This window comes from Jiangella sp. DSM 45060 (assembly GCF_900105175.1).
Classification (GTDB): domain Bacteria; phylum Actinomycetota; class Actinomycetes; order Jiangellales; family Jiangellaceae; genus Jiangella.
In genome coordinates, this window is record NZ_LT629771.1 from 5,736,350 (window position 1) to 5,790,840 (window position 54,491).

Consider the following 54,491-nt stretch of genomic DNA (forward strand, 5'->3'; position numbering starts at 1 on the left):
CCGGCCATCGCGCCGATCACGCCGGACAGCGCGGCGCCGATCGCCACCGCCCCGATCAGCAGGAACCGCATGGTCGCGTTCTGCCGCCCGAGCAGGTGGTCCGGCGTGACCTGCTGCCGGAAGCTGATCAGCACGACGTTGTCGACGGAGATCTTGTAGGCCAGCACCACCCAGCCGAGCCCGGCCACCCACAACCACCCGCCCGTCCCGATCAGCGGGACCAGCAGCCCGGCCGGGGCGACCAGCAGGCCGAGCAGCCACAGCGCCCGGCCGGCGCCCAGCCGGCCGACGACCCGGCTCGCGGTCGCCGCGCCGGCCAGGCCGCTGACCCCGCCGGCGGCGAAGAACAGGCCGAGCACGCCGGGCGACAGCTCCAGCCGCTGCACCACCAGCACCGGCAGCATGACCAGCACGAGCTGCATGCCGAGGTTGGTCATCGCTCCGGCGACGGCGACCGCGCGCAGGATCGGGTGCCCGGCGACGAACCGGACCCCGGCCGCGATCGACCGGACCAGCGGCTCGCGCGGCCCACTGGACGCCGCGACGGCCGGCTCGCGTCGCCGGATCCGCAGCAGGAACCCGCCGGACAGCACGTAGCCGACCGCCGTCGCGGCCATCGTCACCGGCGCCGACACCAACTGCACGAGGAACCCGGCGGCGCTCTGCCCGCCGATGTGCACGACCGAGTCGATGCTGCCCAGCACCGAGTTCGCCGACATCAGGCGGTCCCGCCCGGCGACGTGCGGCAGGTAGCTCAGCGCGGAGATGTCGAAGAACACCGTCGCCACGCCGGCCAGCAGCGCCGTCACGTAGAGCTGCTCGATCGTCAGCAGGTCCAGCCACCACGCGATCGGGATCGACGCGTAGAGGAGCGCGCGGGCGGCGTCGGCGGCGATCATCACGCCGCGGCGGCGCGACCGGTCCACCCAGACACCGGCGGGCAAGCCGATGAGCAGGAACGCCGCCGTCGTCAGCGTCGCCAGCAGGCCGACCTCGCCCGGCGAGGCGTCCAGCGCGAGGACGGCGACCAGCGGCAGGGCGAAGGAACCGACCTCCATCCCGAGCTTGCTCGCGGCGGCACCGGCGAACAGGAGGTGGAGATCGTGCCGCGGCCGCGGCGGGGCGATGGCGGTCATGGCGGCCACCCTCGTGGCTGGCGGCCGTCGCCACGAGAGATTTAGTCTGAGCTGAATGCTCCAGCTCACCTTCACCGCACAGGACCTCTCGCTCACGCGGTTCGCGTTCTCGCCGCTGTGGGAGGTCGTCGCGAGCGTCCGGGTGCTGCGCGAGCCGGCCGCGCACGCGCTGCACCTGCCGTGGGTCAAGGCGACGCGGGACCGGCTGGCCGGGTCCGGGCTGGACCTGCGGCCGCTGACGTCACAGGTGCCGGCGGCGGGCCGGACGCTGCCCGGCTACCTCGCGCCCACCCCCGTCACGCCGACGCCCGAGCTGTCCGACGAACTGGCGCTGCTCGGCGCGACCGACCCGGCGATCGTCGACGGCGGACGGGCGGCGCTGGACGCGCTGGTCGAGACGGTCGCCGCCTACTGGGAGCTGGCGCTGGCGCCGTCGTGGCCGCGGCTGCGCGATCTGCTCGAGGGCGACGTCCTGTACCGGGCCCGGCGGCTGGCCGCCGGTGGCGCGCCCGAGCTGTTCGCCGACCTCGACCCGGCGATCGCGTGGTCCGGCGACACCCTCGCCGTGCGGCACGTGTACCTCGACGAGACCCGGCGGCTGAGCGGCCGTGGCCTGGTGCTGGTGCCGTCAGCGTTCCTGTGGCCGCACGTCGCGTCGAAGACGGAGCAGCCGTGGCAGCCGGTGCTGCGCTACCCGGCCCGCGGCGTCGCGACGCTGTGGGAGCGCGGCCGGCCGGCGGCGCCGGACACGCTGGCCGGAGTGGTCGGCCGGTCCCGGGCGGTGCTGCTGGCCGAGCTGGACTCCCCCGCCGCGACCGGCGAGCTGGCCCGTCGCACCGGTCTCACCGCCGGCGGAGTGTCGCAGCACCTGAGCGCGCTGCGGGCGGCCGGCCTGGTGACGTCGCACCGCACCGGCCGGGTCGTCCTCTACGCCCGGACGGCGCTCGGCGACGCGCTGCTGGGCGGCTGAGCCGGGGCCGGCCCGCGCACGTTCCGGCCGGCCCCGGTGACTGGTGTCAGAACCGGCCGCACTGCTCCTGACTCGCGAACGGCAGGTCCTCGTAGCCCGACACGTCCTGCGTGCCGAGCGACCCGTCGGCCGCGGCCCGCAGCACCGCCATCGTCGGGATGCGGAACAGGTTCTCCAGCTGCCCGTTGCTCTTCTGCCCCACCGAGCGGACCTCGTAGAAGATCGCGCCCTTGGTCGGGCTCTGCAGCACCGGCTGCTCACCGGCCGGCGCGGTGCCGCCCATGAGCATGCGGCTGAGCCCGGCGTTGGTGATGTCGATCAGCGGATAGTGCGCGACGTTCGCCAGCCCGTACTGCGCGAGCGCGTCGACGCTGGCCATCGCCATCTGCCGGTTGGTCAGCCACTGTTCGGCCGTCATCCGGCTCGGATCGATGGAGCGGGCGCCGATCTGGAACTGGTTGAGGTCGTTGGTGCCCTCGACGATCGGCGCCTCGCCCATGTGGTGCAGGTCCAGCGCCAGCTCCGGTGCGGTGTCGCGCCAGAGCTTCCAGAACGCGACGGTCTCGGGCTGGGCGAAGTTCTCCCAGTCGCGATTGAGGTCGATGCGAGTCGGCGTGGTGCTCTGCCGGATGTTCGCCTCGGCGCCGTCGGGGTTGTACATCGGGATGACGACGACGGTGAGGTTCTCGCGGATCAGCCGGGCGTCCGGCGAGCCGCTGGCGAGGTGGTCGAGGATCTGCAGGACCGCCTCGGTGCTGTGCAGCTCGTTGCCGTGGATGCGTGCCTGCAGCCAGAACGTCGTCGGGCCGGTGCCGACGGTGGCGTAGTACAGCTCGCGCCCCTCGCCGGACGTGCCGGCCGACTGCACGCTGACGAGGCCCTGACTGGTCCGCTCGATCCGGTCCAGCGCCTGCACGACGTCGTCGTAGCCGGCGACGCTGGACAGGCTGACGTTCTGGTCCTCCTGCAGGCACGGGCCGCCGGGCAGGTGCGGCGGTTCCGAGGCCGCCGTCCCGGCGCCGGTCAGCACGGTGGCGAGCACGCCGAGGCCGGCGAGGCCGGTGAGCAGTCTGCGCATGGTGCCTCCTCTACAGGTCGTCGCGGGGGTTGCCGATGGACGGGCCGGCCGGCGGGATGTCGAAGTACCGGGCCGGGTCGACGGCGTCGATGCTGCCGGCGGCCAGCGCCTCGATCGTCGCGCCCATGCCGGCCAGCGACTGCTGGATCAGCATGCCCATCGACTTCTGGGCGACCGAACGGGTCTCGTAGAGCATGATCCCGGCGCCGTTCAGGGCGTACGAGCCGAGCGCGGTGCCCGGCAGCTCGACGTCGGGGTAGCGGGTGATGCCGCCGAACGGTGACTGCCCGAGCGAGCGCAGCGTGTCCCAGACCAGCACGTTGATCCGGAAGCTCAGGTCGCGCACCGCCGGGTCCAGCGGGAACTCCGGCGTGCCCTCGGTGACCAGGCCGATCACCTGCAGCGTCGTGAGCGTGTTGTCCGTCTCGGACTCGACGTTGCTGCCGCGGTGGTGGTGGTCGATGAAGACCTGCGGGCGCAGCCGCTGGAACACCGCCGCCGACGTCCTGGCCTCGGGCGTCACGAAGAACCCGGGCAGCTCCGACGCGCCCGGCAGCAGCGCCTCGTCGCCCGGCGCCAGGCGGAACGTGAGGTCGGGATGGAAGTCGCGGTTGATGTCGTAGCCGGAGACGCGGCCCGGCTGCAGCAGCGACCGCGGCAGGTACCACGGCGGCGGCACGGCGGCGTCGAGCCCCCACTCCTGCGGCGTCCACAGCTGTGTGTTCTGCCGCCGCTGGACGAGGTGCCCGGTGGCGTCGCGGAAGTCGGCGCCGTCCATGTTGAGCCGCGGGATGAACCAGATGGTCAGTCGCTCCAGGACGTCCCGGACGGCCGGGTGCGAGCTGGTCGCGAGCGTCTGCATGAGGTGCAGGACGACCTCGGTGCCGAGCGGCTCGCCGCCGTGGATCTGGGTCTGGATCAGCACCGGCAGCTTGCCCGCCGTGGGCTCGCCGAACCGGGCCAGGTGGATCGGCCAGCCGCTGGCCGAGTGCCCGGCGACCTCGACGGCCATGCGGCCCTTCGACCGGGCCGCGATGGAGGCCAGCTTCGGACCGAGGTCGCTGTTCGCGGTGAGGGCCGCCTTCTGAACGGTCTGGTCCGGCTGCAGCCACGGCCCGTTGGGCTTCGACTGCGGGTCCGCGTGGGCGCTCGGTGCCAGCGCGGCGCCTACTCCCAGTCCGGCGACTCCAGCGAGGAACGTGCGTCGGCGCATGGCGACTCCTGTAGTCGGTGACATAACACCCCTGTGATCGCCGTCACACCGCAAAAGGGCACGGGCTCCCGCGCGGCAAATTCGATTGACCGTGGCGGAGGGGCCGTCGAGGCTGTCGCCATGTACACCGACGACGACGTGGCGGCGCTCTACGAGGTGCTCAACCCGTGGGGTCCGGGCGACGACTTCTACCTCGAGCGGGTCATGGCCGCGAGCTCCGTCCTCGACGTCGGGTGCGGGCCGGGCGGGCTGCTGCGCCGCGCCCGCGACGAGGGCCATGCGGGCCGCTTGTGCGGCCTCGACCCCGACCCCGCCGCGCTGGCCCGCGCGCGCCGTCGCACCGACGTCGAGTGGGTCGAGGGCCGGGCGTCCGATCTTCCCGCCGCCGGCGGCGAGTTCGAGCTGGCGGTCATGGCCGGCAACGCGTTCCAGGATCTGCGCGGCGACGACGAGCTGACGGCGTCGCTGGCAGCCATCCGCGGCGCCCTCGCCGGCGGCGGCCGGTTCGCCTTCGAGACACGCAACCCCGGCGCCCGCGAGTGGGAGACGTGGCGGCCGGAGAACGGCATGGACGTGGTCGACGACGCCGGCCGAGAGCTGCGCGTCTGGCACGACGTCGAGGCGGTCGACGGCGGGCTGGTCACGCTGACCGAGACCACCGGGACCCGCGACGGCGCGGCCCTGCGGGTCGACCGTGCCACGCTCCGGTTCACCGACGCCGCCACGCTCGACGCGCTGCTCGCGGCCGCCGGGTTCGCCGTCGAGGAACGATACGGCTGGTGGGACCGCCGGCCGTTCGCGCCGGACAGCCGCCTGATCATCACCGTCGCGCGAGCCGTCGATGGCTGACGTCACGCGGGTGGCGGTGCTGTCCGACACGCACGCGCCGCGGTTCTGGAAGACGTGCCCGCCGGCGGTGGCGCGGCACCTCGGCGACGCCGACCTCATCCTGCACGCGGGCGACGTGTGCGTGCCGTCGGTGCTGGACGAGCTGGCGGCGTTCGCGCCGGTGCACGCGGTGCTCGGCAACAACGACGGCGCCGACGTCGCGGCGTGGGGCGCGGGCGTCCCGGAGGAGCTGCTGATCACCGTCGCCGGCGTGCGCGTCGCGATGCTGCACGACAGCGGTCCGGCCTCCGGGCGGTTGCCGCGGCTGCGGGCCCGCTTTCCCGACGCCGACCTCGTGGTGTTCGGCCACTCGCACATCCCGTGGAACGAGGAGTCCGGCGGCTTCCGCGTCTTCAACCCCGGCTCGCCGACGGACAAGCGCCGTCAGCCGCACGGCACCATCGGCCTGCTCTCGTTGAGCAGCGGCCGGGTCGTCTCGGCCGAGATCGTCCCCGTCATGCCCTAGCCTGCTCGCGTGTTCGCTCCCGCGCCGCGGCGCCCGCTCGTCGTCCTGTCCGCCGTCGCCGCCGCGGGGTTGGCGCTCGGGGTGCTGACGGCGTACGCGCAGGGCTGGCTGCCCGACGAGATCGGGTCGCTGGCGAACTCGAGCGGCGCGTGGACGGTGCTCGCGTTCGGCCTGGCGTGGTGGGCCGCCGCGGCCGGCCGGTCCGCGACGGCGGCGGCCGCCGGGGTGCTGGCGCTGCTCACCCTGCTGGCCGGGTACGTGATCGGCGCCGACCTGCGCGGCTTCCCGTCGTCGACGGCGCTGATGGTGTTCTGGGGCGCCGCCGCTGTCGTCGTCGGGCCGGTGATCGGTCTCGCGGCGGCGTGGGTGCGGTCCGGCCCGCCGGTGCGGGCGGCGCTCGGCGCGGGCGCCGTCGCCGGGGTTCTCGTCGGCGAGGGCGCCTACGGTTTGCGCTCCATCGCCGACACGACGTACCCGCCGTACTGGTGGGGCTCGATCGTCGCGGGCCTGGTGCTGCTCGTCGCCGTGATCGCGCGGCGGCGGCTGCCCGTCCGCGCCGCCGCCCTCACCGTCGTCGTCACCGCGGTGGTCGCCGCCGCCTTCGTCGTCATCTACAGCACCGACCTCATCTCCGTGCTGCCCTGAGGTCGCCTTTGCAATGAGCACCTCTACGCATCACGGCCGAACGGGTGATGCGTGGAGGTGCTCATTGCAAAGCGAGGCCGAACAGCCCGAACACCCGCGGGTCCTGGAACACGACGGTGTGCGCGTAACGGTCGACGACGGCGCGAGCGTGCGGGTCGTCCGGGGTGGCCGCGACAGCCGACGCCGTCGGACCGGCCGCCGCCACACCGGCCCGGGCCCGCTGCATCGCGCTGTTGACCGACGCGACCGTGGTGTCCAGCATCGCCGCGACCAGCGCGAGCCGCAACCCCGTCCGCGCCTCGACGGTGTCAGCCGGGTCTGCTCGCGGCGGGCCTCGGTGAGTGTGCTGTCACCGGGGTGTACCGGCGAGCGGCCGCGAACTCATCGGCGCTTCCGCCGCCGACTCCACGGATCGCCCGGTGCGGCCGTGCGGCAGCGCGAGAGCGGCCAGCGCGCCCAGGCCCACGACACCCGCGCCGACCAGCACCGCGACGACCGCGGCGTCCACGTACCCCGTCGGCGTGAGCTGCCCGCCGGCGCCGGTGAAGACCGCCGTCAGCACCGCGATGCCGAGCGCGACGCCGATCTCGCGCAGCGCCGAGTTGGTGCCGGACGCCTTGGCGTTGTCGTCGTCGCGGATGGTGGCGAGGACGGCGGTGGCGCTCGGCGCGATGACCAGGCCCATGCCGACGCCGGCCAGCACGAACGCCCCGACGAGCCGGCCGTAGCCGACGGTCTCGGTCATGACCAGCGCGATCCAGGCCAGCGCCACGGACACGAAGACCAGGCCGGTGACGATCGGCAGCCGGGTGCCCAGGCGCGGCACCGCGAGCCCGGCCAGCGGCGCGACGACCATCGGCGCCATGGTCCACGGCATCGTCAGCACGCCGGCCTCCAGCGGGCTGTACCCCTGCACGACCTGCAGGAACTGGATGAGGATGAAGATCGCCCCGAACACCCCGAAGCTGAACAGCACGCCGACCACGTTGGCCGCGGAGAAGCCGCGGTCGCGGAACAGCCCGAGCGACAGCAGCGGGTCCCTCGTCCGCCGCTCCCACGCCACGAACAGCGCGAGCAGCACCACGCCGGAGGTGAGCGTCGCCACGATCTGCGCGCTCCCCCAGCCGACCGACTCGGCCCGGACGATGCCGTAGACCAGCGCGAGCAGCCCGGCGCTGGCCAGGCCGACGCCCACGAGGTCGATGCGGACCCGGCGGCCGAACGACTCGGGCAGCACCGCCAGCACCAACGGCAGCGACAGCACCCCGATCGGCACGTTCAGCCAGAAGATCGCGTGCCAGCTCAGGCCCTCGACGACGGCACCGCCGACCAGCGGGCCGAGCGCGACGCCGAGACCCGTCACGCCGCCCCAGACGCCGATCGCCATCGGCCGCAGCCGCTGCGGCACCGATGTCGACAACAATGTCAGCGACAACGGCATCAGCGCCGCGGCGGCCGCGCCCTGCACCGCGCGGGCGGCGATCAGCTGCCACGGCTCGACGCTCACCGCGCACAGCGCCGACGCCACAGTGAACAGCGCCAGCCCGAGCGCGAACATCCGCCGCCGGCCGAACCGGTCACCGAGCGCGACGGCGACGAGGATCAGTCCCGCGAAGGCCAGCGTGTAAGCGTTGACGAACCACTGCAGTTCCTCGATGGACGCGTCGAACTCGCGCCGCAGGACGGGCAACGCGCTGGTCACGACCAGGTTGTCGAGCGCTGCCATGAACATCGGGACCGACGCCGCCAGGATGAGCAGCCAGGTCGGCCGGGCTCGCACGCCGTTCATCGCCGCACCTCTCGATCAGGGTTGTAATCCGTTGATTACTTGGACAGTAGTAATCGACTGATAACATGTCAACCATGGAGACGAGGCAACGGCTCCCGGCGGCCGAACGGCGCGAGTCGATCCTGGCCGCGGCCAGCGCCGTGTTCGGCGAACGCGGCTACGCGGGCGCCACCACCGACCAGATCGCCACCGCCGCCGGCATCAGCCAGGCGTACGTCGTGCGCACGTTCGGCAGCAAGGAGACACTGTTCGTCGAGGTCGCCCGGCGGGCGGTCGACCGCATCGAGGCCGCGTTCCGGGCGGCCATCGCCGATGACGACGGCCGCCCGGTCCCCCAGCGACTCGGCCAGGCCTATATCGACCTCGTCGCCGACCGCGGCATCCTGCTGTCGCTGCTGCACATCTTCAGCCTCGGCAGCGACCCCGCCATCGGCCCGGCCGGGCGCGACGGATTCATGCAGATCTACCGACTGGTCCGCGACGAGGCCGGGCTCGCACCCGAAGAGGCGACCGACTTCCTCGCTCACGGCATGCTGATCAACACCGTGCTGGCGTTGCAGCTGCACGGCTCGGACGACCCCGACGCCGTCGAGCTGGTCACCCAGGTCTGCGGCGGGGACCTCGTCCACTTCCGCGCGCTCGCCGGCAACTGACCGCGTCGCCGGCTGCCCTGCGCCGCCGGCCGGCCGGCGCGGGCTGGCGGCGCGCCGCTTGCCGCTCCGATGGGCTACGTAGACCCCTCCCGGCCCGGGTGGGGCCCACCCTACGGGCGGGCACCGACAACCTCGCGGCTGTCGACAACGTCGTCGCGCCGACAGCCAACGTCGTCGCGGCTATCGACAAGCGTCGCCGTGGGTCAGAGCTTCTCGACCTGCGGGATGACGTCGGCGCCGATGCGCTCGAGCGGGTCCAGCCGCGGCAGGGTCGGCACCGACCCGACGGCGACGTCGAAGCCGTGGTCGGCCAGCTGCCCGAGCTCGTCGATGAGCTGCTGGGTCCGCTCGCCGTTCTCGCCGACGTCGAGCACGTGGTAGACGGTCTTGGTGATGTCGTCGTAGTCGCGGCCGACGTCGTCGCAGTGGCGGCGGAGCACGTCGAGCTTGTGCAGGAGCTGCGGGCCCTGGAACAGGTTGCAGGAGTCGGCGTACTGCGCGACCAGCCGCAGCGTCTTCTTCTCGCCACCGCCTCCGATCATGATCGGCGGACGCGGACGGCTCAGGGCCTGCGGCGAGTTCAGCAGCCGCTCGGCCTGCGTGAACCGGCCCGCGAACGGCCCGTCGTCGTCGGACCACATCTGCAGCAGGTAGTGCAGCGCCTCCTCGAGCCGCTCGAACCGCTCGGAGGTGGACGGGAACGGGAAGCCGAGGCCGCGGGACTCCTCCTCGTTCCAGCCGGCCCCGATGCCCAGGATCGCCCGCCCGCCGGACAGCACGTCCAGCGTGGTGACGGCCTTGGCGAGCAGGCCTGGCTCGCGGTAGTGGATGCCGGTGATGAGGGTGAGCAGCTTGGCCCGCTCGGTGTGTGCGGCCAGGAAGCCCAGCGTGGTGTAGGCCTCGAGCATGTCGTTCTCGGACGGGCCGACGCCGCGGATCTGGAAGAAGTGGTCCATGACGGCGACGTACTCGAACCCGGCCCGATCGGCGGTGCTGGCGACGGCCGCCAGCTCGCTGCCTAGTGCGGCGGGGCCGTTCGGCCAGGTGAAGTTGGGAATCTGCAGACCGACCTTCATGGCGTGATGGTGTCCTTCGGAAGCGGTCGACTAAGGTGGAGGGGCCCCTCCGTATCACCATACGGAGGGTTGCCTCCGTTTGCAAGGCGCTCGAGTGAGGTGACGGCATGACGAACGCGGACGGCGCGGCCCCCAATGGGCCGATCGACGTCTTCGCGCGGCGGCCGAAGCGCGCCGACGCCCGCCGCAACTACGAGAAGCTGCTCGCCGCCGCGCGCGAGGCGTACGCCGAGGCCGGCGTGTCCGCGTCGCTGGAAGACATCGCCCGTCGGGCCGGCGTCGGCATCGGCACCCTCTACCGCCACTTCCCCACCCGGCAGGACCTCTTCGAGAGCGTCTACGTCGACGAGGTCGAGGCGCTGTGCCGCGCCGCCGACGAGCTCGCCGGCCTGCCGCCGTGGGCCGCGCTGGCCGGGTGGCTGCGCCGGTTCGTCAGCTACGCCGCCACGAAACGGGCCATCGCCGAGGCGCTCAACCACGACTCCCCGGTCTTCGCGACCTGCCGCAAGGCCATCGGCGACGCCGGCCGGCCGCTGCTGCGCCGGGCCCAGGACTCCGGCGACGCCCGGCCCGACGCCTCCTTCGACGACGTGCTGCGCCTGGTCGGCGGCGTCACGATGTACCCGTTCGCCGATCCGGCCCAGCTGGAACGCGTCCTGACCATGGCGCTCGACGGCATCCGAGTGCGGCCGCCCGGCTGATCACCGCGCGACGCGGCCGGACCGCGCGCCGTCAGCGGGTGTCGTCGAGGAAGGCCCGGGCGACCTTCTTCGGCGCACGGTCCAGCCACGCCTCGACCACCAGCTCGGCCAGCTCGGGCTCGTCGATGCGCTCGAGCCGCACCAGGACCATGGGGTATCCGTCGAAGTGCGGCGTGGTGAAGAAGACCTCCGGGTCGTCGGCGAGGATCGCCTCCTTGGCCCCGAGGTCGGGCACCCAGGCGCCGAGGATCGGCCCGTCCGGCGCGGCGTCGCCGAGCGCCTGGATGTCGGCCTTGCGCAACGGCCGCTCCCAGACGAAGGTCTTGTCGCGCACCCGCCAGCTGCGCAGGCCGTCGCGCCCGGCCTGCTCGCTCGCCTCGGGCAACGCCGTCGCGATGCGGGTGACGTCGTCCCAGTCGCACATGTGATCAACGGTAGACCCGCGAGACCGGCGTTGGACAGGGCCGGCGGTCACTCGGACGCGACCTCACCGGGCGGTTGCCACGGCGGAAGCGCCCACGTCCAGGACGGCCTCGGCTCGGGCGGTCCGGGCCGGACTCCCGGCGACAGCAGCACGGCCATCCGGCTGCCCCACTCGACGTCGCCGGTGAACGCCGCCCGGAACTCCGGATCGGCAGGCACGCGGCGCGGCACGGCATCGCGATCACGCCGGCCGGGTGACCGCCGGCCGGATGCTCTCGATGATCCGGTCGAACGCCTCCTTCCCGTGCCCTTCCGCCTGCTGCCGGGCGAGCAGCTCCTGGATGGGCGCGACGAGGTCCGGCGCGATGCCCTGGTCGACGCTGGCCCGCACGATCACGTCCAGCGCGGCCTTGTTGAAGTCGACGCTCTGCACCTCGGTCGTGTAGTCGCCGCTGTCGATGAACGCGGCTGCGTACGGCAACGAGCCACTCACGGCGCGCAGCCAGTCCCCGGCCGACTCCGCGAACTCGGCGGCACTCACGCCCGCCGTCGCGACCATCGCCGCGCCGTGCAGGAAGCCGCCGAACATCGTGTACATGCCGGCCAGCAGCGCGAGGTCGTACAGCGACGCCAGCCCGGCGTCGGCGCCGAACCAGCGGCTGGCGCCGAGCAGGTCCAGCGCCGGCCGGTACCGCTGGAACGCGGCCTCGCCGCCGCTGTACAGGAACACCGACGTCTCGGTGCCGATCATCGGCGGGGTGGCCATCATGCCGCTGTCGACGTAGTCGATGTGGTGCTCGGCGGCCCAGACGGCGAGCTCACGGGCTTGCCGCGGCGTGCCGGTGGTGAGCTGGACGACGGTGCGCCCGGCCAGGTCCGCGGCGATCGGCTCCAGCAGGTCGCGGGTGGCGGCGTAGTCGAGCACGCAGACCAACACGAGCGGGCTGCTCGTGACGGCGTCCGCGACGGTGTCCGCGCGGGTCGCGCCCCGGGCGACGAGGTCGTCGGCGCGCGACGGGGTTCGGTTCCACACCGTGACGGGGTGGCCGGCCTCCAGCAGCACGCGGGCGATCTCCTGGCCCATCGCGCCGAGGCCGACGACGGTGACGGGGTGACGGTCGGTCATGGTCGTCCTTTCGTGGTTCGGTTGCGACGAGCCTGCGCGGGGCCGCTTTCGAAACGCTCACGGCCGGCTCGGCTAGCGTGAGGACGTGCGTTTCGGGGTGCTCGGCCCGCTGGAGGTCACCACGGCCGACGGCGTCACGGTGCGGGTCCCCGAGGCGAAGGTGCGGCTGCTGCTCGCCGTCCTGCTCGCGCACCGTGGCCGCCCGGTGTCCGCCGACCGCCTCGTCGACGCGCTCTGGAGCGACGCGCCGCCGGCCCGTCCGCTCGGCGCCCTGCAGACCAAGGTGTCGCTGCTGCGACGTGTGGTCGGTGCCGACCTGGTGACGTACCAGCCGGCCGGCTACCAGCTGCGCGTCCCCGCCGACGACGTCGACGCGGGCCGGTTCGCCGCGCTCGCCGGGCAGGCGCGGGCGCACGACGATCCGGGCGCGCGGGCGGCACTGCTGGGTACTGCGCTGGAACTGTGGCGCGGGCCGGCGTTCGCGGACGTGGCCGACGCGGGAGCGCTGGCGCCGGCGATCCGCCAGCTGGAGGAGCAGCGGCTGGTCACGGTCGAGGAGTGGGCCGAGGCCCAGCTGGAGGTGGCCGCCGGCGACGTGGCCGCCCACGGTGCGCTGGCCGGCGAGCTGGCGCGGTGGGTGAGCGCCGAGCCGCTGCGCGAACGGCTCCGCGCCGCGCATGTCCGCGCCCTCTACGGCGCCGGCCGGCAGGGCGACGCGCTGGCGAGTCTGGCCGAGCTGCGCCGTCAGCTGGCCGACGAGCTCGGCGTCGACCCGTCGCCGGAGCTGCGGCGCCTGCAGGACGCCGTCCTCGCGCAGGACCTCGCGCCCACCGGCACGCGGGCTCGCCACGAGCCCGGGTCCGTGGGCCGGTTGCCCGCACCGCTCACGCCCCTGATCGGCCGCGCGACGACCACCGCTGCCGCGGCGCGGCAGCTGGGCGCGCACCGGCTGGTCACGCTGACCGGCCCCGGCGGCGTCGGCAAGACCCGGCTGGGCGTCGAGGTCGCCGGGGAGACGTCGCCGCGTGACGGAGCCTGGCTGGTCGAGCTGGCCGGCCTGCGCCCGGGCAGCACGGCCGACGCGGTCGCCGAGTCGATCGCGGGCGTCCTCCAGCTGCGCGCCGACGCCGGGCCGGACCCCGTCACCCGCCTGGCGACGGCGCTGCGCACCCGCGAGTCACTGCTGGTCCTGGACAACTGCGAGCACCTCGTCGACGCCGCGGCGGAGGTCGCCGGACGGGTGCTGCGGGCCGCGCCCGCCGTCCGGATCCTCGCCACCAGCCAGCTCCCCCTCGGGCTGCCCGGCGAGGTCGTCGTCCCCGTCCCGCCGCTCGACCCCGCCACCGACGCCGTCGAGCTGTTCCTCGCCCGGGCCGCGGGCGCCGCGCCCGGCCGCGAGCTGGACCGCGACGCCGTCGCGGAGATCTGCCGGCGGCTGGACGGGCTGCCGCTGGCGCTGGAGCTGGCCGCCACCCGGGTGCGCGCGCTCGGCGAGCGTGACCTGCTGGCCCGGCTGGAACACCGGTTCGAGCTGCTCGCCGAGCTGCTCGCCGGGCAGCACGGCGGTCCGGAGCGACAGCGGACGCTGCGGGCGGTGATCGACTGGAGCTGGGAGCTGCTCACCGAGCCGGAGCGGACGGTGCTGCGGCGCCTCGCCGTCCCGGCCGACGGCTGCGACCTCGTCGGCGCCGAGGCGATCGCCGGTGGTCCCGAGGTCGCCGGGCTGCTGGCGCGGCTGGTGGACCGGTCGCTCGTGGTCGTCGTGCCGTCGGCGGCCGGGCCGCGGTACCGGCTGCTGGAGTCCGTGGCGGCCTACGCGGGCGAGCGGCTGCGCGCGGCGGGCGAGCTGGACGCCGTCCGGCTGCGGCACCGCGACCACCTGCTGGCGCTCGCCGTCCGCGCCGACGCGGGGCTGCGCGGCCCGGATCAGCGGCACTGGCTCGACGTGCTGGACGCGGAGTCGGCGAACCTGCGGGCCGTGCTCGACGACGCCGTGCGGGAGGGCGCCGCGGAGCCGGCGTTGCGGCTGGTCGACGCACTGGGGTGGTACTGGTTCCTGCGCGGACGGCTGAGTGAGGGACGGCGGTCGGCGGCGGCCGCGCTCGCCGTCGGCGGCGCCGGACCGCGGGCCCGGGTGGCGGTCTGGGCCGCCGGTTTCGCCGTCCAGCTCGGCGACGACCCGGACGTCGCCGCACGGGCCGATGCCCTCCTCGCGGAGTTCGACGGCGACGAGGCCGGGCTGGCGTGGGCGCGCTGGTTCCTCAGCCTCGGCCTGGCCGGCATCGGCGAGCGGTCGGTGTTCCTCCGGCGGCTCGCGGCGGCGCTCACGACGTTCCGGCGGCGCGGCGACCGCTGGGGGACGGCGGCCGCGCTCAGCCTGGATCCGCGGCCGCGCCCGGCCGAGGAGGCGGCCGCGCTCTTCGCCGAGCTGGGCGACCAGTGGGGCCGGCTCCGGGTCATCGACACGCTCGCCGGCCACGCCGAGATCCGCGGCGACTACGACCGCGCCGCCGCGCTGCACGACGAAGGCGTGCGCATCGCCACCGAGCTCGGGCTGGCGACGGAGCTGTCGGCGAAGCTGGCCGGGCTCGGCCGGGTCGCGCTGCTGCGCGGCGACCTCGCCGCCGCCGACGACCTGCACGAACGCGCCCGTGTGCTCGCGGCCCGGCACGCGCACCGGCGCGGCGAGCAGTTCGCCGAGGTCGGGCTGGCGTTGTCGGCGCGGCGGCAGGGACGGCTCGACGACGCCGAGCGGCACCTGCTCGCCTGGCTGGACTGGTGCCTCGACGCCGACGGCGCGATGGGAGCGGCGCTCATCCTGGCCGAGCTGGGCTTCGTCGCCGAGCTGCGCGGCGACGCCGACGCCGCGCGGTCGCTGCACCTGGAGGGCCTCGCGGCGGCCCGGTCCGCCGACGACCCGCGCGCCGTCGCCCTGGCCCTGGAAGGCCTGGCCGGTGTGCACGCACTGACCGGCGACGGTGCCGGCGCGGCCCACCTGCTGGGCGCGGCGGCGGCCGCCCGGGACGGCGCCGGCGCACCACTGCCGCCTGCCGAGCGCGGCGACGTCGACCGTATCGGCGCCGCGGCCGTGGCCCTGCTGGGCCGGGACCGGTTCGACGCCGCGTTCGCCGCGGGCGTGGCGACGCCGCTCGACCGTGTCAGGCCAGCCGCCGCCAGAGGTCCGGATAGTCGGTGACCAACCCGTCGTCGTCCACGGTGAGGTCGGCGGTGAAGGCGCCGGACGAGTACCGGTAGATGTCCTGGCCGAGCCGCTCGTAGCGCTGGTCCGCCGCGTCCGCCGTCAGCCCCTGGTCGACCGGCACGTAGACGACCCGCACGCCGGCCGACGCGCCCACCGCCAGCCCCAGCCGGCGGATCGGCAGCGTGTTGGTGAACGGCGTCAGCGCGATGTCGACGTCGACGCAGCCGGCGAGGTCGGGCCGCTCCGTGCCGGCGCCGTCGAACCAGCGGCCGTCGCCGCGACGCGTCAGGTCCAGGCCGGGCTCGCCGTACGGGGCCACCGTCAGCCGGCGGACGGTCCAGTCGGGCCCGGCCTCGATCGTGTACGCCAGCCGCGTCGGCCGCCCGTCCAGCGCGACGATCGCCCCGTCGGCCCGCACGCCGTCGCCGTCGGCCCTGAGCACCAGGTGCTCTGTCGCCGGCCAGGCCAGCGCCGACCACATCAGCTCCCGCTCCGTCATGGCGTTCAGTCAACCGTGCTCCGCGCCACGGCGCAACCGGTAAACTGATTTGATGGTTAACGCCAGCCAGGAGGCGCCCGGCCCGCTCGAGACCGTCCGCGAGCTGCTGAACAGCTGGCTGATCCCCAACGACACGCGGCGCCCCGACGACCGCTTCGACCGCTGGGCCGCCGCCCACGCCGTCCCGCCCGCCGACCACGCCGGCGTCCGGTGGCTGCGCGACGACCTCCGCGCGGTCGTCGAGGGGACGGCCGGCGCCGACGCCGTCGTCAACGCGTGGATCGAGCGAACCGGCGTCCGCCCGCGAGTCGGTGGCGGCGCACTGGAGTTCCGGCACGACGGCGGCACCGCCGGCGACCTGCTGGTCACCGTCGTGGCCGCGATCGGCGACGGGACGTGGCGGCGGCTCAAGACCTGCCCGGACTGCCGCTGGGCCTTCTACGACCACACCCGCAACGGCAGCAAGCGCTGGTGCCTCATGACGGCCGGCGGCCCGGACGGCCGGTCCTGCGGCAGCATCGCCAAGGTCCGCGCGTACCGCGCCCGTCAGGCCTCGGCGCCGGACGCGGCCGGGTAGCGCTCGCCCCACCACGCCGCCCACCGGTCGTTCAGCTCGGCGTACGCGGCGTCGTCGATGCCGAACGTGCTGAGCACGGCCATCGCGGAACCGTCGGGCTTCTCCGCGCCCGGCGGGACGAACGCGACGACGAGCAGCCCTTCGCCCCATCCGTCGACGGTGAGCCCGAGTTGGTGCGCCGACCGGAACCACACGGCGCCGCCGACGTCCTGGCCGGCCAGCGTCGCGCGGTAGGCCGAGCCGGGCGGCGCCCCGGCGACGGCGTCGAGGCCGAGCTCACCGAACAGCTCCGGCGCGCCCGCCGTCGTCCCGGCGAAGAACGCCGTGCGCCGCGACCCGCCGGGCTGCCGCTCGAGGTAGAAGCGCAGCTGCTGCAGGAACGTCGTCCAGCCCTCGGTGATGTCGTCGTAGTAGGCGTCCCACTCGGGGCTGACCCCGCGGGGCGCCCTGGTCAGCGTGATGCGGGTGCCGTCGCCGTCGGGCTCGACGACGATCTGGTCGCCCTCCTGGACGCCGAGCGTCCGCGCCCCCGCGTCCTCGGTGAAGCTCTGGAAGTAGATGAGGTCGATCTCGTCGTCCAGGCCCGGCGAGTCCCAGCCGTGCCAGTGCCTGATGCGGTCCTTCTCGCGCAGCGCGCGCCACACCTCGTCGACGGGCGCGGCGATGGTCACCTGAATGCGCGGGGTCTCGGTCATGATCGGTCTCCTCGTGGGGCCGGGTAGCCGCCGGCGACCAGCCGGTACGGGCGGCCGTCGTCGGCGTCGAAGCGCGCGACCACCTGCCGCACCGCCTCCGTCAGCTCGTCGGTGAACTCGTGGACGTCGCCGGGTTCGGCGAACCGGACCTCGGCCTCGATGGTGAACGTGAGCAGCCGCCGGCCCGACTCGTCGGCCCGCGCCTGCATGCGCGCGACGTCGCGGACGGTGTCGGCGGCGACGCCGACCAGGTGCTCGGCGGCGAACTGGTCGCCCATCTGGGTGAGCTCGGCGGACATGACGGCGGGATCGACGACGACGGCGCCCGGCGTGGCCCGCAGGATGCGCTCGACACACCCGCGTCGCCGGCGCTCCTCGACCAGCTCGACCAGCCCGGCCGCCTCGAGCACCCGCAGGTGGTAGTTGACCCGCTGCCGCGGCAGGCCGAGCGCGGCGGCCAGTTGCGTGGCCGACGCCGGCTCGCGCAACCGGGCCAGCAGCTCGCGCCGCGGCGGGGCGAGCGCGGCCCGCACCTCGCCGGGCTCATCGAGGTAGGTGATCGCGGCCATGACGCCATCGTCGAATTGACAATTGAATTTGTCAATACGTGACCGTACACAACCTGGCAACGACAGCCCTCCTCTCGATCCGGCTCACCACGATGAGGCCGGATTCCCGCGAGAGCAGGGCTTGACGTACCTGCCGCGATCAGCCCTGGAGAACGGCGCGGTCGGGGACGACGCGGCCGAGGCCGCGCAGCCACTCGTCCGGCGGGTCCGGCCACCAGCGGCCGGACCGCAGAGCACCGATGGTGTCGCGGACGGTGGCGACGTCGGCCGCGGCCGGCACGACGCGGTTCGGCGAGACGCCCGCGAGCACGCCGAACCACCAGTGCCGCCGGGTCTCCGGCAGCGCGTCGGGATCGAGGACGACGTAGTAGTCGGGCAGCGCGGCGGCCTCGGTGCGCAGCGACCGCAGCGCCGCCTCGACGGCGACCTCCAGCGTGCCGGCCGGCGCCGTCCGGTCGAAGAACCCGGCCCAGGCGGCGCCGACGTCGCCGAGCGGGTCGACGTCGTGCACGACATAGGCGGCGTGCGACTGGGCGACGGCCGCGCGGACCCGCTGCTCGGCGGCGTCGCCGGCCGGCCGTGGAACGGCGCGGACGTTGGCCAGCCCGTCCAGCCCGGCCACCACCCGGGCGGACTCGTCGCCGGCGATGACCACCACGGTGCTGTTCGGCCGCGCCACACCAAAAACCCTATGCTGCGGGAGGTGAAGTACATGATGCTCATCTACGGAACCGACGAGACCTGGCAGCGGGTCTACGACGGCGACCACGTCGGCGACGACCTCATGCGCCGGCACCGCGAGCTGACCGAGCGGCTGGTCGCCTCCGGCGAGTACGTCGCGTCGTCCGGGCTCACCGTCGAGGCGGCGCGCACGGTGCGGGTGCGCGACGGCGTGCCGGCGGTCACCGACGGACCGTTCACCGAGGCCAAAGAGGTGCTGGCCGGCTACTACCTCGTCGACTGCGCGAGCGTGGAGCGAGCGACGGAGATCGCGGCGCAGATCCCGGAGGCCGCGTACGACCTCGTCGAGGTGCGCCGGGTGATGGACCCCGCCGACATGTGACGGCCTAGGCCGGCGCCTCGGGGTCGAGGCCGAGCGCCGCCCGCCCGCCGTCGACCGGCACCGTGGCGCCGGTGACGAACGAGGCGTCGTCGGAGAGCAGGTGCGCCACGACCGCGGCGACCTCGTCCGTCCGCCCGACCCGCCCGGCCGGATGCAGCTGCCGCAACTGCGCCTCGACCTCGGCGGCCGCCGCCGGCGAGAGCCCCGCGAGATAGGCGTCGTAGCGCTCGGTGGCGATGGACCCCAGCGCGACGGCGTTGACGCGGATGCCGCGCCCGCCATACTCGACCGCGAGCGCCCTGGTGAGACCCTCGACCGCCGCCTTCGCCGTGGCGTACGGCAGCGAACCGGGCACCGCGCGCTGCGCCTGGTGCGACGACACGTTGACGATGGCGCCGCCCTGACCGTGGGCGAGGAAGCGGCGCACGGCCGTAGTGCAGCCGACGACGACGGGGTCGAGGTTGAGCGCGATGAGCCGCGACGTCTCGGCCGCGTCCGTCGTGTGCACCGACGCGTCGCGGAACACCGCCGCGTTGTTCACCCACCCGGCCAGTGGCGCCGCCGACTCGGCGAGGTCGGCGGCATGCCAGGCGACGCCGTCGTCGGACGCGCTGCCGGCGACCGCCAGCGCCCGGGTGCCGGCCGGGTGGTCGCGCAGCCAGCCCAGCGCCGTCGGGTCGAGATCGAGCGCCACGACAGTGCCGCCGGCGTCGAGCAGCCGTTCCACGACGGCCCGGCCTACGCCGCGGCCGCCGCCGGTCACCACGTACGAGCGGTCCATGCCTTCCACCCTGCCACGAGGGTCCGACGAACTCCGGTCACTCGCCGCACAGAGCCGGGCGGCCCGAATTCACCGCCAGCCGGCCAGCACCGCGTTCACGTCGGCGTCCAACCGGTCGATCAGCGACCCGTCCGGCCGCATCGCCCAGTCGACCTGAGCGCCGTGCACCAGCGCGGCCAGCACCCGGGCGACCACTTCGGCCGACGGCGCGCCGGGCAGCCCTCCCGCGGCCACGGCGTCCGCCGCCAGCTGCGCGAGCACGCCATGCACCAGGTCGCGCTGCTCGGCGACGCCGGCCCGCAGCGCCGGGTCGGCGAGATCGGCGCCGAACTGGGCCAGGTGGTTGGCCGCGGTCGCGGGGTCGGCGATCTGCTCCGTGCCGACGAGGGCCGCCGTGCGCAGCGCCTCGACCGGCCCCTCCGCGTGCGCCACCGCTGCCCACATCCGGTCGGCCAGGCCGGCGTTCTCCGCCGTCAGCATGGCCTCGAGCAGCCGCTGCTTGGACCCGAACCGCTCGGCGACAGTGGCCGTGGCGACCCCCGCCTCCTGCGCGACCTGCGCGAGCGTGAACCGTGAGCCGTGTCGCCCGATCGCCCGGCCACAAGCGGCCATCAGCTGCTCGTCGGTGACTTTGCGCGGCCGTCCCACGTTGTTATTGAACCACAGTTCGGAAACGGGTAATATCCGAATATGGATTCGGAAACAAGACGGAGAGCCACCCTGCTCGCCGTGCTCTGCGCGGCGCAGTTCGTGCTGATCATCGACGTCGTGATCGTCAACGTCGCGGTCCCGGCCATCCAGGCCGACCTCGGCATCGCCCCGAGGTCCCTGCAGCTGACCGGTGTCGCGTACACCGTGACGTTCGGCAGCCTGCTGATCCTGGCCGGCCGCCTCGGCGACCTGTACGGACGGCGCCCGCTGCTGGTCGCCGGGCTGGTTCTCTTCATGGCCGCGTCGCTGGGCTGCGCGCTCGCGGCGACCGGCTGGCAGCTGTTCGCGGCGCGAGCCGCGCAGGGCGTGGGCGCCGCGCTGGTGTCGCCGAACGCGCTGGCCCTCCTGGTCGGCAGCTATCGCGACGACCGCGAGCGCAACCGGGCGTTGGGCGTCTGGGCGGCAGTCGCCTCGGCCGGTGCGGTCGCCGGGCAGCTGCTCGGCGGAGTGCTCACCGAGACGGTCGGCTGGCGCGGGATCTTCCTGGTCAACCTGCCCATCGGGGTCGTGGCGATCGCCCTGCTGCTGCGGGTGGTGCCGGCGGCGTCGGGCCCGACTCCGGACGGAGTCCGGAGCGGCCGTCTCGACGTCGCCGGCGCGGCGCTGCTGACGGTACTGCTCGGCGGGGTGAGCCTGCTGCTCGCCGACCCCGTCGAACTGCCAGCGGTGGGCCTGATGGCCATCGCCGTCGGGCTCGCGGTCGTCGCCGTCAGGTTGGTCCACACCGAGCGACGCCACCCTGACCCCGTCGTTCCCGGGTTCCTGCTGCGCACCCGGCCGGTGCTGGTGGCCAACGCGTCGCTGCTCCTGAGCGCCGGCGCGCTGGGTGCCACTCTGTACGTCGCGACGCTGGTGATGCAGACGTCGATGGGTTACGGGCCGCTGCAGACCGGGCTCGGGTTCGCGCCGATCACCGTGATCGTGCTGCTGGTCTCACCGCGGGCCGGTGCGCTGATCGAGCGGTTCGGGGCGCCGCGGCTGCTGGTGGCCGGCGCGGCGCTCGGGGTTGCCGGGACGGCGCTGCTGGCGGCGACCGCAGGCGTGGCTGACGACTACTGGACCGGGGTGTTCCCCGGGCTGGCGTTGCTGGCCATCGGCAGCGGGCTGTCGTACGCGCCCACGTTCGCGCTGGCCACGACCGTGCCGGCGGAGCAGCAGGGGCGGGCGTCCGGCATGGTCAACACCGCACAGGAGATCGGGGCGGCGGCCGGCCTGGCGACGCTCGGCGCGCTGGCGGCGGCCACGGCCACCGGCGCAGCGCTGGTCGACCCCGTCGTCGGGTACGGCGCCGCCGCGGCCGTGCTGGCGGTGGCCGGTCTGCTCGCGCTGACTCTGCTCAGCTGTCAGGGCGTGGGCGGCTCCAGGAACACGACCGGGATGACGCGGTCGGTGTTGGACTCGTAGAGGCGGTAGCCCTTGTACGCGGCGAGCACGCGTGGCCACCACACCGCCCGCTCCTCCGGCGTCGCCGTCCGGGCCCGGGCACGCCAACGGCGACCACGCACCTGCACGGTGACGTCCGGATGCGCGACGAGGTTCGTGTACCACTGCGGGTGCCGCGGCCGGCCGCCCCACGAGGCGATGACCACCAGGTGATCGTCGTCGTGCAGGCAGAGCAGCGGCACGGTGTGCCGGCGCCCGGTCCGCGAGCCCGTCGTGGTGAGCAGCAGCATGTCGTTGCGTACGAGCCGCCGGCCCACCACTCCGCGCGTCGCCCGGTAGAGCGCGATGTGCAGGCGGGACAGCCGTCGGGCGGTGGCGTCGCGCACGGCCCCGCTCAGCCCCCCGCGATCTCCTCGAGCGGCACGCCGGTGTCGGTGAGCCGCGCGACGTCGACCTGCTCGCCGGAGCGGATCAGCGCCTTGATCGGCCCGTCGACGTCCCAGACGTTGACGTTCATGCCGGCGACGACCTTGCCCTCGCGCAGCCAGAATGCGACGAACTCGCGCGCCGCGACGTCGCCGCGGTACACGACGTCGTCGTAGTTGTCCGGCGTGACCAGGCCGTGGAACTCCATGCCGAGGTCGTACTGGTCGGTGTAGAAGTACGGCAGCTCGTCGTACACGGAGTCGCCGCCGAGCATCGTCGACGCCGCCACCGCCGGCTGGTTGAGTGCGTTGGCCCAGTGCTCGACCCTGATGCCCGGCCCGAGCAGCGGGTGGTCGGCCTCGGCGATGTCGCCGGCCACCACGATGTCGGGGTCGCTGCTCTGCAGCCTCGCGTCGACCACGACGCCCGAGTGCACGCGCAACCCGGCTGCGGCGGCCAACTGCAGGTTCGGCGCCGCGCCCACCCCGACGACCACCGCGTCGGCCTCGATGCGGCTGCCGTCGGCCAGCACCGCGCCGCTCACGCGGTCGCCGTCGACCGTGAACCGCTCGATGCCGACGCCGGTGCGCAGCGTGACCCCGTGCTCGACGTGGAGGTCGGCGAAGACGCGGGCCAGCTCCGGGCCCAGCGGGCCGAGCAGCGGCAGCTCCTGCGCCTCGACGATGGTGACCTCGACGCCGGCGGCGCGGGCGGCTGCGGTGACCTCGAGGCCGATCCAGCCGCCGCCCACGACCAGCAGCCGGCGCACCGACGCGAGCGTCGACTTGATGGCGTCGGAGTCGGGCAGCCGGCGCAGGTAGTGCACGCCCGCGGCGTCGGCACCGGGGATGCTCAGACGGCGCGGGCTGGAGCCGGTGGCCAGCAGCAGCTTCGCGTAACGGACCGTGCCGCCGTCGTCCTGCACGACGGTGCGCGTCCGGGGGTCGATCTCGACCACCGTCGTGCCCAGCCGCAGGTCGACGTCGTGTTCGGCATACCAGCCGGCGTCGTGGACGAACGCGCTGTCGCGTTCGTCGTTGCCGAGGAGATAGCCCTTGGACAGCGGCGGGCGCTCGTACGGGCGGTCGGGCTCGTCGCCGATGAGCACCAACGGGCCGTCGTACCCCTGGTCGCGGAGCGCCTCGGCGCCCTTGGCTCCGGCGAGTCCGCCGCCGACGATGACGAATGGCTGCTCGGTCACCCTCGCCACGCTACCGCTCGGCCGCACCGCCGCGACGGCAGTGTCCGGAGTCTGTCATCCGTCCGGCCGGCCGCGGCTTCAGCCGCACCTTCCTCCGCCCCGCCGGTGACATCGTCCGTCCAACTGCGGCTTCGCCTCCGGCTACGGCCCGGCCTCGGCCTGCGGGGGCGGAAGCCGGCACGCGCAACATGCCGACGCGCTCCCACTCGATCGACTCAAGAGACACGAGCGCGGGTCTCGCGCAGTCGCCGCCCGGCCAGCACGTCGTTGGAGCGCGCCCGATGACCGGATCTCTGTACCGGCGCAGGGATACCGCGATCTCAACAGCCTGACCTCTCAGCAAAGACACCAGACCATTTCTTGTTCGGGCAAATACCTTTTAGTGGACTTGACGGACACAGCCCTGTCAGGAACGCTAGGCGGCCGACGACCACAAATGGAGAGGTTGTTAGTCATGCAAATAGTTCGGAATGTCGCGGCGGCTATACCCGTGGCTGTCGTTGCTCTGGCACTCGCAACGCCCGCGTTCGCAGCCGAGGACACGTCGACGTCGCTGAGCACCGATCTGAGGGCTCAGCTCGAGGCGGACATCGAGGCCACCATCGAGGCGCGCGTCGAGGCCGATGTGCAGGTGGACCTCGAAGCCGACGTCGTCGTTTCGCTGGCCGGCGCCATCGCCGTCGACGTTCGCCTCGACGGCGAGGTCCGCGCCGACGTCGACGCCGCAGTCGAGAGTGCCCTCGAGGCGGACCTCGAAGCCGCGATCGAGGCCGAGCTCCAGGCCGCGGTCGGAGTCACGGGCGTGGTCGATGCCGGTGTCGATGCCGAGGTCAAGGCCGACGTCGACGTCACGCTCGAGACCGGCGCCGACGTCGAAATCGCGGTCGGTGCCGAACTCGTCGCAGCCGGCGCCCCAGCCGGCCTCGACGCCGCTGCCGACGCGGAGGTCGACGCCAACGCGGAGGCCACGGCCGACCCCGAGACTGCGCCCGACGCCGGCGTCGACACCTCGGTCGACGCTGACGCCCACGCAGGGGCAGATACGACCGTAGCCGGCGAGGCCACAGCCGAGACCGGTGTCGCCGTGGGCAAGCTCACACGCCAGCTCTGAGCCTCGGGCCGCCTCACGGCCATACGGAAGTCGTTGTGGCGCTGTTCATCCACTGACAGTTGAACAGCGCCACAACAATGTCCGTTCAATTCCTCGATTTATCGAGTCGCATGCGGAAGGGCGGGCCGTGGCGTCGTCGAGAACGCCTGGACGGATGTCATCCCGTGCCCGAATGGCGTGACCAAAGGCTTGGCCGTGTCGTCGGTGGGTGAAACGGCGGTTTGCCGATCGCGCCATGGGCGCCGTTCAGGGACGGGGGTCCCGCCGCGCCGGGCGAGCTTCACCGGTACTGCCGCTCGCGGCAGCGGCCACGCCCAGCTGCGGTGACCCTTGCGTCCCTCACCGGCCGTCGCGGTAGCGCCTTCCGGCTAGCGCCCAGGACGCGTGGATGTCGCCTTGGCGGCCGATCTCACTCCCGCCACACACGAGTCCGCTCCGTCCACGTCATGGCGATCTTCCCGGTGGCTGGCACGCTCCGACGTGGCGCGTGCCAGCTCCAAACCGGCCGCAGGACAAGGGTGGTCGATCATGTCGGACAGGTACGCGCCGTGCGTCGGCGCCCGGCCGAGCGGCGGCAAGCCCGCCTACGGATCGTCGGAGACGAAGCCGCCGGACCTTGTCGGACCCGGCTGGTTGACTTCCCTCATGACGACTCTTCGCGACACCGCCGAGCGGTTCGGTGCGCTGCATCGGCCTGGCTCCCCGTTGCTGCTGCCGAACGCCTGGGATCCTCTGAGCGCCCGGCTGGTCGAGGCCGCCGGCGCCGCGGCGGTGGCCACCACCAGCGCCGGAGTGGCGTGGGCGCTCGGCACGGCCGACGGCGACCACATCGACCGCGACAGCGTGCTGACCCTCACCAGTCGCGTCGTGTCGGCGGTCGGCGTCCCCGTCACGGCCGACGTCGAGAGCGGGTTCGGCGCCACGCCCGCCGAGGTCGGCGTCACCATCGAGGGCGTGCTCGCCACGGGCGCGGTCGGGGCCAACATCGAGGACGTCCACCCCGACGATCCCAGCGCGCTGCGCGACGCCGCCGAGCAGGCCGAGCGCCTGGCCGCGGCCCGGTCCGCCGCCGACGCCGCGGGCGTGCCGTTCTTCCTCAACGCCCGGGTCGACACCTACCTCCGCGGCGTCGGCGACCCCGCCACCCGTCTCGCCGACACCGTGTCCCGGGCGCGCGCCTACCTCGCCGCCGGTGCATCCGGCATCTTCGTCCCCGGTGTCGTCGACGTGCCCACGGTCACCCGCCTGACCGCCGAGATCGACGGGCCGGTCAACGCCCTCGCCGGCCCGTCCGCCCCGCCGGTGCGCGAGCTCGCCGCGGCCGGAGCCGCCCGCATCAGCCTCGGCTCGTCCGTCGCCGCGGCCGCCTACGCGGTGGCCCAGCGGGCGGCGCGCGAGCTGCTCGACGACGGCACGTACACCGCGCTGGAGGGAGGGCTCGCCTACGGAGAGCTGAACACGCTGATGTCTTGAGTCCGCGCCGCCGCGATCCCGATCCCCAGCACAGCGGCGCGGTGCCGTGTGATGGACGCCGCCACCCACGTCGGCCCGGCCACGCGTACCCGGGCCCGTCGTCCGAGGTCGCGCCATGCACACGGGTTACGCCGCAAGCGCTCGAGGTCGCCCCGCGACGGTCGTGCGCCGGGAACGTGGGCGTCGGTGCCCGAGGCTGCGCCGCGACGGTCACGCCCCGGAACGCCGCCGCCGACCCGAGGCCGACCGACGATGGCCAGTCCCGGAACACCGCTGCGGAGGACCGAGGTCGCGCCAGCCGCACCGGTCACCCGGACCGGCGTCCGAAGTCGACCGGCGACGGTCACCCGGAACGTCGCCGCCGGTGCCCGAGGTCGCGCCAGCCGCACCGGTCACCCGGACCGGCGTCCGAAGTCGACCGGCGACAGTCGCCCGGAACGTCGCCGCCGGTGCCCGAGGTCGCGCCAGGCGCACCGGTCACCCGGACCGGCGTCCGAAGTCGCCCCGCGACGGTCACCCGGAACGTCACCGGCGGTGCCCGAGGTCGCGCCAGCCGCACCGGTCACCCGGACCGGCGTCCGAAGTCGACCGGCGACGGTCACACTGCGAACGTCGCCGCCGGCGGCGTCGGGGGCGGCGGGGTGTCCGCGCGCCGCGGACCGTAGCTCCCCGGACGGGGCGTACGCGGTCGGCATGACCGGGTCGAACACGCGCGCCCGGCCAAGCGAACCCCGCTCCGCCAACGCGAGCAGCCGGCCGGGTCCTGGCGTGCGTGCGGGCGCGCCCGCCGGTCCGCCACCTCGGCGAGACCGGCGAGCACGCCCACCTGAACCGCGACTGACCGTGCCCTCAGCGCCGGTAGAGCACCGGGTTCATCGGGCTGGCCGCCACCTCGCCCGGCTTGACGCCCGGGATGGAGGCGGCGAGGTCGCCGACCTGGTGCTCGTTGACCGGCTCGGCCACGACCATGTCCGCGTCGATGTAGATGACGGTCATGACGCGGCGAGGGTCGGTGCCGACGTTGGGGCCGGCGTGGTGGAAGGTCCAGCCGAGGTGGTAGCTGGCATCACCGAGGGCGAACGGCTCGTTGACGACGGGCAGGTTCTGCTCGGCGAGCGCGGCCTGCAGCGCGACCTCGGACTCGTCGCTGATGGGCAGGTCGCGGCCGTGCTCGAACCGGTGGCTGCCGGCGGCGAACGACAGCGGACCCATCTCCAGCGGCGTCTCCTGCAGCGGCAGCCAGATGGTGCAGCTGCGGTCGCTCGAGAACGGCCAGTAGTACTGGTCGGCGTGCCACGGGGTGATGCCGCCGGCGGGCTCCTTGTACAGCGCCTGGTCGTGGTAGAGCCGCACACCCTCGACGCCGAGGAGGTCGGCGGCGATCTTGGCCAGCCGCTGCGAGAACACCAGCTCCTTCACCAGCTCGCTGTGCTGCCACAGGTTGCCGACCTGCAGGAACGCCTTGTTGTAGGTCGAGCGCTCCTCCATCGGCAGATGCATGGTGTTCAGCTCGATCACCTTCTCGGTGATCTCCGGCTCGTAGTGCCGGACGACGTCCGGGTCGAGTACGCCGGACAGGTGGACGAAGCCGTCCCGGTCGAACGCGGCGATCTGGTCCGCCGCGAGGTCGTAAGGCGTGTCGAGAGCGGTCGACGTGGTCATCGGTCCTCCAGGAAGGAAGGGGTCTCGGGTAAGGCGCCGAGGTCAATGCTCCTGGGCCGGCACACCTCGGCACCACGCCGACGATGACGGTTTCCGATACTCTCGCAGCCGTTTCGGGCGGCACCTCGGGCATATGGCGCGCGCACCGTATCGTCGAGGCATGCGACCCGCCCTCGAACACATCGGCACCACGGGCGGCCTGTCGTGGAAGCGCTACCTGTACCGCAGCGCCGAGTTCGCGTTCAGCTGGCACTTCCACCCGGAGATCGAGCTGACGCTGATCACGTCGGGCACCGGCACGCGGTACGCGGGCGACAGCATCGAGCCGTACGACCCGGGTCAGCTGACGCTGCTCGGCGCGGGCGTGCCGCATGCGTTCGTGTCGGCGGCGCAGGGCGACAACGAGGCGGTCGTCATCCACTTCCGGGCGGACTTCCTCGGCCCCGGCCTGTTCGACGTGCCGGAGTTCGCGGTGGTGGGGGCGCTGCTGGACGCAGCCGGGCGGGGCCTGGAACTGACCGCGCCGGACGACCTCGTGCGGCGGATCGTCACGCTGACGGAGCAGAACGGCGCCGATGGCACGCTCGGCCTGCTGGACGTCCTGGTCCGGCTGGGCGACGGCGCGCCCGGGCGGCCGCTGGCCAGCACCGGCTACCGCTCACCGGACCGCCCCGACAGCCGCCGCCGGATGGACGACGTCTTCGGCTACCTGCACGAACGGTACGGCGAGCCGATCGCCCTCGACGACGTCGCCGCCGTGGCGCACCTGTCGCCGGCCGCGTTCAGCCGGTTCTTCCGCCGCGCGACCGGCCGCACGTTCACCGCCTACCTGACGGAGCTGCGCGTCGGCGCCGCGTGCCGGCTGCTGTCCGAGAGCGACCGCGCAATCGCCGACATCGCCGCGTCCTGCGGGTTCGGCAACCTCTCGAATTTCAACCGGCGCTTCCGCGAGCTCAAGGCGATGACCCCCCGCGAGTACCGCGCCGCCTTCACCTGACGACGCGCATGGCTGTCGGTGCCGAGTGGCACAGTGAAGGCATGTACAGCGAGCGACCGTCCACCATCGCGCACGCGGTGGTCTGGTCGTCGAGGGTCACGACGGACGAGGAGCACCGGGTGCTGCCCGACGGCTGCCTCGACCTGCTGTGGTCCGGCGGCCGTCTGATGGTGGCCGGTCCCGACACCATCGCGCACCTCGCGTCCTGGCGGGCCGGCACGCCGTTCGTCGGGCTGCGGCTCGGCGCCGGGGTCGGGCCGCGGGTGCTTGGCCTGCCGGCGCACGAACTGCGCGATCAGCGGGTCCCTCTCGACGCGCTCTGGCCCGGCGCCGAGGTGCGCCGGCTGGCCGAGCGACTGGCCGAAGTCGCCGAGGCAGCGGAGCCGGCAGCAGCGGACGGGATGGGCGGAGCAGCGGACGGGACAGCCGAAGCGGCCGACCCCGGTGCGCTGCTGGATGCCGGGCGTAGATCCGGCAACGCGCCGCCGCCCGACCCAGGCGCGCTGACGGACGCCGCCGTCCGGTTCACCGACCGGAGCCCGGCCGGTCCCGGCAGGCGACCGGAAACCGGACGCAGACCCGGCAAGGCATCACCGCCCGACCCCGACGCACTGCTGGCAGCCGGCGCCCGGCTGGGCGCGGCGGCACCAGCCAACCCGGGAGCACCGCTGGCAGCCGGCGCCCGGCCGGGCCCGGCGGCACCAGCCAACCCGGGAGCACCGCCGGCAGCCGGCGCCCGGCTAGGCCCGGCGGCACCAGCCAACCCGGGAGCACCGCTGGCAGCCGACGCCCGGCTGGGCCCGGCGGCACCGGCCAACCCGGGAGCACTGCTGGAAGCCGTCGCCGTGGCCAGGCTGCGCGAGGCGGCGCCGGCCGATCCCGTCGTCGAGCGGGTGGCGTGCCTGCTGGGGCACGGTGCCAACGTGGGCGACGTCGCGCGGGAGGTCGGCCTGAGCGCCCGCCAGTTGCACCGGCGCAGCCTCGACGCGTTCGGGTACGGGCCGAAGACGCTGTCGCGCATCCTGCGGCTGCACCGTGCGCTCGAGCTCGGCCGGTCCGGCGCCCCGGCCGCCGACGCCGCCTATGCGGCCGGGTACGCCGACCAGGCGCACCTGTCCCGCGAGGCGCGCTCGCTGGCCGGCGTCACGCTCACGACCCTGGTGGCGTAGCGCCCGGCGGCGTAGCACCCGGCAGCGCGGCATAGAAGTCGACGCCGTTGCCGTCCGGGTCGTGCACGACGGCGTAGCGCTGGCCCCAGAACGCGTCCCACGGCGCGAGGTGACCAGTGGCGCCGGCGGCGATCATCCGCTCGTACGCCGCGTCGACGCCGGCCGGGTCGCCGCAGTCGAAGGCGAGGCTGCCGGCGCCGCCCGCCGACGGCGTGAAGCCCGGATCGAACCCGGCGATCGTCGCGTGGGTGTCGAGCAGCAGCCGCACGCCCGGCGCGAGCGGGATCTCGGCGTGCGGCGCGTCGTCCGCGCCGTCGGGGACGTCGAGGCCGAGCGCGCGGTAGAACTCCAGCGAGCGGCCCATGTCGGCGACCGCGAAGCCGATGGCGTTGAAACGTGGCTGTGTCATGCCGACGACGCTACGGCCCCGCCCGCGAGTGCGTCTTGAAGGAATCGGACGCCGCTACGCTGACCAGGTGGCGCACCTACGGATGTACACCGACGACGACCCGTACCTCGCCGAGCTGCGCGCCATCTGCCTGCGCTTCCCCGAGTCGGCCGAGGTGGAGGCGTGGGGCCGGCCGACGTTCCGGGCGGGGAAGAAGATGTTCGCGGTCTTCGAGGGCAACGACGACCACCCGTTCGCGGTGATCTTCAAGCCCGACGCCGCCGACCGCCCGGCGCTGCTGCAGGACCCGCGCTTCTACGTGCCCGCCTACTACGGCCCCAGCGGCTGGCTCGCCCTCGACTTCACCGCCGCCGACGTCGACTGGACGGAGGTCGGCGAGCTGCTGGACGGCTCGTACCGGCAGGTCGCGCTGCAGCGCATGCTCAAGGCGCTGGACGCCCGCTGAGCCGCCGCCGCGCCCGGAGGTAATGTCGAGGGCGTGGCGGTGCGCATCGAACAGGTCGACCTGCCGGGAATCGGGGTGCGACACGACGTGCTCACCGAGTCCGGGCGCCGGGTCAGCGTCCTGACGCAACGTTCCGGCGAGCGCACGCTCGCCGTCTTCGACGTCGACGACCCCGACTCCTGCCGCGACCCCATCACGCTCACCGACGACGAAGCCGAGACGCTGGCCGGGCTGCTCGGCGCGTCCGTCGTGCTCGGCCAGCTCGCCGCGCTGCGCGACCACGCCGCCGGGCTGTACACCGAGCAGATCGCCGTCACCGCCGGGTCGCCGTTCGCCGGTCGCGCGCTCGGCGACACCCGGGCCCGCACCCGCACCGGCGCGTCCATCGTCGCGCTGCTCCGCGACGGCGACGTCCAGCCGTCGCCGGGACCGGACGCGCCGCTGCGCGCCGGCGACCTCCTGGTCGCGGTCGGCACCCGTGAGGGCCTCGACGCGCTGACCCGCCTCGTCGCCGACGGCGCGAACTGATCCGCTGCCCCGATGGCGGAGACCACCACCCTCCTGATCGAGATCGGTGCGCTCCTGCTGGGGATGGGGCTGCTGGGCCGGTTGGCCGGCCGCGCCGGGGTGTCGCCGATCCCGTTCTACCTGCTGGCCGGGCTGGCGTTCGGGCAGGGCGGGCTGCTGCCGCTGTCGGCCAGCGAGGAGTTCTTCGAGGTCGGCTCCGAGGTCGGAGTCATCCTGCTGCTGCTCATGCTGGGGCTGGAGTACTCGGCCGGCGAACTGGTCGCGAACATCCGCCGCTCGGCGCTGTCCGGCCTCTACGACGCGCTGCTCAACGCGCTGCCGGGCGCGGCGTTCGCGCTGCTGATGGGCTGGGGCCCGGTGGCGGCCGTCGCGCTGGCGGGCGTGACCTGGGTGTCGTCGTCAGGCGTCATCGCGAAGGTGCTGCGCGATCTCGGCCGGCTGAACAACCGCGAGACCCCGGTGGTGCTGTCGGTCCTGGTCATCGAGGACCTGGTGATGGCGTTCTACCTGCCGGTGCTGTCGACGCTGGTGATCGGCGCCGGTCTGGCCGAAGGTGCGCGGACGCTGGCGATCGCCGTCACCGCGGCCGTGGTGATCCTGTACCTGGCGCTGCGGCACGGCAACGCGATCTCGACGCTGTTCTCGCCCCGGCAACGGGAGGCGCTGCTGCTGGGCGTGCTGGGGCTGACGATGGTGGTGGCCGGCGTCGCCGAGCAGGTGAACGTATCGGCCGCCGTCGGGGCGTTCCTGGTCGGCATCGCGATCTCCGGCCCGGTCGCCGAGCACGCGTCGGAGCTGCTGACGCCGTTGCGCGATGTGTTCGCGGCGGTGTTCTTCATCTTCTTCGGGCTGACGACCGATCCCGCCGACATCGGGCCGGTGCTGCTGCCGGCGCTGGCGCTGACCGTCGTCACGGCGGCGACGAAGGTGCTCACCGGCTGGCTGGCGGCCCGGCGCGCAGGCATCGCCGAGCCGGGACGGTGGCGGGCCGGGCTGGCGCTGGTGCCGCGGGGCGAGTTCTCCGTCGTGATCGCCGGGCTGGCCGTCGGCGCCGGCATCGAGCCGACGCTGGCGCCGCTGGTGACGACGTATGTGCTGCTGACGGTGGCGCTCGGGCCGCTGCTGGCGCGGCTGCCGGACACGCCGTGGTTCCGTGACCTGGTGCGGCGGCGGGTGCTCAACCGAGGTCGGGGACGAGTACAGCGGCACCGCTGACGGCGTCGGCGGCGAGGTCGCCGAGTGCGGTGTCGGCGCGGCCGAGCGGATACGGCGTCGTGGTGACGCGCAGCCGGTGCTCGGCGGCGAAGCGCAGGAACGCCCGGGCGTCGTCGCGGGTGTTGGCGGTGACGCTGCGCAGCTGCCGCTCCTGGAACAGGTGCCGCTGATAGTTCAGCGGCGGCACGTCGGTGAGGTGGATGCCGGCGACGGCGAGCGTGCCGCCGCGGTCGAGCGCGGCCAGCGCCGGCGGGACGAGGTCGCCGACCGGCGCGAACAGGATGGCGGCGTCGAGCGGCTCGGGCGGCGGGTCGGCCGCGGCGCCGGCGGAGGCCGCGCCGAGGTCGAGGGCCAGCTCGCGTGCGGCCGGGCTGCGGGTCAGCACGTGGACGGTGGCCCCTTGCGCCAGCGCGACCTGGGCCGCGAGGTGGGCGCTGGCGCCGAACCCGTACACCCCGAGCCGGCCGCCGGGAGGGAGCTCGGCGCGGAGCAGCGCGCGGTAGCCGATGATGCCGGCGCACAGCAGCGGCGCCAGGTCGACGTCGTCGTAGCCGGACGGCAACGCCAGCGCGTAGGCGGCCGGGACGGTGGCGTACTCGGCGTACCCGCCGTCGGCGTCCCAGCCGGTGTAGACCGAGGCCGGGCACAGGTTCTCGGCGCCGCGGCGGCAGTAGGCGCAGGTCCCGTCGGTGCCGCGCAGCCACGCGATGCCGACGCGGTCGCCCGGCGCGAACCCGCCGGCGCCGTCGGCCGTCACGACCTCGGCGACAACCTCGTGGCCGGGCACGACGTGCGGGCGGTGCACGGGGAGGTCGCCCTCGGCGACGTGCAGGTCGGTGCGGCAGACGCCGCAGGCCAGGACCCGGACCAGCAGCTCGCCGGGGCCGGGCCGGGGCACCGTGTCGTCGACGAGCGTCAGCGGCCGGCTCGCCATCGGGCCGGGCGTCGTGACCCGCCAGGCGCGCATCGCCGTCAGTCGAGCGTCAGCAGCTCGTCGACGTCGATGGACACCGGGAACGGCCGCTCCAGCGAGACGACGCCGGAGCCGCGGGCGACCTCCTTGTACGCGCCACCGACCAGCTCGTACGCCACAAACCGGCTGTCGTCGACCGCCGCCGGGTCGATGATCCAGTACGCGGGAATCCCGACGTCCTGGTATTCGGACAGCTTGGCGACCCGGTCGGTGCGCCGCGATCCCGGCGAGACGACCTCGACGACCAGTTTGGCGTCGGCGCTACCGACCCGCTGGGCACCCGAATCGATCGGCCCGCTGACGACGACGTCGGGCACCCGGATGGTAGGCCAGGGGCCGAGGTCGATCGCCAGCTCGGGCTCGGGCAGGACCCGGTGCCCGGGCGGACGTTGCTTGCGAAGCGCGGCGACCAAGGTGCCGATGACGTCCTGATGGTCCAACGCCGGCCGCGGGCTCAAGACCACATTCCCGTCGACCAGTTCGTACCGCATGCGCGGGTTGACGTCCTCGAGCGCATCCCACTCCTCGACGGTCACGAGGTGGTCGGGCACAGCGATGGTCATCATCTCAGCCTCCACCGATCGATGTTCTGACCGTCGATTCATACAGCCACGATACGCGGATCGACACCCTCACGCGTTTGCCCGAATCCGCCGGCCCGGTTGCCCGAACCGGCGGATCGGCGGCTCAGCGATTAGCCCGGAATCTCAACTGCCCAGGCCAACGTGGGAACCGGGCAGCAGGACCTCCGCCTTGGCCGGCAGGTGGTCCGACGCGTCGGTCGAGACCACCGCGGCGGTGCGGACGATGACGTCGCCGGACGTGAGGACGTAGTCGATGCGGGCGTTCGGGTCCTCGGCCGGGTAGGTGTTGCCGTCGCCGACGCCGGCGGCCTCCCAGGTGTCGACGAGGTCGTCGACGAGTTCGCGGATCTCCGGTGACGACGGGACGGCGTTGAGGTCGCCGAGCAGCACGACCGACTCGTCCGGCTCGCCCATCAGCGCCTCGATGGCCGCGACCTGCTCGAGTCGCTCGTTGGCGTCGTTGTGCTGCAGGTGGGTGTTGTAGACGCTCACCCAGACGCCGCGCACGTTGATGCGGGCGCGCAGCAGGCCGCGCTGTTCGTGCCCCTCGTAGCGGGGCAGGTAGGTGTTGTCCCAGTCGCGGATCGGCCGCTCGCTGAGGATCGCGGTGCCGTACTGACGGCGCGGCTCGCCCGGCTGCGCGGGGTCGAGGTCGAGGTTGGCGCCGTACACGACGTGCATGTCGAGCTCGTCGGCGAGCCAGGCGGCCTGGTCGACGAAGTCGCTGCGCTCACCCCAGTGGCGGTCGACCTCCTGCAGGCCGACGACGTCGACGCCCTCGGTCTTGATGACGTCGGCGACCCGCTGCAGGTTCAGCAGGCCGTCGACGCCGACGCCGTGGTGGATGTTGAAGCTCATGACGGTGAGCGGCCGGTCGCGGGGCGACGGATCGGCCGACGAAGCGGGCTGAACGGTCCCGGCCATCAGTCCCAAGACTGCCAGAACCGCGGGGACGGCGGTGCGGAGGAGGCGCATGGTGGTGGGGTCCTTTCGACGTCACGGCGCACGTGTCGTCGAGCCTTCCCACTTCGGATGACTTGTAGACAAACCTCCCGCAAACGGTCAGTCGAGAAGACCGTCGATCGGCTCGCCGGAGCGCACCTGCCACGTCGGCACGCGCAGGACCCGCGTCACCGGCGGCAGCCCCGACTCAGGCACCAGCCCGGTCAGCAGCCGGCGCCGGCGCAGCAGCAGCCGCAGGTGGCGCGCGGCGTCCTCGCCCGGCCAGCCGCGGTCGAGCAGGACGGCGGTGCTGCCGGACGGCGTGCGCACCAGCAGGTCGACCCGGTAGCCGTCGACGACGGCGTTCGGCTCGACGTCGACGGCGCCGGCCGCCTCGAGCCGCGCGCACAGCGCCTCGACCAGCGGGTCGGTGAAGACGGCCGACTCCATCGGCGCCGGCGGGTTGGGCCGGACGTGGAACGAGCGGACGGACGACATGCGGGCCAGCAGCGCCGGCAGCCCGGCCTGCCGCGACCAGAACCCATGCTGCCCGACGGTGACGACGTGCGCCCGCGCCCGGGCCAGCGAACCGCTCCACAGCGCCGTCTGCCCCTGCGCCCAGCGCAGCGTCTGCTCGGGCATGCCGTCGCCGGCGACCAGCGACAGCACGACGGCGTCGCAGTCGACCGCGTCGCCGTCGGCCACGCAGGCCACCGGCACCGGTGCGAACCGGAACAGCGACCGCAGCTCCTCGGCCTGGGCCCGGAACGGGGTGGCGACGGCGACGGTGGCGTCGGCGGGCAGTTGCTCGCGCAGTTCCTTGACCGCCCACACGACGCGGTCGATCTCGGCCTGGTTGCGCCACGACCCGCCGTTGGCGCCGCGCTCGGGCGTGCCGGTGACGTCCTCCCAGAGCAGCAGCGTCGCGTCGCCGGTCTCGGCGTCGTGCGCCCGGGGCAGCGCGCCGACGTCGGTGACGACGGTCAGCCGGCCCCCGTAGAAGTGCTCGTCGACGATGCGGGCGATGCCCGGGTGCGCGCCGTCGTGCTCGTCGAGCAGCAGCGCCTCCTCGACGTTGGGCAGCGCGGCGTCGTAGACGGAGTCGCCGCGGAAGGACAGCCGCCGCTCGGCCAGGAAGCCGGCGCTCAGGCCGGCGGCGCGGCGGGCGCGGCGCAGCCGGTGGTCGCTGAGGCCGGGCGCGCGCAGCCGCTGCCGCGGGTCGCCGACGACGAGGGCGCGGCGGGCGCGGAACAGCAGCGGCAGCGCGGCGGACACCGGGCAGTGGTGCGCGTCGTCGATGACGACGAGGTCGAACATGCCGGGTTCCAGCGCCAGCTGGCCGGCGTCGCGCGGCGTGACCGCCCACCCGCCGAGGTGGCTGAGCAGCTCGCGGTGGCTGATCTGGCGGTTCCGGCCGCCCGGCTCCAGTGCGATGCGGCGCGCCTCGAGCCGCTCGCGAGCGGTGCCGGCCTGCTCCGTCACGACGACGGTGAGCAGCTCGGCGGAGAGCTCGGCCACCCGCGCCGACAGCTCGCGGCCCTCGAGGTCGAGCGCGTCGTCGCTGACGGCGAGCGCCTCGCGCCGGTCCTCGCGCAGCCGGTCCTCGGCCCGCGCGAACAGCAGCAGCGAGTCGAACGCGGCGGGGTCGAGCAACAGCTCGCGCGCCGCGCCGGGGTCGGCGCCGGCGTCGGTGATGGCGCGGACGAACGCGAGCACCAGGTTGCGACGGCGCAGCCCGCCCATGAGGTGTGTCTCGGTGAGCAGGCGCGCGCGGTCGACCCAGTCGGACAGCCCGGCGTCGTCGCCGCGCCACGCGGCGGCCAGCAGCTCGGCCGGCACACCCAGCCGCTCGGCCGCGGCGGACCGCGCGGCGGTGGTCTTGCGCAGCAGCGTCTCGAGGTCGTTCCGCTCGGCCAGGCGGTCGCGCCAGGCCTTGACCTGCAGCTGGGCGGCGGCCAGCTCGGCGGCGACGGAGCCCCGGCTGCGTCCGCCCGCCGCGTCCTTGGTGGAGCGCAGCAGTTCGCGGACGACCTGCTTCTCCTCGGCCCGGGCCTGGGCGTCGCCGGTCTTGATCAGCAGGCCGGTGACGAGCGTGCCGCACCGGTCGGCCAGCCGCTGCAGCGCTGCGTCGTCGGAGGAGGCGACCAGCACCTTCTGCCCGGCGGCGACCGCCGTGGCGACGACGTCGACGACCAGTTCGTCCTTGCCGGTGCCGGGCGGCGCGGAGACGACGGTGAGCGGCCGCGACATGGCCGCCGTCAGCACCGCCTGCTGGCTCTCGTTCAGCTCGGCCGGCAGCACCGGCGCGACGGCGGCGCGGGTGGTGGTGCGCAGCCCGACCGGCTTGCCCAGGAACTCCAGCGCGGTGCCGGGCACGTCGGCCAGCCGCTCCCCCAGCTCGGCCAGCTCGGCGGCGACGGCCTGCTGGGCGGCCCGCTCGGACTCGACGTACAGCACGCCGGCGGTGTTGTGGACGCCGGTGCGGTTGGCGGTCTTCTGGTCGACGGCGCCCAGCGCGGCGGGGTCGAGACGGCTCAGCTCGTCGAGGCCGAGCCGCTTCAGCAGCTGCCGGATCGCCACCAGCAGCTGGTCGCGGTCGCCCGGCTTCCAGCTCTGCCGCCAGGCCGCCAGCACGCTGGCCGCCTCCTGGTCGTCGAGGCAGGCCTGCAGGATTCCGGCGTGCGGCAGCACCGGTCCGACCGGGCGCAGGGCGGCGGCGCCGCGGGCGTCGACGGTGACCTCGGCGCGGCGGACCAGCAACGGCGCGACGGTCGACGGGGCCAGCGGGTCGCCCGAGTGGCGGCGCCCGGCACCGGCCAGCGTGACCAGCGGATACCCGTACCAGACGTCGCGTTCCTTCCAGTCGAAGGTGTCGACGCCGGCCGGTGCGAGCGTCGTCGGCTCGGCACCGCTGAGCAGCACCTCGGCGCCGTCGGCCATCGGGAACCAGTCGGCCGCCTCGGCGCCGCGCACCGGCAGCGCCTCGGGCGAGGGCGCCTCGGCCAGGCAGGAGCGGTAGTAGTCGATGACCTCGCGCCAGCCCGGGTCGGCGACCTGGTCGCCGTGCTCGCCGCCGGCCGCTCCCGCGCCACCGGCGGCGCCGGCGGTCCCGTCGGCCGGGACGGCGACGGCGCCACCGGCCCCGGCGGACGTGCCGCGGACGTCACGCCCGCCGTTGCCGTCGAGCAGGCTGAGCGCGCGCACGGCCGACCGCGCGATGACGTGGTTGCCGGTGACGGCGAGCGTCGACGTGGCCGGCAGCTGCTCGGCCGGCACGCCCTGCGCGACGAGCTTGGTGGTGAGGTACCGGGCGAGGTCCTCGGCGGTGACCCAGGGTCCCAGGCCGTCCTTGACGCGGCCGGTGCGCAGCCCCTCGACGATCTCGCCGGTGAACCGCGACGTGCCCAGCTGTGGCACCGGCTCGGCCATGACGGACGCCGGCTGCGGGGCCGGCGACGCCGAGATGACGTAGACGCCGGCCGGCTCGAGCATGACCTGGCGGCGCTGGACGGCGAACCGGTCGGTCTCCGCGCCGGGCAGGCAGGCGTCGAGCAGCACGACCTTGCTCGCCGCCCGGCACTCCTGCAGCTGGTCGCGGAGGAAGTCGGCCGGGACGGCGGTGCGCTCGAGGTCGGCGGGGTCGGTGTCGGCGCCGGCGAGGTAGAGCCGTCCGTCGGCGCCGGACACCTGCGCGTAGCCGGTGAGGTACACCAGCACGGTGTCGGCGAGCGCCCGCTCGTCGAGGAACGCCTCGACCGCCCGCATGATCTCGCCGCGGCTGCCGTCGGCGACCACCTGGCAGGTGTCGACCATGCCGACGTCGGCGCGCTCCAGGACCTGGCGCAGCTGGCGCAGCCCGGCCGCCGCGACCGGCAGCAGCGGGTACCCGGCGTGGTCGTGGACGGCCGTGCCGACGAGCAGCGCGGCGCGGTCGCCGGCGGGCAGCCGGCGGGCGTCGGGGACGGCCGGAACGGCGGCGGATTCCACGGCGGACGGGAATCGCAGCGACGCCTCGGGCGTACGCCGCGGCGGCGCCGGAAGGGTGACCGTGGCCGGACGGACGGCCACGAACCGGTCCCGGACGGGTTCGGTCCGCACATGCATCGACGGCTCGTTCATCAGGCTCCCTCGCGTCTGGCCTGCCGCCGGTGAACACCCCGTTCACCTGCGGTTCTCTCGCAGACTAGGTACGCATCGCGACGTATGTCGGATCTTGGAGCAATATGGTCCGAACACCCGATGGAGTACTCGGACGAGAGGATCGTGGTGATCTAGAAAACAATCACGTATAAGCCGGCGCACTCATTCGATCATGGGAATTCCGTATTCCCGGCGATGGCGAGATCGTGTCATGGCGGGCATTCGCCACTCCCAGACCCTGGCGCCGTCATCGCATCGGCTCGAACACTGATGGGCACCCCCAGTGAAGGAGCCCGCGGTGATGAGCGGTCGGTCGGACAGGTCCAGGCGTCTCCTCGCGATCCTCGTCGGCGGGTCACTGCTCGCCACCCTCGGCGCGGCGCCGGGGCAAGCCGGCGAAGCGACCCCTGCGGGCGACGCGGTGACGGCGTTCGGCGAGCAGCCGGAGACCACGACCGTCACCCTCGTCACCGGCGACCGCGTGCACGTCCAGCGCGGCGCCGACGGGTACGAGGGCATCTCCGTCGACCCCGCGCCGCGGCCCGGCGGCGTCGTCCCGCAGTTCCACGCGAGTTCCCGCGACGGCGTCACGCGGGTGGTGCCGTCCGACGTCGCCGCGCTGGTGCCGGACCGCCTCGACCCCGCCCTGTTCGACGTGACGGCGCTGGCCGCGCAGGACACCGGCGCGACGCTGCCGCTGATCCTCGACTACGCCGACGACGCCGTGCGGCCGCTGGACGCCGCACCGGTGCCCGGAACCACCGCCACCCTGCAGCTGACCAGCGTCAACGCTGTTGCGGTGGACGCCGACCCGGACGAGTTCGGCGCGACGGTGCTGGCCCTGGCCGCGGCGCGGCCCCTGGCCGGCGACCCACTGCGCGCGGTCGAGAAGGTCTGGCTGGACGCCCGGACGCAGGCCCGGCTGGACCGCAGTACCGGCCAGATCTCCGCGCCGGCCGCGTGGGACGCGGGCGTCGACGGCGACGGCGTCACAGTCGCGGTGCTCGACTCCGGCATCGACGACACCCACCCGGACCTCGCCGGACGGGTCGACGCCGCGGTCAACTTCACCGACGAGCCGGACACCAGCGACGGTGCCGGGCACGGCACGCATGTCGCCTCGATCCTCGCCGGGACGGGCGCGGCGTCGGACGGGGCGCGCCGCGGCGTCGCGCCGGGCGCCCGGCTGCTCAGCGGCAAGGTGCTCGACGGTCAGGCCGGCGGCTACGTCTCCTGGGCCATCGCCGGCATGGAATGGGCCGCGGCGCAGGGCGCGCAGATCGTCAACATGAGCCTCGGCCTGGGCCCGGGCGACTTCGAGGCGCCGCTGCTGACCGGCGCGGTCGAGCGGCTCAGTGCCGAGCACGGCACGCTGTTCGTCGTCGCCGCGGGCAACAACGGCTGCGACGCGTGCGTCGGCAGCCCGGCCGACGCCCCGGCGGCGCTCACCGTCGGCGCCGTCGACCGCGACGACCGGCTGGCCGACTTCTCCAGCCGCGGCCCGGCCTACGGCGGCTACCAGCTCAAGCCCGAGGTGACAGCGCCGGGGGTGGAGATCTGGGCCGCGAGGGCAGGCGGCGGCGACCCGTACGTCGCCAACTCCGGCACGTCCATGGCCGCGCCGCACGTCGCCGGAGCGGCCGCGCTGCTGGCGCAGGCCCGGCCGCACCTCACCGGGCCGGAACTGCGGGCCGCGCTGACCTCGACCGCCGTGCCCGCCGACGGTGTCGCCGTCACCGCGCAGGGCAGCGGCCGGATCGACGTCGGCCGGGTGCTGGCCAGCCCGGTGCTGGCGTCGGGCGGCGACCTGAGCTTCGGCCTGGTGCCGTTCCCCGGCGACGTCCCCGCGCCGCCACTGCGGCGCACCGTCGAGTACCGCAACACGACCGCCGCGCCGGTGACCATCGACCTCGCCGTGGAGGTGCCCGGCGCCGCCGCCGGGGACCTGACGGTGACGCCGTCCACCCTGACGCTCGCGCCCGGCGCCACCGGCAGCGCCGAGGTGGTGCTCGACGCGGCGGGTGGGCGGCCGGGCGACTACGCCGGCTACCTGCTGGCGACTGCCGCCGGCGAGGCGGACCCGCTGCGGCTGCCGCTCGGGTACACCGTCGAGCCGGAGTACTTCGACCTCACCATGACGGCGGTCGCCGCGGACGGCCGGCCGGCCGAGCCGCAGCTCAGCGGCTACGTCGCCTCCCCCGTCGTCGACGTGCGCACCGGCGAGCCGGTCCTGCGGGGGACGTGCGCGGACGCGTCGGACCAGCTGACCTGGTGCGCGCGGGTGCCGGCCGGGACGTACTCCGTCATGACGTGGCTCGTGACCAAGCCCGCCTGGGCCGACAGCGACGGCGACCCCTACACGGCGACGCCGCTGTACTCCTCGCTGGTCGGTGACCCGGAGGTGACGATCACCGGCGACACCGCGCTGGTCCTGGACGCGCGCGACGCGGTCGAGGTCGAGATCGCGACGCCGGACCACGAGACCCGGGCGAACGTCGGCGGCGCGATCGGGTTCGGCTGGGCGCGGACGCCCGAGAACGGCCCGGCGACCGTGGACTTCGTGGTGAACCCGCCCGGGTCGCAGCTGGAGGAGCGGGTGTTCCTGCAGCCCACGGACGAGGTGACGATCGGCTCGTTCAACGCCTCGTCGCGGTTCCGGCTGGCCGCGCCGGACATCACCCTCGACGTCGACGGCGTCGAGCTGGCGCCGTCGTACTACGCGGCGATGGACTTCAGCGACGTCCTCTCGCAGTTCCCCAGGCTCGACGGAGAGCTGACGCTGCCCGTCGTCGACGCCGGTGACGGCACCGCCGCGGACGTCGACGCCGCGGACCTGGACGGCGCGCTGGCGCTGGTGCGCCGCTCCGACGCGGTCCCGGTCGCGGTACAGGCGAACCGGGCCGCCGCGGCCGGCGCCGCGCTGGTCGCCGTCTACAACGACGTGCCCGGGTCGAACGACGCGGTCGGCGCGGAGGTCGTCCCGCTCGAGGTGCCCACCATGCGGCTGTCGCACGAGGAGGGCCGGGCCCTGCTGGACCGGCTGGCCGGCGGCGCCGTCACCGCGACCGCGACCGGGACGCCGTCCAGCCCGTACGTCTACGACCTCGTGCATCTCGAACGTGGCCGGATCCCGGCGGAGCTGCGCTATGTCGACCGCACCGCGGACCTCGCCGCCGTCCGGCACGACCTCGGCGTCCAGCTGAGCGGGTCGCTGACGGAGGTGGCCTACCCCTTCGCCGCCGAGCACGACTTCTCCGCGTCACTGCCGATACCGGTGCCGGAGGCGCCGATGAGCCGCACCGCCTACTACGTCGACGACCCGAGCATGCTCTGGCAGCACGTCGTGCAGACCCCGCAGGAGCCGTACAACGGGCTGTGGCCTCGCCCGGCCGTCACCGAGCTCAGGCTTCAGGGCCCGATCCTGCCGGTGGCCGACGGTGAGCACTCGTGGCTGCGGCAGCCGCTCGTTCCCGGCTTCGACGACCAGCGGCCGATGACCCGCCGCGGCGACCAGCTGATCATCCCCACCGCCGGGTTCGTCGACGCGGCCGGCAACTTCGGCGAGGCGTGGGCGGGCGGCACGGACGGCGCCGGCTACCGCCAGCTGTTCCAGGTCTGGCACGGCGACGAGCTCCTCGGCGAGGCGAGCGGCATCGTGCGGCCCGCCGGCACCATAGCGCTGCCGCCCGGCGAGGAGACGTACCGCATCGACTACTCGCTGGAGAACCGGACGTCATGGGCGGCGCTCTCGACCCGCACCCGCACGTCGTGGACGTTCGTCTCCGACACGACCCCGGCCGGCGGCGACCCCGCCGTGGTGCCGCTGCTCACCCTCGACCACGACCTCGGCGCCGACCTCACCAACCGGCTCCCGGCGCCGCGGGACCGGCGCGGGCCGAACGAGATCTCCGTCGAGGTCGGCCAGCTGGCCGGTGCGGACCCGCGGGTCACCGCCCTCACCGTCGAGGCCTCTTACGACGACGGCGCCAGCTGGCGGCCGCTGCGGGTGCGGCGCTCCGGCGACACGTTCTCGGCGCACCTGCCGAACCGTCCGCCGCGCGGCCACACCGGGTTCGTGTCACTCCGCTTCAGCGCGGCCGACGCCGCGGGCAACCGGATCGAGCAGGAGGTCATCCGGGCGGCGGCGCTGCCGCCGGACTGACGCGGGCCGGGCTCAGCGGGCCGGGCTCAGCGGGCCGGGCTCAGCGGGCCAGCCAGTCCAGCGCCACCGCGGCGGTCCAGGACTGGTGCAGGCTGCCCAGCGGCTCGCCGGTGAACGGCTCGTAGTACTCGCCGAAGTCGCCGCCGGCCAGCTGCCGCAGCGACGCCGCACGCAGCCGCCGCGCGCCGTCGTCGTCGCCCTGACGCTCGAAGGCCCAGCTGAACAGCCACGACACGATCGGCCAGACCGGGCCGCGCCAGTACGTGCGCGGCCGCAGGCCGGGGTCGGCCGGCGAGACCGACGGCGGCAGCGGGTGCGCCAGCGCGGGGTGGCCGCACCAGCGCTCGCCCCAGAACAGCGCCCGCTGCGAGCCGTCGTCGACGCCGCAGAACAGCGGCGCGAAGCCGGCGACCGTCTCGGTCTCGATCCAGCGGCCGGACCGGCGGTCGAGGTCGCGGGCCAGGCCCGTCGTCGGCGACACCGTCGACCGGACCCCGGCGCGGAACCGGCCGGCCAGCTCGCGCAGCTCGGCCGCGTCGTCGTCGAAGCCCAGCTCGTCGCCGATGCCGGCCAGCTCGTCGCTGGCGACGGCGAGGATCGCGGACATGAACACGTCGGCCACCCGGAACCCCACGACCTCGCGGGCCGCGGCGTCGTCGTAGCGGACCCGGCGCAACTGCTCGACGATCCACAGGTACCGGCCGTACTCGGCGTCGGTGGGGCGTTCGCGCAGGTCACCGACATGGTCGACGTCGGTGCGGACGAAACCGGGCAGGTCGTCGCCCGGGACGACCGCGGCGTAGGGCTGGTCCCAGCGCGGCGAGTTGTCCATGCCGCTCTCCCAGCCGTGGTGGATCTCGACCAGCCCACGGCGGTCCGGGTCGCGCGCGGTGGCCAGCCAGCGGTGCCAGGCCAGCCAGGCGCCGAAGGTGTCGCGGACGAACGCCTCGGCCTCCGCGCGGTCGGCCCCGCCCGCCGCGCGCCCGGCGTCGAGGATGCGGCGGACCGCGAGCGCGTGCACGGGAGGCTGGCAGATGCCGGACGTGCGGACGGCCGTCGGAGCGGCCGCCGCCGACTCCGTCCCCCACCGCTGCGGGCCCGGGAAGTAGCCGTCGCCCTCGGAGAACACGATGTGCGGGATCATCCCGGTCGCCCACTGGGCGCGCAGCAGCGTGCGCAGTTCGGTGATGGCGCGCGGCACCGACAGCCGGGCCAGCCCGACCGCGATCAGCCCGGAGTCCCAGCTCCACATGTGCGGGTAGAGCCGCGGCGCCGCCGCCGTCATGGAGCCGAGGTCGTTGCCGCGCAGGACGTCGGCCGCGCGGTCGCCGAGCCCCACGTCGCTGACAGGGACCCGCACCGCGCCTCCTCCGATGTCGCCATGATGTCGCCCCAGCGACCAGGTTTCGGTATCGTCCTGGTTTTGTCAAATCACTGGACGTAAGGGGTGACCGTGGCCGGGACCTCGCCCGGATGGCTGCTGCAGCTGATCCGGTCGCGCGAGGACTGGACCCGCCGGCAACTGCTGGCCGAGACCGGGCTGTCGCGGATGACGCTGTTCGAGCGGCTGGACGCGCTGTTCCGAGCCGGTCTCGTGTACGAGGCGGGGGCGGCCGGGCCGACCGGCGGGCGCCCGGCGGCGCTGATCCGCTTCGCCGGTCAGGGCCGGGTCGTGCTGGTGCTCGACGTCGACCACCACACCGGACGGATCGCCGTCACCGACCTCGCCGGCCGCAGCCTGCGCGAACGCGAGCTCCCGCTGGACGTCGCCGGCCCGCCGGACGCGGTGCTGGCGACGGTGTGCGACGTCGGCGCGTCGCTGCTGGCATCCGGCGCCGGCGAGACGCTGGTCGGGGTCGGGGTCGCACTGCCCGGCCCGGTGTCGCCGGTGACCGGCCTGCTGCGCCCCGCGACCGTGATGCCCGGCTGGGACGGTTTCCCGATCGCCGCGTTCGTCGGTTCCCGGTGGCCGGTGCCGGTGCTGCTGGAGAACGACGCCCGCGCGCACGCGCTCGGCGAGGCGGCCGAGCGGCCCGGCACGACGCCGCTGCTGGCGGTGAAGTACGCGCACGGGATCGGCGCCGGACTGGTGCTCGACGGCGCGCTGCTGAGCGGGTTCGACGGCGCGGCCGGCGACATCGGGCACATCCGGGTCTCCGGCGATGCCGATGCGCCGGTCTGCCGGTGCGGGCGGACCGGCTGCCTGGCGGCGTTCGCGTCGGGCTACGCGCTGCTGCGCCGCCGCGGCGTCACCCCGTCGTCGTCGGATGACCTTGCGGAGCGGCTGGCCACGTCGCCTGAGCTGAGGGAGGCCGCGCGACTGCTCGGCCGGACGCTGGCCGGGCTGGTCGCGCTGGTGAACCCGCAGACCATCGTGCTCGGCGGTGCCCTGGGCCGTCTCCCCGCCGTCGTCGACGAGGTGCGCACCGCCGTGCGGGCCGACGCGCTGGACCGGCTGACCAGCGAGCTGGAGATCGTCCCGAGCACCGCCCACCACCCGGCCGCCGCCGGCATGGCCGCGCTCGTCACCGGCCACGTCTACGCCCCCGCCGCCGTCGACGCGGTCGTCGCGACCTGACGCCCCATCCCGCCGGCCGTCGTCCGGTCGCGCGACTCGTCGAGTGCGCCAGCTCGTCCCGTGCGGCGCCCCGCTCGTCGAGCGCGCCCTTTCGTCCGGTGCGGCCGACCCGCTCGTCGAGCGCGCCCTCTCGTCCGGTGCGGCCGACCCGCTCGTCGAGCGCGCCAACTCGTCCCGTCCGGCGCCCCGCTCGTCCGCCGCGCCGGTTCGTCGAATGCGGCAGCCCGCTCGTCGGGAGCTTCGGCTCGTCCCGTGTCGCTGCCCGCTCGTCCGGTGCGCTGATCTGTCTCGTGCACCGAATCGCACCGAGGTGACACCCCGCCCGGCCGGGTGGGAGGCCCACCCTACGGGCGGGCACCGACAACGTCGCCGCGAACGTGGGCCAGCGCGCCGAGCTACCGCGGCTCGGCCGCCGCCGCAAACGAGGGCCAGCGCACCGGGCCGCCGTGGCTCGGCCGACGCCCGCAGGCGAGGGCCAGCGCACCGAGCGACCGCGGCCGGCCGACGCCCGCAGGCGAGGGTCAGTGCACCGGTCGCCGGCGACGGGTCTGGCGGGCGGCCCAGTGGTCGATGACGGGCCGGGTCCAGAGCGGCACCCGCTGGTTCAGCGTCGCGACGGGCGGCGGCATCTGCTGCCGTGCGTGGTAGGCGTTGACCGTGCTTCTGGTCACACCGAGCAGCCGGGCGATCGCCGACGCCGTCAGGAGGGCCGCCGGATCGAGTTCGGGCGCCCACAGGCCGACCACGACCGCGGACCGCGCCACGACCTCGTCAACGGGCACCTCGACGGTCGCCGACGGGCCGCCGAGCGTGGCCAGCGGGATGCACCACCGCAGCTCAGGACGTGCGTCGGGGCCTTCCAGCCAGTCGCGGTCGAGAAGGACGACCTCGCCGTCGTCGCGGCTGGCGCGAGGGGCGCCGGAGTAGCGGCGGCCGAAGGTGACGTCCTCGGCGCCGGGGACGGGCTGGCGCGTGGCCGTGTAGACCCAGGTTCCGCCCATCCGCAGATAGTTGCCGCCACCAACCACCAGCTCGGCATCGGGCCAGGTCAGAGGGCGCAAAGCGGCCTCCAACTCGGCTCCGGCGTCGAGCACGGTCGCCTCCTGGGAGTACAGCCATTGGTTGTATATCGGGCAAAGCCCGCTTACAGTAGCCGCCGATGACCGCAGACAGGAAGGGCCCCGAGTGAGGAGACGATCTCTGGGGCCGATCATGGCCGCAGCTGTCACCGCCGGGTGCCTCACCTGGGGAATGACGTCCTCGACGGCAGCGCCTGATCCCCGTGCAGCGTCCACCGCGCCCTCGGTCGAGGAGGCGCAGGCCGACCTCGAGTCCGCCCAGGCGGCGTTCACCACCGCCCAGCAGACCGAGCAGGCCGCCCAGCAGCGCGCCGAGCAGGCCAGCCAGGCAGCCGCCGACGCACGAACGGCCGCCGACCAGGCGACCGCCCGGGCCGAGCGGGCCCGCGGCGAGAGCACCGACGCCGCCGCGGCGGCCGACACCGCTCGCGAGACGCTGGGCCGGCTGGCCGCGCACGCCTACATGACGAACTCCGAGCTCAGCGGACTCATGCAGCTCGGCATCGCCGACCCCGAGGAGTTCCAGGCCCGGTCCACCGGCGTCTCGGAGCTGATGCGGGTCCAGGACAGCGTCCTCGCCGAGGCCGCGGAGTCGCGCGCCAACGCGACCGACGCCGCCGCCCGGGCCGACGGCCACGCGGCCGCCGCCCTGGAGTCCGCAGCCGCCGCCGAGGAGCTGTCCACGCAGGCGACCGCCGCCCTCGAAGAGGCGTCGGCGGCCTCCGCCGCCGCCAGCGAGCAGCTGCAGAAGATGCGCGAGATCCACGCCGCCGCGGAGCAGGCCGCTCGCGATCGCGAGGAGGCCGAGAACCAGCCCGACCGCGGCGATCGCGATGACGGCGACAACGGCACCACCGACACGCCCCCGCCCAGCGGCGACGGCGTCTTCCAGCGCCCGTCCAGCGGCAGCATCACGTCGCCGTACGGCATGCGCGTGCACCCGCTGACCGGCGTCTACAAGCTGCACAGCGGCACCGACTTCGGCGCGGCCTGCGGCACGCCGGTCTACGCGGCCTACCCGGGCACCGTCGACTCCGCGAGCTACGCGGGCGCCTACGGCAACCGCATCGAGATCTCGCACGGCGACGTCAACGGCGTGGACGTCACCACGACGTACAACCACCTGTCGGCGTTCAGCTCGAGCCGAGGCCAGTCCGTGGCGGCCGGCGACCTCATCGGCCGGGTCGGCACCACCGGGTCGTCGACGGGGTGCCACCTGCACTTCGAGGTGCTGGTGAACGGCAACTTCACCGACCCGATGGGCTGGCTGCAGTAACGCGTCAGCTCAGGTCGAGCTCGCGCAGCGCGTCCTGGATGCCGCGGTGGATGGTCGGGTAGGCGTAGATCATGTGCCGCAGTTGCTCGACCGGCACCCGGCCGTGCACCGCGACCGACAGCGCGCCGAGCACCTCGCCGCCGGTCGGGCCGGCCGACGTGGCGCCGACCAGCACGCCCTGACCGGCGTCGGCGACCAGCTTGATGAAGCCGTCGTTGCCAGCCTTGTGGATCCAGCCGCGCGATGTCGACGGCACCTGCGTGCTGCCGGTGCGGACGTCCAGCCCCTGCTCGCGCGCCTGCGCCTCGGTGAGGCCGACGGCGCCGATCTCGGGGTCCATGAACGTCACCCGGGGCAGCGCGCGGTAGTCGGCCGGCGGGCCGTCCTGGCCGAGGATGGCGCGGGTGACGATGTCGGCCTGGTAGGTGGCCATGTGGGTGAACGCGCCGTGCCCCGTGACGTCGCCGACGCCCCAGAGCCGCTCGCCGGCCCGCAGGTGGTCGTCGACCTCGAGGAACCGGGCGGAGGGGTCGAGGCCGACAGTGTCGACGCCGATGGCCGCGAGGTCGGTGCGCCGGCCGACGGACACCAGCAGCTTCTCGGCGCTCAGCTCGGAGCCGTCGCCGAGCGTGAGGGTGAACGACTCGCCGTCGTGGCGGACGGCCTCGGCGCCGGCGCCGACGCGCACCTCGACGCCCTCGGCCGTCAGCACGCGCGCGGCCAGCTCGGACGACTCGGGCTCTTCGACGCCGAGCAGGCGGTCGGCGGCCTCGACGACGGTGATCCGCACGCCGAACCGGCCCAGCGCCTGCGCCAGCTCCAGCCCGATGGCGCCGCCGCCGAGCACCAGCAGCGACGCCGGCAGCTCCTTGGCCCGGACGGCGTCCTGGTTGGTCCAGTACGGGGTGCCGGCCAGACCGTCGATCGGCGGCACGAACGGCGCCGTCCCGGTGCCGACGACCACCGCGCGGCTGGCCTCGTACGTCGTCCCGCCGGCCTCGACCCGGCCCGGACCGTCCAGGCGGCCCCAGCCGCGGACGAACCGCACGCCCTTGCCGACGAGGCGGTCGACGGCGACCTGGTCGTTCCAGTCGTCGGTGGCTTCGTCGCGAATCCGTGCGGCGACCGGCGCCCAGTCGGGCGTGACGTCCGCGTGGCCGGCCATGCCGTCGACGCGGCGCCCCTCGGCCAGCAGATCGGCCGCCCGGATGATCATCTTGGTCGGGATGCAGCCGTAGTAGGGGCATTCGCCGCCGACCAGCCGGCCCTCGATGCCGACCACGTTCAGACCCGCCTCGGCCAGCGATCCGGCGACCTGCTCGCCACCGACACCGAGCCCCAGCACGACCACATCGACCTGCTCGCTCATCGCACCTCCCATGTTGCCGCCGAGCCTATGTCGATTCCGTTACGGCTCGTTCGTCAACGGTGATAGACAGCCACCGAGACGGAAGGACGAGCGTCATGAAGTACATGCTCATGCTGTTCGAGCGGGACACCGACTGGGACGCGGTGCCGGAGGCCGAGCGTGCGGCGGCGCTGGACGAGCACGGGGCGTTCATCACCTACCTGCGCGAGCGCGGCATCGAGTTCTCCGGCGAGGCGCTGCGGCCGTCCACGACCGCGACCACGCTGCGCCCGGCCGGGCCGGACCAGGAGCTGCTGGTGACGGACGGGCCGTACGTCGAACTGAAGGAGAATCTCGCCGGCTTCTACATCGTCGAGGCCGCCGATCTCGACGACGCCGTCGAGATCGCCCGGCACTGCCCGACCGGCACCGGGACGGAGATCCGGCCGCTGTGGGACACCGGGATGTGACCGACGCCGTCGCCGACGCGCACCGCCGGGGCTGGGCCCGGGTCCTGGCCACGGTGGTGCGGGTCACCCGCGACCTCGACGCCGCCGAGGACGCCGTCCAGGACGCGTTCGCGGCGGCCGTCGAGCGGTGGCCGGTTGAAGGCGTGCCGGACGACACGACGGCCTGGCTGACCACCGTCGCCCGGAACCGGGCGCTGGACGCGCTGCGGCGGGAGCGGACGCTGGCCCGCAAGCTGCCGCTGCTCATCGTCCCCGGCGACGACGCACCGGCCGGCCGCGAGGCGATCGAGGACGAGCGGCTGCGGCTGGTGTTCACGTGCTGCCATCCGGCGCTGTCGCTGCCCAGCCGGGTCGCGCTGACGCTGCGCCTGGTCTGCGGCGTCCCCACGCCGGACGTCGCGCGGCTGTTCCTCGTCTCGCAACCGACCATGGCGGCGCGGCTGACGCGGGCGAAGAAGAAGATCCAGGCCGCCGGGATCCCGTACAAGGTGCCGGCGGAGCACGAGCTGCCCGACCGGCTGCCCGCCGCGCTGGCGGTGGTGACGCTGCTGCTCACCGAGGGCCACACGGCGTCGCGAGGTGCCGGGCTGGGCCGGCCCGAACTCGTCCGGACGGCGACCGAGCTGGCTGAGGTCCTCGCCGAGCTGATGCCGGACGAGGCCGAGGTGCTGGGCCTGCTGGCGACCGTGCGGCTGGCCACGGCCCGGCGGCCGGCCCGCCTCGACGACGACGGCGGGCTCGTGCTGCTGTCGTCGCAGGACCGGTCGCGCTGGGACCGTTCGCTGATCGCCGACGGGTGCGCGCTGGCGGCCCGGGCGATGCGGCGGGCGGTGCCGGGGCGGGCCGGGCCGTACGCGCTGCAGGCGGCGATCGCGGCTGTGCACTCGGAGGCGGCGACCTACGAGGCGACCGACTGGCCCCAGATCGTCGCGCTGTACGACCTGCTGCTGACCGTGGCCCCGTCGCCGGTGACCCGGCTGGCCCGGGTGGCGGCGTGGTCGTATGTGGCCGGGCCGGAGTTGGCGCTCTCCGAGGTGGCCTCGCTGGCCGCCGATGCGCGGCTGAGCGGGTACTACGGCGTGCCGGCCGTCCGCGCCGACCTGCTGCGGCGGCTGGGCCGGACGACGGAAGCGGCGGCCTCCTACGAGGAAGCCGCCGCCTTGACCGCCAACGAGGTGGAACGGTCGTACCTGCTCGCTCAGGCCGCCGCCGTCCGCAGGACGGGACGGCGGCCCGAGTAGGCGCGGGCGTCCGGACACGAGCTCGGCGAACCGCCGATGGGTGCGGCACTCGTCTGCCGCGAGTCTGTCGGTGCCCGCGCGTAGGTTGGACCCACCCGGTCCGGGGCGGGGCGTGCCCACCCCGCGCGCGGCGCAAACCCCACTGTGGCCGGCCGCCTCACCGGCGTCCATTCACGCGCCCCGAACCGGGTGGCGACGGCGATCTGCGCCACTGGCGCCGAAGGCACACCCGGCGGCGCTGGTGCGGACGCGAGTCTGTCGGTGCCCGCGCGTAGGTTGGACCCACCCGGTCCAGGGCGGGGCGTGCCCACCCCGCGCACGGCGCAACCACACTGCGGCCGGCCGCCCTCGCCGGCGCCCGCTCAGTCCGATAAGGCGCCGCTCAGCGAGCGCTGTAGCGCCGCCGGAACTTCTCGACCTGGCCCGCGGAGTCCAGGATCCGCGTCCGCCCCGTGTAGAACGGGTGGCTCGCGGCCGAGATCTCGACGTCGACGACGGGGTAGGTGTTGCCGTCGTCCCACAGGAGGGTCTGGTCGGTGCGGGCGGTCGAGCGAGTGAGGAACGCCAGGCCGGCGTCGGCGTCGCGGTAGACGACCGGACGGTAGTCGGGGTGGATGTGCTTCTTCACGACAGCCTCCTTCTGATTGTCGTTCTCAACAACACGACCCGGCCGCCGGACATTCCCGCGAGCGCCCCGGCCCGGTATCCTCGACGACGTGCCGACCTACGAGTTCCGCTGCCGCTCCTGCGGCTCGACCTTCGACGTCGTGCGGCCCATGGCCGACGCGAGCGCCGCGGCCCTCTGCCCGGCCGGCCATGACGACACCGTGAAGCTGCTGACCACCGTGGGCCTGGCCGGGCGAACCGGCGGCGACTCCGCACCTGCGGGCGGCGGCTGCTGCGGCGGTGCCTGCGGCTGCGGCTGACCGTACGACAGGTCCAGGCCGGCAACGGAGCCGGCCGAGGGGGGACCGCCATGAACGTCCACCACCACGCCATCGTCATCAACTGGGCCGACGAGGCCGAGCGGTTGTGCGCCGCCGTCACCGACGACGCCGACTGGTACACGTCCGTCGCCCGCGAGCTGGCCCGGCCCGGCGACCGGCTGGCCGTCGACATCGGCTGCGGCGGCGCCGGCATGGCGGTCGCGCTGGGCGCCGCGCTGCCGCCGTCCGCGTTCGTGGTCGGGGTCGACGGCGACGGCGACGTGCTCGACGCGGCGCGCCGGCGCATCGTCGAGACCGGGGTCGACGACGGCCACATCCGGCTGCTGCGCGCTGACCTCGACACCGACCTCGCCGTGCTGCCCCTGGTGGCGCGAGGCGCGGACATCATCTGGGCGTCGTCGTCGATCCACCATCTCGCCGACCAGCAGGCGGCCATCGACGCGCTGGCGGCGCTGCTCGCGCCCGGCGGCCGGCTCGCGCTGGCCGAGGGCGGGCTGCCCGCGCAGCACCTGCCGTGGGACGTCGGCGTCGGCGAGCCCGGCCTCGAGGTGCGGCTGGCCGCCGCCGAGGACCGCTGGTTCGCGCGCATGCGGGCCGGCGTCCCGGGCAGCGTCGCGATGCCGTACGGCTGGTGCACCGCGCTGCGCCGGGCCGGCCTCGTCGACGTCACCACGAAGACGTTCACGTTCGAGCGGCCGGTGCCGCTGTGCGACGAGGACCTGCGCTCGGTGCTGCTGAGCCTGCGGCACCGGGTCGCCGTCGCGGACGAGGAACTGCGCCCGGACGACGAGGCGGCGTGGGCCCGGCTGCTCGACCCCGAGGACGACGCGTGGCTGGGCCACCGCGACGACGTGTGCTCGCTCAGCGCGCGCAGTGTCCACGTCGGACACCGCGCCGCCGCCTAGGGTGTGTCCCCCAAGTCCATGGCCTGGGAGACACACCCTAGCTGCGGCGCATCGCCCACGGCGAACGCCGGGAATTGAGCGTGGTCGACTCAAGTTATAGCCGTCAGACCTGGTGATCCCAGGTACTCTGACCACGAAGGAGAGTCGCCATGAGCACCACCCTCGCACCGTTCGCCGACGTCGACCGCCTGTTCCGCACGTTCTGGGACGCGCCCGTCGCCACCGGCTCCACCAAGGGGTTCGCCCCCGCCGCCGACCTCGCCCGCGAGGGCGACGACCTGGTGGCCCGCTTCGACCTCCCGGGCATCGACCCGGAGAACGACGTCACGGTCGAGGTCGAGGGGCGCCGGCTGGTCGTCCGCGGCGAGCGCAAGGACGTCCGCGACGAGAACGGCACCGGCCGCCGGGTCCGTGAGGTGCGTTACGGCAGCTTCCGCCGCACCGTCGCGCTACCTGGAGCGGCCGACCCGAGCGCCGTCAGCGCGAGCTACGACGCCGGCGTCCTCACCGTGACGGTGTCCGGCGTCTACGCGGGCACCTCGCCCACCCGCATCGAGGTGCAGCGCGCCGCCTGACGCAAGGCGGAACACCGACGGCCGGGGCGGTCCACAGCGGACCGCCCCGGCCGTTTCGCGTCCCCCGGGTCCCGTGGGGGTCGCGGCGGTGTCAGGGCTCGATGCCGACCACGGAGTCGACCCGCAGCGGCGTGCCCTGCTGGCAGGTGGTCATGACGTCGGTCTGCACCTCGCCGGTGATCTGCACCTCGCGGCCGGATGCGATCAGCTCCTGGTCTCCGCCGATCAGCAGGTAGCCGTCGAGCAGCCAGCAGCCGGCCTCGACGCCGGGGGTCGGGAACCCGGTCAGCTGGACCGGGCCCTCGGGCACGGTGGTGGGCTGCGGGACGGGGGTGTCGGACGGCAGCGGCGTGGTGCCCGGGTCGGTCGGGACCGACGTCGGGACGTCGGTGGGAAGGTCCTCGGGCGGCGTCGGCTCATCGGTGGGCACCGACGGCGTGACGCTGGGCTCACCGGACGGCGTGGACGTGGCCGTCGGGTCGTCGCCGCCCGTGGCGGGCACGTCGTCGCCACACGCCGTCAGCAGCAGGACCGTCGCCGCCACGGCAGCCGTCAGCACCCCGTTCAGCCTCACGATGATCAGACGTCCGGCGCCCCGTCGCGGTTCCGGAGACATCACCTAGGGTGAACGCGTGATCTGGACCGTCGCCACTTCTACCGGGCCCCTCGTCGTCCGCGAGCAGCTGGAGCCCGACGACGAGCCCGGGCTGCTGGAGCTCTTCGCCGCCTGCGACGACTGGTTCGAGGCGACCACCGGCGGCCCGTCCGGCCCCGGCGACGTGCAGAGCCTGTTCTACGCGCTGCCCGAGGGCGCGTCGTTCGAGGACAAGCGGCTGTTCACGATCCGCGACGGCGAGAAGATCGTCGGGCTGATCGACGCCGTGCTCGGGCACCCGCACCGCACCGCCGTCGCGGTCGGCCTGTTCCTGGTGGCGCCGTCGCACCGCGGCCGCGGCGTCGGCGCCGCCGTCGCACGGGTCCTGCTGGCCGA

Annotated in this window: 53 protein-coding genes and 2 pseudogenes (2 of these 55 running past the window's edge); 26 read left to right on the forward strand and 29 right to left on the reverse strand. The window is 74.3% G+C overall.

Features of this window, described 5'->3' with window-relative positions; translation table 11 throughout:
- A protein-coding gene (locus tag BLU82_RS25590; protein WP_092626289.1) for an MFS transporter crosses the window boundary here: on the reverse strand, positions 1–1,136 show its 5' portion. 109 nt of this gene lie to the left of the window's left edge; 1,136 of the gene's 1,245 nt are visible here — the first part of the coding sequence; its start codon is at positions 1,134–1,136; its stop codon lies off the left edge, out of view.
- A gap of 55 nt (positions 1,137–1,191) precedes the next feature.
- On the opposite strand from BLU82_RS25590, the gene BLU82_RS25595 reads away from it, so the two are divergent.
- Positions 1,192–2,106, forward strand: a complete 915-nt coding sequence (locus BLU82_RS25595; RefSeq protein WP_092623792.1) for a DUF5937 family protein — start codon at positions 1,192–1,194, stop codon at positions 2,104–2,106.
- Between the two features lie 46 nt (positions 2,107–2,152).
- On the opposite strand, the gene BLU82_RS25600 is transcribed toward BLU82_RS25595, so the two are convergent.
- Together BLU82_RS25600 and BLU82_RS25605 are read right to left on the reverse strand one after the other, a co-directional pair.
- A complete protein-coding gene (locus BLU82_RS25600; protein ID WP_092623793.1) occupies positions 2,153–3,184 on the reverse strand; it encodes a M14 family zinc carboxypeptidase in 1,032 nt (343 codons plus the stop codon).
- Between the two features lie 10 nt (positions 3,185–3,194).
- Positions 3,195–4,397, reverse strand: coding sequence for a M14 family zinc carboxypeptidase (locus BLU82_RS25605; protein WP_157741260.1), 1,203 nt, complete (start codon positions 4,395–4,397; stop codon positions 3,195–3,197).
- 120 nt (positions 4,398–4,517) lie between these two features.
- Between BLU82_RS25605 and BLU82_RS25610 the strand changes: the two genes are divergently transcribed.
- From BLU82_RS25610 to BLU82_RS25620, 3 genes are read left to right on the forward strand one after another with little or no spacing between them, the layout of a single operon-like run.
- Positions 4,518–5,246 carry a bifunctional 2-polyprenyl-6-hydroxyphenol methylase/3-demethylubiquinol 3-O-methyltransferase UbiG gene (locus BLU82_RS25610; protein WP_092623795.1) on the forward strand — a complete coding sequence of 243 codons (729 nt, stop codon included), beginning with the start codon at positions 4,518–4,520 and terminating at the stop codon, positions 5,244–5,246.
- On the forward strand, positions 5,239–5,751 hold the full coding sequence (locus tag BLU82_RS25615; protein ID WP_092623796.1) for a metallophosphoesterase family protein: 513 nt from the start codon (positions 5,239–5,241) through the stop codon (positions 5,749–5,751). The genes BLU82_RS25610 and BLU82_RS25615 overlap by 8 nt, the downstream gene beginning before the upstream one ends.
- 9 nt (positions 5,752–5,760) lie before the next feature.
- The gene (locus BLU82_RS25620; RefSeq protein ID WP_092623797.1) at positions 5,761–6,396 is read left to right on the forward strand and encodes a DUF6518 family protein; all 636 of its coding nucleotides are present in this window, start codon (positions 5,761–5,763) and stop codon (positions 6,394–6,396) included.
- Between the two features lie 61 nt (positions 6,397–6,457).
- Here BLU82_RS25620 and BLU82_RS25625 read toward each other — a convergent pair whose 3' ends face one another.
- Together BLU82_RS25625 and BLU82_RS25630 are read right to left on the reverse strand one after the other, a co-directional pair.
- Entirely contained in the window at positions 6,458–6,658 is a 201-nt protein-coding gene (locus tag BLU82_RS25625; protein ID WP_157741261.1) for a hypothetical protein, read from the reverse strand.
- 87 nt (positions 6,659–6,745) lie between these two features.
- Positions 6,746–8,185 (reverse strand): DHA2 family efflux MFS transporter permease subunit, encoded by a 1,440-nt coding sequence (locus BLU82_RS25630; RefSeq protein ID WP_092623799.1) that lies wholly within the window; start codon positions 8,183–8,185, stop codon positions 6,746–6,748.
- Positions 8,186–8,259: 74 nt separating this feature from the next.
- Here BLU82_RS25630 and BLU82_RS25635 point away from each other — a divergent pair, with 74 nt between their 5' ends.
- Complete coding sequence (locus tag BLU82_RS25635; protein WP_092623800.1) at positions 8,260–8,838, forward strand: TetR/AcrR family transcriptional regulator; 579 nt, start codon at positions 8,260–8,262, stop codon at positions 8,836–8,838.
- Between the two features lie 203 nt (positions 8,839–9,041).
- Here BLU82_RS25635 and BLU82_RS25640 read toward each other — a convergent pair whose 3' ends face one another.
- Positions 9,042–9,914: an LLM class F420-dependent oxidoreductase gene (locus tag BLU82_RS25640; RefSeq protein WP_092623801.1), complete on the reverse strand. Its 873-nt coding sequence runs from the start codon at positions 9,912–9,914 to the stop codon at positions 9,042–9,044.
- A 107-nt stretch (positions 9,915–10,021) separates the two neighbouring features.
- Here BLU82_RS25640 and BLU82_RS25645 point away from each other — a divergent pair, with 107 nt between their 5' ends.
- Complete coding sequence (locus BLU82_RS25645) at positions 10,022–10,615, forward strand: TetR/AcrR family transcriptional regulator (protein ID WP_092623802.1); 594 nt, start codon at positions 10,022–10,024, stop codon at positions 10,613–10,615.
- Positions 10,616–10,646: 31 nt separating this feature from the next.
- On the opposite strand, the gene BLU82_RS25650 is transcribed toward BLU82_RS25645, so the two are convergent.
- The 4 genes and pseudogenes from BLU82_RS25650 to BLU82_RS36460 all read right to left on the reverse strand — a co-directional run.
- A complete protein-coding gene (locus BLU82_RS25650; protein ID WP_092623803.1) occupies positions 10,647–11,039 on the reverse strand; it encodes an MmcQ/YjbR family DNA-binding protein in 393 nt (130 codons plus the stop codon).
- A 47-nt stretch (positions 11,040–11,086) separates the two neighbouring features.
- Positions 11,087–11,257, reverse strand: coding sequence for a hypothetical protein (locus BLU82_RS35295; protein WP_197682463.1), 171 nt, complete (start codon positions 11,255–11,257; stop codon positions 11,087–11,089).
- A gap of 22 nt (positions 11,258–11,279) precedes the next feature.
- Positions 11,280–11,717: a hypothetical protein gene (locus tag BLU82_RS36455; RefSeq protein WP_370246335.1), complete on the reverse strand. Its 438-nt coding sequence runs from the start codon at positions 11,715–11,717 to the stop codon at positions 11,280–11,282.
- Positions 11,712–12,188, reverse strand: a pseudogene (locus tag BLU82_RS36460) (NAD(P)-dependent oxidoreductase); the annotation flags it as partial. The pseudogene BLU82_RS36460 and the gene BLU82_RS36455, both read right to left, overlap by 6 nt.
- A gap of 61 nt (positions 12,189–12,249) precedes the next feature.
- Here BLU82_RS36460 and BLU82_RS25665 point away from each other — a divergent pair.
- Positions 12,250–15,360, forward strand: coding sequence for a BTAD domain-containing putative transcriptional regulator (locus tag BLU82_RS25665; RefSeq protein ID WP_092623806.1), 3,111 nt, complete (start codon positions 12,250–12,252; stop codon positions 15,358–15,360).
- Here BLU82_RS25665 and BLU82_RS25670 read toward each other — a convergent pair.
- The gene (locus BLU82_RS25670; RefSeq protein ID WP_092623807.1) at positions 15,323–15,865 is read right to left on the reverse strand and encodes a putative glycolipid-binding domain-containing protein; all 543 of its coding nucleotides are present in this window, start codon (positions 15,863–15,865) and stop codon (positions 15,323–15,325) included. The genes BLU82_RS25665 and BLU82_RS25670 overlap by 38 nt on opposite strands.
- A gap of 397 nt (positions 15,866–16,262) precedes the next feature.
- On the opposite strand from BLU82_RS25670, the pseudogene BLU82_RS36465 reads away from it, so the two are divergent.
- Positions 16,263–16,442: pseudogene (locus BLU82_RS36465) on the forward strand (CGNR zinc finger domain-containing protein); the annotation flags it as partial.
- Here BLU82_RS36465 and BLU82_RS25680 read toward each other — a convergent pair.
- The 3 genes from BLU82_RS25680 to BLU82_RS25690 form a co-directional block, all read right to left on the reverse strand.
- Positions 16,412–17,137 carry an SRPBCC domain-containing protein gene (locus BLU82_RS25680; RefSeq protein ID WP_092623809.1) on the reverse strand — a complete coding sequence of 242 codons (726 nt, stop codon included), beginning with the start codon at positions 17,135–17,137 and terminating at the stop codon, positions 16,412–16,414. The pseudogene BLU82_RS36465 and the gene BLU82_RS25680 overlap by 31 nt on opposite strands.
- Positions 17,134–17,706, reverse strand: coding sequence for a transcriptional regulator (locus BLU82_RS25685; protein ID WP_092623810.1), 573 nt, complete (start codon positions 17,704–17,706; stop codon positions 17,134–17,136). The genes BLU82_RS25680 and BLU82_RS25685 overlap by 4 nt, the downstream gene beginning before the upstream one ends.
- A 139-nt stretch (positions 17,707–17,845) precedes the next feature.
- Positions 17,846–18,385 (reverse strand): hypothetical protein, encoded by a 540-nt coding sequence (locus BLU82_RS25690; protein WP_092623811.1) that lies wholly within the window; start codon positions 18,383–18,385, stop codon positions 17,846–17,848.
- Positions 18,386–18,418: 33 nt separating this feature from the next.
- Between BLU82_RS25690 and BLU82_RS25695 the strand changes: the two genes are divergently transcribed.
- The gene (locus tag BLU82_RS25695) at positions 18,419–18,769 is read left to right on the forward strand and encodes a YciI family protein (RefSeq protein ID WP_092626291.1); all 351 of its coding nucleotides are present in this window, start codon (positions 18,419–18,421) and stop codon (positions 18,767–18,769) included.
- Between the two features lie 4 nt (positions 18,770–18,773).
- Here the strand turns inward: BLU82_RS25695 and BLU82_RS25700 are convergent, their stop codons facing one another.
- Both BLU82_RS25700 and BLU82_RS25705 read right to left on the reverse strand, forming a co-directional pair.
- Positions 18,774–19,550: an SDR family NAD(P)-dependent oxidoreductase gene (locus BLU82_RS25700; RefSeq protein ID WP_092623812.1), complete on the reverse strand. Its 777-nt coding sequence runs from the start codon at positions 19,548–19,550 to the stop codon at positions 18,774–18,776.
- Positions 19,551–19,619: 69 nt separating this feature from the next.
- Positions 19,620–20,198, reverse strand: coding sequence for a TetR/AcrR family transcriptional regulator (locus BLU82_RS25705; protein ID WP_092623813.1), 579 nt, complete (start codon positions 20,196–20,198; stop codon positions 19,620–19,622).
- Between the two features lie 42 nt (positions 20,199–20,240).
- On the opposite strand from BLU82_RS25705, the gene BLU82_RS25710 reads away from it, so the two are divergent.
- Positions 20,241–21,665, forward strand: a complete 1,425-nt coding sequence (locus BLU82_RS25710; RefSeq protein ID WP_092623814.1) for an MFS transporter — start codon at positions 20,241–20,243, stop codon at positions 21,663–21,665.
- Here BLU82_RS25710 and BLU82_RS25715 read toward each other — a convergent pair.
- Positions 21,605–22,030, reverse strand: coding sequence for a nitroreductase/quinone reductase family protein (locus tag BLU82_RS25715; protein WP_197682465.1), 426 nt, complete (start codon positions 22,028–22,030; stop codon positions 21,605–21,607). The two genes, BLU82_RS25710 and BLU82_RS25715, sit on opposite strands and share 61 nt — an antisense overlap.
- Before the next feature lie 8 nt (positions 22,031–22,038).
- Positions 22,039–23,271, reverse strand: coding sequence for an NAD(P)/FAD-dependent oxidoreductase (locus BLU82_RS25720; RefSeq protein ID WP_092623816.1), 1,233 nt, complete (start codon positions 23,269–23,271; stop codon positions 22,039–22,041).
- A 436-nt stretch (positions 23,272–23,707) separates the two neighbouring features.
- Here BLU82_RS25720 and BLU82_RS25725 point away from each other — a divergent pair, with 436 nt between their 5' ends.
- Positions 23,708–24,382 (forward strand): hypothetical protein, encoded by a 675-nt coding sequence (locus BLU82_RS25725; RefSeq protein WP_157741262.1) that lies wholly within the window; start codon positions 23,708–23,710, stop codon positions 24,380–24,382.
- Between the two features lie 645 nt (positions 24,383–25,027).
- Complete coding sequence (locus tag BLU82_RS25730; RefSeq protein ID WP_092623818.1) at positions 25,028–25,855, forward strand: isocitrate lyase/phosphoenolpyruvate mutase family protein; 828 nt, start codon at positions 25,028–25,030, stop codon at positions 25,853–25,855.
- Between the two features lie 849 nt (positions 25,856–26,704).
- Here BLU82_RS25730 and BLU82_RS25735 read toward each other — a convergent pair.
- On the reverse strand, positions 26,705–27,517 hold the full coding sequence (locus BLU82_RS25735) for a phytanoyl-CoA dioxygenase family protein (protein ID WP_092623819.1): 813 nt from the start codon (positions 27,515–27,517) through the stop codon (positions 26,705–26,707).
- 160 nt (positions 27,518–27,677) lie between these two features.
- Between BLU82_RS25735 and BLU82_RS25740 the strand changes: the two genes are divergently transcribed.
- Positions 27,678–28,514 carry an AraC family transcriptional regulator gene (locus tag BLU82_RS25740; protein ID WP_172885705.1) on the forward strand — a complete coding sequence of 279 codons (837 nt, stop codon included), beginning with the start codon at positions 27,678–27,680 and terminating at the stop codon, positions 28,512–28,514.
- A 41-nt stretch (positions 28,515–28,555) separates the two neighbouring features.
- The gene (locus tag BLU82_RS25750) at positions 28,556–29,683 is read left to right on the forward strand and encodes a helix-turn-helix domain-containing protein (RefSeq protein WP_197682466.1); all 1,128 of its coding nucleotides are present in this window, start codon (positions 28,556–28,558) and stop codon (positions 29,681–29,683) included.
- Here BLU82_RS25750 and BLU82_RS25755 read toward each other — a convergent pair.
- Positions 29,664–30,092, reverse strand: a complete 429-nt coding sequence (locus BLU82_RS25755; RefSeq protein WP_092623821.1) for a VOC family protein — start codon at positions 30,090–30,092, stop codon at positions 29,664–29,666. The two genes, BLU82_RS25750 and BLU82_RS25755, sit on opposite strands and share 20 nt — an antisense overlap.
- A gap of 82 nt (positions 30,093–30,174) precedes the next feature.
- Between BLU82_RS25755 and BLU82_RS25760 the strand changes: the two genes are divergently transcribed.
- Genes BLU82_RS25760 through BLU82_RS25770 form a run of 3 tightly spaced genes read left to right on the forward strand, consistent with a single transcriptional unit; the run spans position 30,175 to position 32,280 of the window.
- Entirely contained in the window at positions 30,175–30,537 is a 363-nt protein-coding gene (locus tag BLU82_RS25760; protein ID WP_092623822.1) for an MmcQ/YjbR family DNA-binding protein, read from the forward strand.
- A 33-nt stretch (positions 30,538–30,570) separates the two neighbouring features.
- Positions 30,571–31,065, forward strand: a complete 495-nt coding sequence (locus BLU82_RS25765) for a cation:proton antiporter regulatory subunit (RefSeq protein ID WP_092623823.1) — start codon at positions 30,571–30,573, stop codon at positions 31,063–31,065.
- Between the two features lie 12 nt (positions 31,066–31,077).
- Positions 31,078–32,280 (forward strand): cation:proton antiporter, encoded by a 1,203-nt coding sequence (locus BLU82_RS25770; RefSeq protein WP_092623824.1) that lies wholly within the window; start codon positions 31,078–31,080, stop codon positions 32,278–32,280.
- On the opposite strand, the gene BLU82_RS25775 is transcribed toward BLU82_RS25770, so the two are convergent.
- The 4 genes from BLU82_RS25775 to BLU82_RS25790 form a co-directional block, all read right to left on the reverse strand.
- Positions 32,243–33,247: a zinc-binding alcohol dehydrogenase family protein gene (locus BLU82_RS25775; RefSeq protein ID WP_092623825.1), complete on the reverse strand. Its 1,005-nt coding sequence runs from the start codon at positions 33,245–33,247 to the stop codon at positions 32,243–32,245. The two genes, BLU82_RS25770 and BLU82_RS25775, sit on opposite strands and share 38 nt — an antisense overlap.
- A gap of 5 nt (positions 33,248–33,252) precedes the next feature.
- Positions 33,253–33,819 (reverse strand): Uma2 family endonuclease, encoded by a 567-nt coding sequence (locus BLU82_RS25780; RefSeq protein WP_157741263.1) that lies wholly within the window; start codon positions 33,817–33,819, stop codon positions 33,253–33,255.
- 141 nt (positions 33,820–33,960) lie between these two features.
- Complete coding sequence (locus BLU82_RS25785; RefSeq protein WP_197682468.1) at positions 33,961–34,761, reverse strand: endonuclease/exonuclease/phosphatase family protein; 801 nt, start codon at positions 34,759–34,761, stop codon at positions 33,961–33,963.
- Positions 34,762–34,899: 138 nt separating this feature from the next.
- Entirely contained in the window at positions 34,900–38,898 is a 3,999-nt protein-coding gene (locus tag BLU82_RS25790) for an AAA domain-containing protein (RefSeq protein ID WP_092623828.1), read from the reverse strand.
- Between the two features lie 322 nt (positions 38,899–39,220).
- On the opposite strand from BLU82_RS25790, the gene BLU82_RS25795 reads away from it, so the two are divergent.
- A complete protein-coding gene (locus tag BLU82_RS25795) occupies positions 39,221–43,081 on the forward strand; it encodes a S8 family serine peptidase (protein ID WP_092623829.1) in 3,861 nt (1,286 codons plus the stop codon).
- A 40-nt stretch (positions 43,082–43,121) separates the two neighbouring features.
- Here BLU82_RS25795 and BLU82_RS25800 read toward each other — a convergent pair whose 3' ends face one another.
- On the reverse strand, positions 43,122–44,441 hold the full coding sequence (locus tag BLU82_RS25800) for a glycogen debranching protein (protein ID WP_092623830.1): 1,320 nt from the start codon (positions 44,439–44,441) through the stop codon (positions 43,122–43,124).
- Between the two features lie 93 nt (positions 44,442–44,534).
- On the opposite strand from BLU82_RS25800, the gene BLU82_RS25805 reads away from it, so the two are divergent.
- Positions 44,535–45,659 carry an ROK family transcriptional regulator gene (locus tag BLU82_RS25805; RefSeq protein ID WP_157741264.1) on the forward strand — a complete coding sequence of 375 codons (1,125 nt, stop codon included), beginning with the start codon at positions 44,535–44,537 and terminating at the stop codon, positions 45,657–45,659.
- Positions 45,660–46,180: 521 nt separating this feature from the next.
- Here BLU82_RS25805 and BLU82_RS25810 read toward each other — a convergent pair.
- Positions 46,181–46,753 (reverse strand): AlpA family transcriptional regulator, encoded by a 573-nt coding sequence (locus BLU82_RS25810; protein ID WP_092623832.1) that lies wholly within the window; start codon positions 46,751–46,753, stop codon positions 46,181–46,183.
- Positions 46,754–46,871: 118 nt separating this feature from the next.
- Here BLU82_RS25810 and BLU82_RS25815 point away from each other — a divergent pair, with 118 nt between their 5' ends.
- On the forward strand, positions 46,872–48,014 hold the full coding sequence (locus BLU82_RS25815; RefSeq protein WP_092623833.1) for a M23 family metallopeptidase: 1,143 nt from the start codon (positions 46,872–46,874) through the stop codon (positions 48,012–48,014).
- Positions 48,015–48,018: 4 nt separating this feature from the next.
- Here BLU82_RS25815 and BLU82_RS25820 read toward each other — a convergent pair whose 3' ends face one another.
- A complete protein-coding gene (locus BLU82_RS25820) occupies positions 48,019–49,383 on the reverse strand; it encodes an NAD(P)/FAD-dependent oxidoreductase (RefSeq protein WP_092623834.1) in 1,365 nt (454 codons plus the stop codon).
- Between the two features lie 95 nt (positions 49,384–49,478).
- Between BLU82_RS25820 and BLU82_RS35300 the strand changes: the two genes are divergently transcribed.
- Positions 49,479–49,832: a YciI family protein gene (locus tag BLU82_RS35300; protein WP_197682469.1), complete on the forward strand. Its 354-nt coding sequence runs from the start codon at positions 49,479–49,481 to the stop codon at positions 49,830–49,832.
- Complete coding sequence (locus BLU82_RS25825) at positions 49,829–51,073, forward strand: RNA polymerase sigma factor (protein ID WP_197682470.1); 1,245 nt, start codon at positions 49,829–49,831, stop codon at positions 51,071–51,073. The genes BLU82_RS35300 and BLU82_RS25825 overlap by 4 nt, the downstream gene beginning before the upstream one ends.
- A 382-nt stretch (positions 51,074–51,455) precedes the next feature.
- Here BLU82_RS25825 and BLU82_RS25830 read toward each other — a convergent pair whose 3' ends face one another.
- Positions 51,456–51,701, reverse strand: a complete 246-nt coding sequence (locus BLU82_RS25830) for a type B 50S ribosomal protein L31 (RefSeq protein WP_092623836.1) — start codon at positions 51,699–51,701, stop codon at positions 51,456–51,458.
- An 88-nt stretch (positions 51,702–51,789) separates the two neighbouring features.
- Here BLU82_RS25830 and BLU82_RS25835 point away from each other — a divergent pair, with 88 nt between their 5' ends.
- From BLU82_RS25835 to BLU82_RS25845, 3 genes are all read left to right on the forward strand, one after another.
- Positions 51,790–51,999: a zinc ribbon domain-containing protein gene (locus BLU82_RS25835; protein WP_092623837.1), complete on the forward strand. Its 210-nt coding sequence runs from the start codon at positions 51,790–51,792 to the stop codon at positions 51,997–51,999.
- A 50-nt stretch (positions 52,000–52,049) separates the two neighbouring features.
- Positions 52,050–52,925: a methyltransferase gene (locus tag BLU82_RS25840; RefSeq protein WP_092623838.1), complete on the forward strand. Its 876-nt coding sequence runs from the start codon at positions 52,050–52,052 to the stop codon at positions 52,923–52,925.
- A 149-nt stretch (positions 52,926–53,074) separates the two neighbouring features.
- A complete protein-coding gene (locus BLU82_RS25845) occupies positions 53,075–53,500 on the forward strand; it encodes an Hsp20/alpha crystallin family protein (protein ID WP_092623839.1) in 426 nt (141 codons plus the stop codon).
- Between the two features lie 91 nt (positions 53,501–53,591).
- Here the strand turns inward: BLU82_RS25845 and BLU82_RS25850 are convergent, their stop codons facing one another.
- Complete coding sequence (locus BLU82_RS25850) at positions 53,592–54,074, reverse strand: hypothetical protein (protein ID WP_092623840.1); 483 nt, start codon at positions 54,072–54,074, stop codon at positions 53,592–53,594.
- A gap of 58 nt (positions 54,075–54,132) precedes the next feature.
- On the opposite strand from BLU82_RS25850, the gene BLU82_RS25855 reads away from it, so the two are divergent.
- On the forward strand, positions 54,133–54,491 hold the 5' portion of the coding sequence (locus BLU82_RS25855; RefSeq protein WP_197682471.1) for a GNAT family N-acetyltransferase. It continues 181 nt past the right edge of the window; the window shows 359 of its 540 coding nt (coding positions 1–359); it begins with the start codon at positions 54,133–54,135; its stop codon lies off the right edge, out of view.

What these genes read in the sequence shown, in the direction of transcription:
- BLU82_RS25795 (WP_092623829.1), top strand. Translation starts at nt 39,221, where the DNA reads ATGAGCGGTCGGTCGGACAGGTCCAGGCGTCTCCTCGCGATCCTCGTC.
- BLU82_RS25625 (WP_157741261.1), bottom strand. Translation starts at nt 6,658, where the DNA reads ATGCTGGACACCACGGTCGCGTCGGTCAACAGCGCGATGCAGCGGGCC.
- BLU82_RS25700 (WP_092623812.1), bottom strand. Translation starts at nt 19,550, where the DNA reads ATGGACCGCTCGTACGTGGTGACCGGCGGCGGCCGCGGCGTAGGCCGG.
- BLU82_RS25760 (WP_092623822.1), top strand. Translation starts at nt 30,175, where the DNA reads ATGTACACCGACGACGACCCGTACCTCGCCGAGCTGCGCGCCATCTGC.
- BLU82_RS25645 (WP_092623802.1), top strand. Translation starts at nt 10,022, where the DNA reads ATGACGAACGCGGACGGCGCGGCCCCCAATGGGCCGATCGACGTCTTC.
- BLU82_RS25770 (WP_092623824.1), top strand. Translation starts at nt 31,078, where the DNA reads ATGGCGGAGACCACCACCCTCCTGATCGAGATCGGTGCGCTCCTGCTG.
- BLU82_RS25615 (WP_092623796.1), top strand. Translation starts at nt 5,239, where the DNA reads ATGGCTGACGTCACGCGGGTGGCGGTGCTGTCCGACACGCACGCGCCG.
- BLU82_RS25650 (WP_092623803.1), bottom strand. Translation starts at nt 11,039, where the DNA reads ATGTGCGACTGGGACGACGTCACCCGCATCGCGACGGCGTTGCCCGAG.
- BLU82_RS25685 (WP_092623810.1), bottom strand. Translation starts at nt 17,706, where the DNA reads ATGGCCGCGATCACCTACCTCGATGAGCCCGGCGAGGTGCGGGCCGCG.
- BLU82_RS25730 (WP_092623818.1), top strand. Translation starts at nt 25,028, where the DNA reads ATGACGACTCTTCGCGACACCGCCGAGCGGTTCGGTGCGCTGCATCGG.
- BLU82_RS25635 (WP_092623800.1), top strand. Translation starts at nt 8,260, where the DNA reads ATGGAGACGAGGCAACGGCTCCCGGCGGCCGAACGGCGCGAGTCGATC.
- BLU82_RS25750 (WP_197682466.1), top strand. Translation starts at nt 28,556, where the DNA reads ATGTACAGCGAGCGACCGTCCACCATCGCGCACGCGGTGGTCTGGTCG.
- BLU82_RS25740 (WP_172885705.1), top strand. Translation starts at nt 27,678, where the DNA reads ATGCGACCCGCCCTCGAACACATCGGCACCACGGGCGGCCTGTCGTGG.
- BLU82_RS25610 (WP_092623795.1), top strand. Translation starts at nt 4,518, where the DNA reads ATGTACACCGACGACGACGTGGCGGCGCTCTACGAGGTGCTCAACCCG.
- BLU82_RS25780 (WP_157741263.1), bottom strand. Translation starts at nt 33,819, where the DNA reads ATGATGACCATCGCTGTGCCCGACCACCTCGTGACCGTCGAGGAGTGG.
- BLU82_RS25595 (WP_092623792.1), top strand. Translation starts at nt 1,192, where the DNA reads ATGCTCCAGCTCACCTTCACCGCACAGGACCTCTCGCTCACGCGGTTC.
- BLU82_RS25600 (WP_092623793.1), bottom strand. Translation starts at nt 3,184, where the DNA reads ATGCGCAGACTGCTCACCGGCCTCGCCGGCCTCGGCGTGCTCGCCACC.
- BLU82_RS25785 (WP_197682468.1), bottom strand. Translation starts at nt 34,761, where the DNA reads ATGGCCGGGACCGTTCAGCCCGCTTCGTCGGCCGATCCGTCGCCCCGC.
- BLU82_RS25820 (WP_092623834.1), bottom strand. Translation starts at nt 49,383, where the DNA reads ATGAGCGAGCAGGTCGATGTGGTCGTGCTGGGGCTCGGTGTCGGTGGC.
- BLU82_RS25790 (WP_092623828.1), bottom strand. Translation starts at nt 38,898, where the DNA reads ATGAACGAGCCGTCGATGCATGTGCGGACCGAACCCGTCCGGGACCGG.
- BLU82_RS25845 (WP_092623839.1), top strand. Translation starts at nt 53,075, where the DNA reads ATGAGCACCACCCTCGCACCGTTCGCCGACGTCGACCGCCTGTTCCGC.
- BLU82_RS25710 (WP_092623814.1), top strand. Translation starts at nt 20,241, where the DNA reads ATGGATTCGGAAACAAGACGGAGAGCCACCCTGCTCGCCGTGCTCTGC.
- BLU82_RS25680 (WP_092623809.1), bottom strand. Translation starts at nt 17,137, where the DNA reads ATGACCGAGACCCCGCGCATTCAGGTGACCATCGCCGCGCCCGTCGAC.
- BLU82_RS25775 (WP_092623825.1), bottom strand. Translation starts at nt 33,247, where the DNA reads ATGCGCGCCTGGCGGGTCACGACGCCCGGCCCGATGGCGAGCCGGCCG.
- BLU82_RS25605 (WP_157741260.1), bottom strand. Translation starts at nt 4,397, where the DNA reads ATGCGCCGACGCACGTTCCTCGCTGGAGTCGCCGGACTGGGAGTAGGC.
- BLU82_RS25815 (WP_092623833.1), top strand. Translation starts at nt 46,872, where the DNA reads ATGGCCGCAGCTGTCACCGCCGGGTGCCTCACCTGGGGAATGACGTCC.
- BLU82_RS25725 (WP_157741262.1), top strand. Translation starts at nt 23,708, where the DNA reads ATGGAGAGGTTGTTAGTCATGCAAATAGTTCGGAATGTCGCGGCGGCT.
- BLU82_RS25840 (WP_092623838.1), top strand. Translation starts at nt 52,050, where the DNA reads ATGAACGTCCACCACCACGCCATCGTCATCAACTGGGCCGACGAGGCC.
- BLU82_RS25670 (WP_092623807.1), bottom strand. Translation starts at nt 15,865, where the DNA reads ATGACGGAGCGGGAGCTGATGTGGTCGGCGCTGGCCTGGCCGGCGACA.
- BLU82_RS25630 (WP_092623799.1), bottom strand. Translation starts at nt 8,185, where the DNA reads ATGAACGGCGTGCGAGCCCGGCCGACCTGGCTGCTCATCCTGGCGGCG.
- BLU82_RS35300 (WP_197682469.1), top strand. Translation starts at nt 49,479, where the DNA reads ATGAAGTACATGCTCATGCTGTTCGAGCGGGACACCGACTGGGACGCG.
- BLU82_RS25695 (WP_092626291.1), top strand. Translation starts at nt 18,419, where the DNA reads ATGATGCTCATCTACGGAACCGACGAGACCTGGCAGCGGGTCTACGAC.
- BLU82_RS25735 (WP_092623819.1), bottom strand. Translation starts at nt 27,517, where the DNA reads ATGACCACGTCGACCGCTCTCGACACGCCTTACGACCTCGCGGCGGAC.
- BLU82_RS25755 (WP_092623821.1), bottom strand. Translation starts at nt 30,092, where the DNA reads ATGACACAGCCACGTTTCAACGCCATCGGCTTCGCGGTCGCCGACATG.
- BLU82_RS25640 (WP_092623801.1), bottom strand. Translation starts at nt 9,914, where the DNA reads ATGAAGGTCGGTCTGCAGATTCCCAACTTCACCTGGCCGAACGGCCCC.